The 44,612-nt window shown below is 71.6% G+C and carries 31 protein-coding genes (1 of these 31 only partly in view); 6 read left to right on the top strand and 25 right to left on the bottom strand.

The window, feature by feature from the left end:
• Positions 1 to 157: 157 nt before the first annotated feature.
• The 7 genes from ACZ4MF_RS32060 to ACZ4MF_RS32030 all read right to left on the bottom strand — a co-directional run bounded on the left by ACZ4MF_RS32060 (position 158) and on the right by ACZ4MF_RS32030 (position 12,019).
• Positions 158 to 1,018, bottom strand: coding sequence for a serine protease (locus ACZ4MF_RS32060; protein ID WP_467495657.1), 861 nt, complete (start codon positions 1,016 to 1,018; stop codon positions 158 to 160).
• Between the two features lie 123 nt (positions 1,019 to 1,141).
• Complete coding sequence (locus tag ACZ4MF_RS32055; RefSeq protein WP_467495655.1) at positions 1,142 to 2,683, bottom strand: RNA polymerase sigma factor; 1,542 nt, start codon at positions 2,681 to 2,683, stop codon at positions 1,142 to 1,144.
• 458 nt (positions 2,684 to 3,141) lie between these two features.
• On the bottom strand, positions 3,142 to 4,029 hold the full coding sequence (locus ACZ4MF_RS32050; protein WP_356021403.1) for a FadR/GntR family transcriptional regulator: 888 nt from the start codon (positions 4,027 to 4,029) through the stop codon (positions 3,142 to 3,144).
• A 162-nt stretch (positions 4,030 to 4,191) separates the two neighbouring features.
• Entirely contained in the window at positions 4,192 to 6,744 is a 2,553-nt protein-coding gene (locus tag ACZ4MF_RS32045; protein WP_467495652.1) for an ABC transporter ATP-binding protein, read from the bottom strand.
• Between the two features lie 158 nt (positions 6,745 to 6,902).
• Positions 6,903 to 7,661 (bottom strand): NUDIX hydrolase, encoded by a 759-nt coding sequence (locus ACZ4MF_RS32040; RefSeq protein ID WP_356021399.1) that lies wholly within the window; start codon positions 7,659 to 7,661, stop codon positions 6,903 to 6,905.
• A gap of 129 nt (positions 7,662 to 7,790) precedes the next feature.
• On the bottom strand, positions 7,791 to 9,740 hold the full coding sequence (locus tag ACZ4MF_RS32035; protein WP_467495720.1) for a glycogen debranching N-terminal domain-containing protein: 1,950 nt from the start codon (positions 9,738 to 9,740) through the stop codon (positions 7,791 to 7,793).
• Positions 9,741 to 10,465: 725 nt separating this feature from the next.
• On the bottom strand, positions 10,466 to 12,019 hold the full coding sequence (locus tag ACZ4MF_RS32030; protein ID WP_467495650.1) for a DUF4192 domain-containing protein: 1,554 nt from the start codon (positions 12,017 to 12,019) through the stop codon (positions 10,466 to 10,468).
• A gap of 143 nt (positions 12,020 to 12,162) precedes the next feature.
• On the opposite strand from ACZ4MF_RS32030, the gene ACZ4MF_RS32025 reads away from it, so the two are divergent.
• On the top strand, positions 12,163 to 14,328 hold the full coding sequence (locus ACZ4MF_RS32025; RefSeq protein WP_467495648.1) for a RecQ family ATP-dependent DNA helicase: 2,166 nt from the start codon (positions 12,163 to 12,165) through the stop codon (positions 14,326 to 14,328).
• A gap of 267 nt (positions 14,329 to 14,595) precedes the next feature.
• On the top strand, positions 14,596 to 15,219 hold the full coding sequence (locus ACZ4MF_RS32020) for a hypothetical protein (RefSeq protein WP_467495646.1): 624 nt from the start codon (positions 14,596 to 14,598) through the stop codon (positions 15,217 to 15,219).
• Between the two features lie 460 nt (positions 15,220 to 15,679).
• Here the strand turns inward: ACZ4MF_RS32020 and ACZ4MF_RS32015 are convergent, their stop codons facing one another.
• From ACZ4MF_RS32015 to ACZ4MF_RS32005, 3 genes are all read right to left on the bottom strand, one after another.
• Complete coding sequence (locus ACZ4MF_RS32015; RefSeq protein ID WP_467495644.1) at positions 15,680 to 16,312, bottom strand: hypothetical protein; 633 nt, start codon at positions 16,310 to 16,312, stop codon at positions 15,680 to 15,682.
• 68 nt (positions 16,313 to 16,380) lie between these two features.
• A complete protein-coding gene (locus ACZ4MF_RS32010; protein WP_467495642.1) occupies positions 16,381 to 17,082 on the bottom strand; it encodes a ribonuclease HII in 702 nt (233 codons plus the stop codon).
• A gap of 81 nt (positions 17,083 to 17,163) precedes the next feature.
• Positions 17,164 to 17,787 carry a TetR/AcrR family transcriptional regulator gene (locus tag ACZ4MF_RS32005; RefSeq protein ID WP_467495640.1) on the bottom strand — a complete coding sequence of 208 codons (624 nt, stop codon included), beginning with the start codon at positions 17,785 to 17,787 and terminating at the stop codon, positions 17,164 to 17,166.
• 185 nt (positions 17,788 to 17,972) lie between these two features.
• Here ACZ4MF_RS32005 and ACZ4MF_RS32000 point away from each other — a divergent pair, with 185 nt between their 5' ends.
• A complete protein-coding gene (locus tag ACZ4MF_RS32000; RefSeq protein ID WP_467495638.1) occupies positions 17,973 to 19,520 on the top strand; it encodes an MFS transporter in 1,548 nt (515 codons plus the stop codon).
• A gap of 409 nt (positions 19,521 to 19,929) precedes the next feature.
• Here the strand turns inward: ACZ4MF_RS32000 and ACZ4MF_RS31995 are convergent, their stop codons facing one another.
• The 3 genes from ACZ4MF_RS31995 to ACZ4MF_RS31985 all read right to left on the bottom strand — a co-directional run bounded on the left by ACZ4MF_RS31995 (position 19,930) and on the right by ACZ4MF_RS31985 (position 22,270).
• The gene (locus ACZ4MF_RS31995; RefSeq protein WP_467495636.1) at positions 19,930 to 20,835 is read right to left on the bottom strand and encodes an ADP-ribosylglycohydrolase family protein; all 906 of its coding nucleotides are present in this window, start codon (positions 20,833 to 20,835) and stop codon (positions 19,930 to 19,932) included.
• 12 nt (positions 20,836 to 20,847) lie between these two features.
• Complete coding sequence (locus ACZ4MF_RS31990) at positions 20,848 to 21,507, bottom strand: histidine phosphatase family protein (RefSeq protein WP_467495634.1); 660 nt, start codon at positions 21,505 to 21,507, stop codon at positions 20,848 to 20,850.
• 157 nt (positions 21,508 to 21,664) lie between these two features.
• The gene (locus ACZ4MF_RS31985; RefSeq protein WP_467495632.1) at positions 21,665 to 22,270 is read right to left on the bottom strand and encodes a YdbC family protein; all 606 of its coding nucleotides are present in this window, start codon (positions 22,268 to 22,270) and stop codon (positions 21,665 to 21,667) included.
• A gap of 113 nt (positions 22,271 to 22,383) precedes the next feature.
• On the opposite strand from ACZ4MF_RS31985, the gene ACZ4MF_RS31980 reads away from it, so the two are divergent.
• Positions 22,384 to 22,956: a TerD family protein gene (locus ACZ4MF_RS31980; protein ID WP_467495630.1), complete on the top strand. Its 573-nt coding sequence runs from the start codon at positions 22,384 to 22,386 to the stop codon at positions 22,954 to 22,956.
• A 65-nt stretch (positions 22,957 to 23,021) separates the two neighbouring features.
• Here ACZ4MF_RS31980 and ACZ4MF_RS31975 read toward each other — a convergent pair whose 3' ends face one another.
• Positions 23,022 to 25,934, bottom strand: a complete 2,913-nt coding sequence (locus ACZ4MF_RS31975; RefSeq protein ID WP_467495628.1) for a vitamin B12-dependent ribonucleotide reductase — start codon at positions 25,932 to 25,934, stop codon at positions 23,022 to 23,024.
• A gap of 165 nt (positions 25,935 to 26,099) precedes the next feature.
• Complete coding sequence (gene nrdR / locus ACZ4MF_RS31970) at positions 26,100 to 26,651, bottom strand: transcriptional regulator NrdR (RefSeq protein ID WP_467495627.1); 552 nt, start codon at positions 26,649 to 26,651, stop codon at positions 26,100 to 26,102.
• Positions 26,652 to 27,217: 566 nt separating this feature from the next.
• Between nrdR and lexA the strand changes: the two genes are divergently transcribed.
• Positions 27,218 to 27,994 carry a transcriptional repressor LexA gene (gene lexA, locus ACZ4MF_RS31965; RefSeq protein WP_356021373.1) on the top strand — a complete coding sequence of 259 codons (777 nt, stop codon included), beginning with the start codon at positions 27,218 to 27,220 and terminating at the stop codon, positions 27,992 to 27,994.
• A 203-nt stretch (positions 27,995 to 28,197) separates the two neighbouring features.
• Here lexA and ACZ4MF_RS31960 read toward each other — a convergent pair whose 3' ends face one another.
• The 4 genes from ACZ4MF_RS31960 to ACZ4MF_RS31945 all read right to left on the bottom strand — a co-directional run bounded on the left by ACZ4MF_RS31960 (position 28,198) and on the right by ACZ4MF_RS31945 (position 35,235).
• Positions 28,198 to 30,198 carry an ATP-dependent DNA helicase gene (locus ACZ4MF_RS31960; protein ID WP_467495625.1) on the bottom strand — a complete coding sequence of 667 codons (2,001 nt, stop codon included), beginning with the start codon at positions 30,196 to 30,198 and terminating at the stop codon, positions 28,198 to 28,200.
• A 351-nt stretch (positions 30,199 to 30,549) separates the two neighbouring features.
• Positions 30,550 to 31,338 (bottom strand): GNAT family N-acetyltransferase, encoded by a 789-nt coding sequence (locus tag ACZ4MF_RS31955; protein WP_467495623.1) that lies wholly within the window; start codon positions 31,336 to 31,338, stop codon positions 30,550 to 30,552.
• A gap of 92 nt (positions 31,339 to 31,430) precedes the next feature.
• The gene (locus ACZ4MF_RS31950) at positions 31,431 to 33,446 is read right to left on the bottom strand and encodes an IucA/IucC family protein (RefSeq protein WP_467495621.1); all 2,016 of its coding nucleotides are present in this window, start codon (positions 33,444 to 33,446) and stop codon (positions 31,431 to 31,433) included.
• Positions 33,447 to 33,603: 157 nt separating this feature from the next.
• A complete protein-coding gene (locus ACZ4MF_RS31945) occupies positions 33,604 to 35,235 on the bottom strand; it encodes a diaminobutyrate--2-oxoglutarate transaminase family protein (RefSeq protein WP_467495619.1) in 1,632 nt (543 codons plus the stop codon).
• A 402-nt stretch (positions 35,236 to 35,637) separates the two neighbouring features.
• Between ACZ4MF_RS31945 and ACZ4MF_RS31940 the strand changes: the two genes are divergently transcribed.
• The gene (locus tag ACZ4MF_RS31940) at positions 35,638 to 36,855 is read left to right on the top strand and encodes a trypsin-like serine peptidase (protein ID WP_467495617.1); all 1,218 of its coding nucleotides are present in this window, start codon (positions 35,638 to 35,640) and stop codon (positions 36,853 to 36,855) included.
• A gap of 95 nt (positions 36,856 to 36,950) precedes the next feature.
• Here the strand turns inward: ACZ4MF_RS31940 and hflX are convergent, their stop codons facing one another.
• The 6 genes from hflX to miaA form a co-directional block, all read right to left on the bottom strand.
• Positions 36,951 to 38,441, bottom strand: a complete 1,491-nt coding sequence (gene hflX / locus ACZ4MF_RS31935; protein WP_467495616.1) for a GTPase HflX — start codon at positions 38,439 to 38,441, stop codon at positions 36,951 to 36,953.
• 161 nt (positions 38,442 to 38,602) lie between these two features.
• On the bottom strand, positions 38,603 to 40,198 hold the full coding sequence (locus ACZ4MF_RS31930; protein ID WP_467495614.1) for a M1 family metallopeptidase: 1,596 nt from the start codon (positions 40,196 to 40,198) through the stop codon (positions 38,603 to 38,605).
• A gap of 140 nt (positions 40,199 to 40,338) precedes the next feature.
• On the bottom strand, positions 40,339 to 42,591 hold the full coding sequence (locus tag ACZ4MF_RS31925) for a RelA/SpoT family protein (protein ID WP_467495612.1): 2,253 nt from the start codon (positions 42,589 to 42,591) through the stop codon (positions 40,339 to 40,341).
• Positions 42,592 to 42,887: 296 nt separating this feature from the next.
• Positions 42,888 to 43,757: a diaminopimelate epimerase gene (dapF, locus tag ACZ4MF_RS31920; protein ID WP_467495611.1), complete on the bottom strand. Its 870-nt coding sequence runs from the start codon at positions 43,755 to 43,757 to the stop codon at positions 42,888 to 42,890.
• Positions 43,758 to 43,804: 47 nt separating this feature from the next.
• Positions 43,805 to 44,461: a hypothetical protein gene (locus ACZ4MF_RS31915; protein WP_467495718.1), complete on the bottom strand. Its 657-nt coding sequence runs from the start codon at positions 44,459 to 44,461 to the stop codon at positions 43,805 to 43,807.
• Between the two features lie 107 nt (positions 44,462 to 44,568).
• Positions 44,569 to 44,612, bottom strand: the final stretch of a protein-coding gene (miaA, locus tag ACZ4MF_RS31910) for a tRNA (adenosine(37)-N6)-dimethylallyltransferase MiaA (protein WP_467495609.1). 895 nt of this gene lie beyond the right edge of the window; 44 of the gene's 939 nt are visible here — the last part of the coding sequence; its start codon lies off the right edge, out of view — the gene reads right to left on this strand; its stop codon occupies positions 44,569 to 44,571.

Genomic DNA, 44,612 nt, shown 5'->3' with positions numbered 1-44,612 from the left:
ACTCGCCGCTCCGGCTGACCACCGCTCCCACCACCACTCCCGATCACGAGGGATTAATCCCCCCCCCCCCCCCCCCCCGCGCCGCCACACGCGGGTGTAACGGGGCGGGGGCCCCCGCCCGGGCCCCGCCGCCCGTACTCGTAGCCTGGTGCACCCCTCAAGAGGACTCGCCGGAACCCGCCCGGCCGCCCGAGGACACGTCCAGCGCTCGTGCGACCTCGGAGATGCGCGTGTAGACGCCGGGGCTGCCGGGTCTGCCGCAGCCGCTGCCCCAGGACACCAGCCCGATCAGCCGTCCCGAGGCCACCAGAGGGCCTCCGCTGTCGCCCTGGCAGGCGTCGGGGCCACCCTTGGTCTCTCCCGCGCAGAGCATGCTGCCCGCCCGGTAGGCGCCCTCCGGGCCGCCCGGATAGGCGCGGGAACAGGCGTCGTCGGGCAGCACGCGTACGCGTGCCGCATGGAGCCTGCGCGCGTAGGCGCCCCCGCCGCTCGTGTCGCCCCATCCGGAGACGAGGGCCTCGGTGCCCGGCGCGTAAGCCGTATCTCCCGCACCGGCCAGGGTGACGACCGCGCTGCGCGGCAGCGGCTTGGCGAGGGTGAGGACGGCGAAGTCGCCGGCATTGGTCGTGGCGTCGTACCCCGGGTTGACCCGGGCATCCCGTACCGCGATCTCCTCGCCCTTGTCCGACAGCAGATCCGTACGGCCCGCGATGACCCTGAGGTCGCGCACCGCGTCCGGCGGCCCCCCGAGCACGTCCTCGCCGAGGCAGTGGGCCGCCGTGAGCACGGTGGTCCGTGCGACTGCCACGCCGCCGCAGAACTGACCCGCTCGCGTACCTCCGAACCGGTCACGGCTGGACAGCGCGACCGTCCACGGGGCCTGTGCGACGTCGATCGGAAACCCCCCGACCACGACGCTGTCAGCGGCCACGGGGGCCGTGCCGACCAGGGGTATGGCGGCTGTGGCGGCCGCCAGGGCCAGCGACCGGACCAGGGCCCGGGCAACGGAAGGACGCATGAGGGAACCTCGCTCTCGGGTGATGTCGGAACACCCAGAGTGATCCACAGCTCCGTTGCGCGCAGCACGAAGACCCGGCTCCCGCAGTGGGGAACCGGGTCTTCGGTGTCGTACGGACGCGACCTAGTCGAGGTAGTCGCGCAGCACCTGGGAACGCGACGGGTGGCGCAGCTTCGACATGGTCTTGGACTCGATCTGGCGGATGCGTTCACGCGTCACGCCGTAGACCTTGCCGATCTCGTCGAGGGTCTTCGGCTGACCGTCGGTGAGACCGAACCGCATGGAGACGACACCGGCCTCGCGCTCGGACAGGGTGTCCAGCACCGAGTGCAGCTGCTCCTGGAGGAGCGTGAAGCTGACGGCATCGGCGGGGACGACGGCTTCGGAGTCCTCGATGAGGTCACCGAACTCACTGTCGCCGTCCTCGCCCAGCGGGGTGTGCAGCGAGATGGGCTCGCGGCCGTACTTCTGGACCTCGATGACCTTCTCCGGGGTCATGTCGAGCTCCTTGGCCAGCTCCTCCGGGGTGGGCTCACGGCCCAGGTCCTGGAGCATCTGGCGCTGCACGCGCGCGAGCTTGTTGATGACCTCGACCATGTGCACCGGGATACGGATGGTGCGGGCCTGGTCGGCCATGGCGCGGGTGATCGCCTGCCGGATCCACCAGGTGGCGTACGTGGAGAACTTGTAGCCCTTGGTGTAGTCGAACTTCTCGACCGCGCGAATCAGACCGAGGTTGCCCTCCTGGATGAGGTCCAGGAAGAGCATGCCGCGGCCGGTGTAGCGCTTGGCCAGGGAGACCACCAGACGGAGGTTGGCCTCCAGGAGGTGGTTCTTGGCGCGCCGGCCATCCTCGGCGATGATCTCCAGCTCGCGCTTGAGCTTCGGCGCCAGCTTGTCGGCGTTGGCCAGCTTGTCCTCGGCGAACAGGCCCGCCTCGATGCGCTTGGCCAGCTCGACCTCCTGCTCGGCGTTGAGCAGGGGGACCTTGCCGATCTGCTTCAGATAGTCCTTGACGGGGTCGGCGGTGGCGCCGGCCGCGGCGACCTGCTGCGCGGGCGCGTCGTCCTCGTCCTCGTCGGACAGGACGAAGCCGGCGCTCTCGGCACCCTCGGGCTCGTCGGCCACCTTGGTGTCCTCGAGAACCTCGTCCTCGAGAATCTCGGCGTCGTCCTTCTTGGCCGCGGTCTTCTTGGCGGCCGTCTTCTTCGCGACGGTCTTCTTGGCGACCACCTTCTTGGCGGTCGTCTTCTTGGCCGCGGCCTTCTTGGCGGGTGCGGCTTCCTCGGCGGAATCGGCTGCGACCGGAACGGCGGGCGCCACGGGGGCGGCCGTGGTGGCGGTGGCCTTCCTCGTCGTCACCGTCTTCGCCGCGACCGTCTTGGTGGCGGTGCGCTTGGCCGGACTCTTCGCTGCGACGCTCTTGCGGGTGCGCTTGGGCTCTGCGGCACTGACCATCAGCGTCACACCCTCTTCCTCAAGGATCTGGTTGAGGCTGCGCAGTACGTTCTTCCACTGAGTGGCCGGAATCTGGTCAGCTTCGAAGGCCCGACGCACATCGTCGCCGGCGATCTGCCCATCAGCCTTTCCCCGCTCAATGAGAGCCATGACAGAGACGGACTCGGCGATCTCCGGCGGGAGCGTACGGGATGTGCTGGCCGACACGAACAACCTCTCGGAACGTTGGAAAACGGCTTCCGGCACCGTCCACTGCGGACAGGAGCCGACCACCGGCCTGGGGATGGGCCGACGGCGCGGGCGGGGGCCGGGAAGATGCACAGCGCCTGTCATGGCGTCCGTATTCCCTCCGCGGCTGTCACCTCTTAGGTCATCGCGCTGTTTCCACGAGTGTTACGCCCAATCCGCGTGGCCCGAGTCACACCCCGTAAGCAAACAAAAACGGTCAGACACGGACAGAGGAGATCACTGCCGCCCTCGCGTCCGGTCACGCCCGCGACCACGGCCGCCCGTCGCACCGCCGGACCCCGCCGATCCGCACTGGATCCGGCGGGGTCCGGCAGCGGCCGGTACCCGAGCCCGGCATCGACACGAGACCCACGAGAAGCACGCTGACACGCACACCGGCGGGCGCATCGCCTTCATGGCACGGATCAGCGCTTGCGTCAGTGCTCGCGCGGGGCGGGCACCACGCGTTCGACCTCGGGGTGGACCGTGAGCAGTTGACGCATGGCCGTCTCCGCCGCCGCGCCGTCGCCGGTGCCGAGAGCGTCGACGATGCGCGCGTGCTGCGCGAGGGACGCCTCGTTCGGCCGGTCGCAGGCCGTCACCGGGCCGCCCGACACCTGGAGGGCGGCGGACACGATCCCGGACAGGTGCTCCAGCATGCGGTTGCCGGCGATCTGGATGAGCAGGCCGTGGAACTCGTTGTCGGCGCGCGAATAGGTCAGCGCGTCGCCCTGCGCCATGGCGTGACTCATGATCTCCACCATGTCGCACAGGCGCTGCTGCACCTCCTCCCGTCCGTGTCCGGCGGCGAGGCGGGCGGCGAGCGGCTCGATGGTCCAGCGCAGTTCGCTCAGCTCCCGGCGCTGGTCGTCGCGCTGCGGCCCGAAGGCCCGCCATTCGATGATGTCCGGATCGAGCAGGTTCCAGTCGCTGACGGGACGCACGCGCGTGCCGACGTTCGGGCGGGCGCTGACCAGGCCCTTGGCCTCGAGGACTCGGAGGGACTCGCGGACGACGGTACGGGACACCTCGAAGCGCTGGCCGATCTCCTCGGGCACCAGCGGACGGTCCGCGCCCAGGTCGCCCGAGACGATCATCTGTCCCAGTTGTTGGACGAGTTGGCCGTGCAGGCCGCGTCCGCGGCTGCCCGCGGCACGCCTGCCGACGCGGCCCAGCTCGGGTTCCGCACCCTCCCAGGAGGGTGTTCCCACGCGATCGGGCACGGCGGCCTCGGCGTAGGGGTAGCGGTCGAGTTCGCCCGGGCCGGCCAGACCGGAGTCGGTGGAGCGGGCGGCGGTCATCATGGTGTGCGCAAGGGTACTCACGGAACCTTTGTCGGCGCCGTTTCCAACTCCCTTGAGGTCTTTGGTGAAAAGCACACGAAAGGGTGATCGCTCACGCCATCGCAATTGACGCCTTATCGGAAAGAAATGGGCTTTCTGAGGGGAGTTGTGCACGCGGCGAGATCGAAAGTGGACGCTCATCCCTCACCGGAAACCGGTGCGCAGCGTCGTGAACAGGTACGCGCACAGGAGCGCCGCGAGCGACAACACCAGTGCGCCGCCCATGGGTTGAGCGAGCACGCGTGCCAGCCCGAGGGCATACCTCTCCCCTTCGAAGGGCCACGGGAGCAGGAACACCTCCCCCAACCGTCCGGGAAATCCGGCCGCCGTACGCAGGGCGGGTCCCTGCATCGCCTTGTGCAGGACGGGAACGACGAGGACAGGTACGGCGAGTACGACGGCGAGGCCTCCCGTGGTGGACCGGAAGACGCCGGCCGCGAGGACTCCTGCCCAGGCGCAGCCGATGAGGAGGCCGAACCAACTCACGCCCAGCGAAAGCCAGTCCGCGGGAACTCGCGCCAGCTCCCGTCCGTAGACGATGTAGAGCGCCTCGGCGTCGCAGCCCAGGGTGAGAAAGGCGAGCAGCGTCGCGGTGACTCCGGAGACGAGTAGTTTGGCGGCCAGCAGTCCCAGCCGACGGGGCACGGTGCCGCGGTCCGCCGCAAGGGCGGGGTGGCGGAACTCGTCCCCGAAGGCCAACGCACCGAGCAACCCCGCCGTGAGCGCCGCGGGCGGCAGCGGCAGCTCCTGCGGCCATGCGGCGAACAGCCGTGCCTGCGAGGTGTGGCCGAGCCGAGCCAGCAGTACGGCGGTGAGCACGGACACCGCCAGCACGGCAGCGCAGGCGAGGAAGCCGGCGCCGATTCCGATGGTGCGCCGGATCTCGTAGCGCAGAGGGCGGAGGGGACCAGGGGTGGAGCGGACGGAGATGGGGGGCGGGAGGGCGGAGGGGTTGTCGAGGGCGTGGACGCCGTCAGGACGGGCGGCGCGATCGGCCCAGATCTGACGGGTGCCCGGATTCCTGGCACCGGGAAGACGGGCGCGGAGTGCGGAGATGCCCGCCGCGGGGATGCTCGTTCCAGCGGCCTTCGCTTCCTGAGTCGCCGCGGCCCGGCCCTGCGCGGCGCGGGCGCCTCGCGCGGAGTGGGTGCCCTTCGCGTCGGCGCTCCGGCCGCCGTCGGCACCAGCGAGTACGTCTGCGGGGACCGCTCCTTCGGCCAAGCCGCGCATGTCCTCATCGCCGCACTCCACAGCTCCGTGCGCCGTCCCGCCGGCTTCCGGGAGGGCACCTCTTGGCGGCCCGCCCTCCGTCGCGGCGTCCCGCGCCGCCTCCGCACACTCAGCCCCCGGACGGAGGTCGGGCACGTTCCCGTAGGACGGTCGCTCACCGTCGGCCGTCTGCACCCGCTTTGCCGACGCGAGCGCGGACGCGGTCCGCCCCACCTCGCCCGAGGCGAGACCGGTCCCGCGCGGCTCCGGCGTCAGCGCATCCGCTTCCGCGCACTCCCGCCCCTCCGCCGAGAAGCCCGCCGGCACTGAGCCCCGTTCACTCGCCTGGGCCTCCGACGCCGTGGCCGGCGAGAAGCCGAACGCCATCGCGGCCCTGCCCGCCGCGGGCGAGCCGGGTGCCGGGGAGCCCGGCCCGGTCGGGGACGGGGCTGACGCCGAGGTGCCCGACTGCGCCGTCGGCAGCCCGGGCGCCGCGGCCTGCGCCTCCACCACCGAGGCGTCCGTCTCGTCGCGTTCGCAGCGTGCCCGTGGCCCGGTCGCCACGACCCCGCTCGCCTCCGCCGGCCCGGCGCCGGCCCCCGTACCGGCACCCGGGCCCATGTCGCCGACTTCGTCAGCGAGTTGGTGAACGAGAATGCCGTTGCGGAAGGCCGTCTCACCGATGTCGGCGGTCGTGGAGCCGTACACCGAGAGGCGGTTGCCGTCCTCCCGCACGACCTCCACGGACCGGCGCGCACCACGGGCCTCCTTGGCGAGCAGGGACGCGAGTCGTCCCGCCTGGGGGCTGCGGACGGCGACACGCGGGCGCAGTCGGGTGCGGGCGAAGTCCCCGGCGTCCTGGTCGGCCACGAGCCTGCCGCCGTCGAGGGTGACGACGCGGTCGGCCCTGCGTGCCGCCTCCTTGGCGTCGGCCGTGGTGAAGACCACGGTGCCGCCCTGCCGCGCGTGGGCGCGCAGCATGCCGTGCAACCACTGCGCCTCGTGGGCGGAGAGGCCGGCGGCGGGCTCGTCCAGGACGAGCGTGTGCGGGTCGGGCAGCAGCGCGCAGGCGAGGCCGAGCCGGCGGTCCATGCCGCGCGAGAGCCTGCCGAGGCACTCTTCGCGGAGGTTGACGAGGCCGACGACTTCGAGGACCTCGTCGGCGCGGCGCGCGGGGACGCCCGAGGCCGCGCAGAGCATCCGAAGATGGCCGCGGACGGAGCGGGCAGGGTGCCCCGGTACATCGCCGAGGAGCACGCCGACCTCCCGGGACGGGTGGGCGATCCGGTGCAGGGGCCGCCCTCTGAAGTAGGTGATGCCGCGCCCCTGTTGGAGTTCGAGCATCAGTCTGAGCGCCGTGGTCTTGCCCGCGCCGGCACATCCGAGGAGCGCGGTGACCTTTCCGGCACGCGCTTCGAAGGAGACGTCGTCGACGGCGGGCGGCTGCGCCTTGCGGGGATTACTGGTCAGTCCGAAGGCCTGGATCACCTGAAGCAAGATAGCTTGCGATGTCTGATTTTTCTGGTATCACCCGATCTGCTTCTAGACATGGCGCCGCCTGAATCGGCCGACGTCCGCCGTTCGCCGCAACCAGAGCCCGGTGTCGGCACCCGGCCTCTCCGCCGTCCGGCCGACCGCCGTACGCCTCAGATCTCGGGGCGCAGCATGGGCGGGTTGAGGAGAGTGGCCCCGCCGGCCCGGAAGAGCTGCGCCGGCCGGCCGCCCTGGCGCGTGGTCGTCCCTCCCGTGGGAACGAGGAATCCGGGCGTGCCGGTGACCTTTCGGTGGAAATTGCGGGGATCGAGCGCCACCGCCCACACCGCCTCGTACACCCGGCGCAGCTCACCCACAGTGAACTCCGGCGGGCAGAACGCGGTGGCCAGCGAGGAGTACTCGATCTTGGACCGGGCCCGCTCCACCCCGTCGGCGAGGATCTGGGCATGGTCGAAGGCGAGCGGCGCCACCGGCTCGCCGTCGCGTCCGTAGCCACCCCGCTGAAGCAGTTCCTCGACCGGTGCCCAGCGCGCGTTGCTGGCGTCGCCCCCCGCGCGCGGGGCCGGCAGGTCGGGCGCGAGCGCGAGGTGCGCGACGCTGACCACCCGCATGCGCGGGTCCCGCTTGGGGTCGCCGTAGGTGGCGAGCTGCTCGAGGTGAGCTCCGTTGTCCCGGGCCGGGACCGCGGGGTCGTGCGCCGTCAACCCGGTCTCCTCCTCGAGTTCGCGCGCCGCCGCCTGGGACAGGTCCTCGTCGGCCCGCACGAACCCGCCCGGCAGCGCCCAGCGCCCCTGGAAGGGGGGCTCGCCCCTGCGTACCGCCAGCGCGCACAGCGCATGACGGCGCACGGTCAGCACGACCAGGTCCACGGTGACGGCGAAGGGCGGAAAGGCTGACGGGTCGTAGGGCATGCGGCGATCATAGTCGTCTGCCTGACGATAAACACTCCCTTCGTCGGTCGCATCGGTGGTGGTTCCGCTTCGTTCCGTTATGGGGCGCAGGGCCGGCTCCCTTTCTTCGCTCGGTCTCGTCGTACGAGGTCACACTCCCAGTTGCAGGCCGTCCGCCGCCTCCTCGACCATGGCGAGGCCCAGCCGGCTGATGCGTACGGCGAAGGGCGCGCCGGCGAGGCGCAGCCCGGTGAGACCGAGTTCGCCGAGCGGCGCGCTGCGCACGGGGCTCAGGGTGACCGTACGGGCCGGGGCGTCGGGGCGGACACCCGCGAGAGCGGTGAGCACCATGATCGCGGAAGCCGCTGCGGTGGCCGCCGGCCGGCAGGCGGCGGGGTGCGGAAGGGGAGCACTCCCGGCGGCGCGCTGTTCGCCGCCGAACATCTCCGGCAGCCGGTGCCCGAAGTGTTCCGCCGCCTCCAGCAGGCCTCTCAGCAGACCGGCGGCTTCCCTCTCATAGCCGGCGGCAGCCAGTCCGGTGACGGCGACGGCGGTCTCGTGAACCCGGACGGCTCCACTCCGATGGCCGAACGGGTTGTGTCCAATCTCCTTGACGCCGAGACCGCGCAGCCCCCAGCCCGCATCCATGGCGGGCGTGCCGAGCAACCGGGCGAGCTGTTCGGTCTGCACCTGGTCGAGGAGGCCCGGGGCGAGCCGGCCGGAACCGAGCAGGCCGGTGTCGAGCAGGTGGGCGGCGGCCGAGCCCAGGTGCGGCACGGGACGGCCGTCCGGCGCCAGGGCCGCGGCCGGACGTCCGCCACCGTGGTCCTCGACCCAGAAGCCGGTCCGGAAGGCTGCCTGCAGAGCCTGCGCCCACTGGCGCAACTCGGTGGCGCCCGGCCGGTCGTAGGCGTCGAGGAGGTCGGCGCCCAGCAGGGCCGCACGGTGCGCGTGGGCCTGCGTTTCGCAGCGGACCGGACCCGTTGGCTGCGGATCGGGGAGGTAGGACTGGTCGCGGGTCGTGGTCCGCAGCCAGGTGAGGCAGCGTTCGGCGGCGGGCAGCAGTTCCCTGGTCTCTCTGTCGGGCAGTCCCCAGCGGCGGGCCTCGGCGAGCAGGACGGGGAAGAGCAGCGTGGCCTCCGTTCCCGTACAGCCCGGCGGGAGGAGAGGGCCGGCGTCGCGTCGCGGCCCGGGGATCATGCCGGCCCGTGCGTCGTCGCCCGGGAGTTGCGTGCGGGCCAGGGCACGCAGTGTTCCCGCGGCGAGCCGGGTGCCGAGAGGCAGGGCCATACGAGCGGCGGCGAGCGCCTCGGCGGGCGCCATCCCGCAGCGCCAGGGCGCGCCCGCCGCGAGATAGGTGTCGGAAGGGTGGACGGTGTCACGCACGAGAAGGGCCTGGAGGTCGGCGACGGCCGCGTCGAGCAGCGGGGCCACCCGGGGGTCGTCGCCGGTCGCCCGGGCGCAGGCGATCGGGCTGGTCGTGGTCTGTCCCGCGGCCCTCAAGGCGCCCGCGCCGTCGAGCCGTATCCGCAGTTCCACGGTCGCCGTCCCACCCGGTGGCAGTTGCAGTTCCCAGCGCAGCAGTCCGGCGGACGCCAGGACGTCGGAAGGGGGCGGGTCGGCGGTGACGCTGGCAGCGGCATCGGCCGTGGCCCACCGCAGACCCGAGTCGCGGACCGTGGCAGGGAGTTGGGGGCCCGTCCTGCCGGAGGCGATGGCACCGAGTTCGGCGAGATCCGTGCCGAGGGCGATCTCGACGGGGAGCCTCAGTGGTCGCATGCTGGCGTTGCGGACGGTGATCCGTTCTGTTCCCTCGGCGCGGCGTGTTCGTTCGACGACGACATCCGGATCGGGGCCCGCCGCCGGGGAAGCCCGGAGCGTCGCGACGAAGCGGGCACTGTCGGCCCCGGTCATCCTGGCCTGCACGGCGAGTGGTTCACGTCCGGCCACGCGGACCTGACACCGCGAGAGCAGCCGCCGCCCGCCTCGGTAGAACCCGTCCAGCCCCCGGCCCGTCAGCTGTCCCAGCTCACCCGAGATGGCGAGGCCGGGCAGGGCGACACAGATCAACGCGGCGTGGGTGGGCGGCAGTTCGGATATCGGGCGGCTGCTTGTCGCCGTGCGGGGCGACGGGAGCGCGGCAGGCCGACGGGCCGGGTGTGGAGCGCGGGAGGGTGCGCCTGCGTCAGCGGGAAGGGCCGGCCGGGAATCCAGGGACGGCGGTCGTACGCCAAGGGTCTCCACCGCTGTCATGACGGCGCTGCCCGGCCGGAACCGTGCGGGCCCGTCCCTCGCCGGTCGCTCGGCGGTGGCGAAGAACGGGGTCGGCTGCTGATGCATGGATTGGCTTCTTCTGCTCTCGGTGTGCCAGGGACGCGCTGGGCGGCCGGTGAGGCGCCCCGGGGGACATCGGTCGTGCGGCGGTGGAGTGCGTTCGGGCGTTCCGCCACTCAGGTGAACGGAGAGCGCCGCTCCCGGGTCACGGCCCGCCCCGGGGAGCCCGGCCGGATCGCGGTGCTGCACAACGGCGAAGGCGCCGCTCGACAGGGCCGTGATCCTGCGCCAGCATCGGGTGCGCGGTACGCCCGCCTGTGTCCCAGGAGCCCCCAGAGCTCCGGGTGAGGCCGGTGCACCAGGCCGGCCAGGCGGCACAGGAGGGATGCCGCGCCACGGCGGCATGCCGGAGACGCCGGGCGGGACACGGCCGGGCCCCGGTGCGGCAGGTTCACGCGCGGGTTCCGGGAGCGCACGCCCCCGTGTCGCCGTTGCCGCCGGTGCACCGCGAGGTTTCGCCGCGCAGGCCCGCGTGTCCGGCGCCGGGGCGTTCATCCGTCCCCCTCGGGCTCGCGGAGGTCGCCCACCGAGGAGGTGGCGCTGGTCGTGCTCTGGTCCGACGCACGCTTGCGCGCGCCGCCGGGACCGCGCGAGGCCGGCCGCAAGGGGTCGGCTGCCGACGGTCCGGAGCGCGAATCGGTCGGGCGCCGTCCTGCACCTGCCGCCCGGGCCGCCCGGCGGCTGTCGCCTCCGTCCAGGGACCGCACACGGCGCCTTCGGCGCGCGCCCGTTCCGGACGCCGGTCCCGCCACCTGTTCCTCCGTCTGCGCACATGCTCCGGACGTGCCGCCGTCGACGGCCGGGAGCCCGCCGGTGGCCGAATCCACTGCCTCATGCGGCTGCTGCGCGGCCTCGGCCGGCGCAGGCCCCGTGCGCTCCCTGCGCAGACAGCGGCGGATCGCCTCGGGGTCGAGCCCTTCGTTGCAGGCCTGGTGCAGCAGGCGGGCGAAGAGGTAGTCGGGATCCGCGCCCAGGGCCATGGCGAGGGCCTCGCGGGCCTCCAGTTCGTCCCCCGTCGACCAGGCGACCCAGCCGGCCAGGGTCAGCGGGGCCGCGGCGTGCTCACCGTAGGGGCCGACGCAGCGGCGAGCCAGGGCACGCCAGAGCCGGAGAGCAGGACCGGCCTCCGCACCCTCCATCCAGGCCGCGGCCCGGTCACGGGTCGTGCGGTCCTGGAGTCCGAGGATGACCGTCGCCGCCTCGTCATGTGCCAGCAGGCCGTCGTCGCGGACGTCCGCCGGATGCGTGCCCGACACGGGCGCCGCCGCGGCGAAGCGGCGCATGATGCGCTCGGCCAGGGCGAGGGTCTCCTCGGCCACCTCCGGACGGGACGTCTCGTCGAGGATGCGGGGCACCAGGATCATGCCCGCCGCGTCCAGCGCGGCCTCCTGCTCCAGGACCGCGGAGGTCTCCCAGGGCTGGAGCCTGACCCGCAACTCCCTGAGGGTGCCGCGCACTTGGATGCCGGCATAGGTGGCCGCCGCGGCCAGGACCGAGGTGCCGGGCAGGCCCATCGGCGAGCCGTCCTCGGGGCAGCAGCCCTCGACCGGGCAGCAGTACGACCAGTAACGGCCGTCCGCGATGCACAGTGCCTCGACGACCGGCACGTCCAGGTCGCCGCACTGGGTGCGCAGCAACTGGGCCAGCCGTTCGAGCCGGCGCCTGACGTCCCGCCCGGACTCGCCCGGCGCCGGCTCCTGGCAGACGTAGGCCACCATCTGCTCCGGGCGGGAGCCCCGCCGCTCGCTGCCCTTGACCAGGCCCTGGGCCAGCTGCCGGGCGGCCGCCTCCCAGTCCTCCTCGTTCGCGGGAATGCCGAGCCGGGCCCGGCCGCCGAACCGGCCGCCGCCTTCGCGGTCGTGGAGGGCGACCAGCACCATGCTGTCCTCCGGTCGGTATCCGAGCAGGTAGGGCAGGGCGTCGGCCAGCTCGGCCGGGGTGCGCAGAGTGACGTGGGTGTCGGGCGCGGACAGTCCGGAGAACGGATTATGTCCGGAGATGTCATTGTTTTCGAACGGTCCCGTGGTTTCGCCGTGATTCGTCATGCGGAGACGATCTCGCGGATCCCGAAATCCCGCTTGCGCCTGTGGATAAGTCGAATCAGGGACACGACAAGTCCATGGCGATTGCCCACAGGCCCCGACCCGGGCCCGCCCGATTGTCGGTCCCGTCCTGTTGTATGGAGCCCATGGAGCACACGAGCAACGCGGATCTCCGGGCAGAGGCGGACGCCGTCCTCGCCCGGCTCGTCGGGGATGCCACGGGCGGGGCCCGGCTGCGCGAGGATCAGTGGCGGGCGATCGAGGCGCTGGTCGCCGACCGGCGCCGGGCCCTGGTCGTGCAGCGCACGGGATGGGGCAAGTCCGCGGTGTATTTCGTGGCGACCTCGCTGCTGCGGGGCAGAGGCAGCGGGCCCACGGTGATCGTCTCGCCCCTGCTCGCGCTCATGCGCAATCAGGTGGAGGCCGCGGCCCGGGCCGGTATCCACGCCCGGACGATCAACTCCGCGAACACCGAGGAGTGGGACGCCGTGCAGGCCGAGATCGCGTCCGGTGAGGTCGATGTCCTGCTCGTCAGCCCGGAGCGGCTGAACAACCCGGACTTCCGTGACCAGGTCCTGCCCAAGCTGTCCGCGGCGACGGGCCTGCTGGTCGTGGACGAGGCCCACTGCATCTCCGACTGGGGTCACGACTTCCGTCCCGACTACCGCCGGCTGCGCACCATGCTGGGCGAGCTGCCGCCCGGCGTGCCCGTGCTGGCCACCACCGCCACGGCCAACGCGCGGGTGACCGCGGATGTCGCCGACCAGCTCGGCACGGGCGGCACGTCGGACGCCCTGGTGCTGCGTGGCCCGCTGGACCGGGAGAGCCTCAGCCTCGGAGTGCTGCGGCTGCCGGACGCCGCGCACCGGATGGCCTGGCTCGCCGACCATCTCGGCGACCTGCCGGGCTCCGGCATCATCTACACGCTCACGGTCGCAGCGGCGGAGGAGGTCACCGCCTTCCTGCGACAGCGCGGTCACACCGTCGCCTCGTACACGGGAAAGACGGAGAACGCCGAACGGCAGCAGGCGGAGGACGATCTGCTCGCCAACCGGGTCAAGGCGCTCGTCGCCACCTCCGCACTCGGCATGGGCTTCGACAAACCGGACCTCGGTTTCGTGGTTCACCTCGGCTCCCCCTCCTCCCCCATCGCCTACTACCAGCAGGTCGGCCGGGCCGGCCGTGGTGTCGAGCACGCCGAGGTGCTGCTGCTGCCGGGCAAGGAGGACGAAGCGATCTGGCAGTACTTCGCCTCGCTCGCCTTCCCTTCCGAGGAACTGGTCCGGCGCACCCTGGACGTCCTCGCCCGGGCCGACGGACCACTGTCCCTGCCCGCCCTGGAACCGCTGGTCGAGCTGCGCCGTTCCCGGCTGGAGACCATGCTGAAGGTCCTCGACGTGGACGGGGCGGTCCACCGCGTCAAGGGCGGCTGGGTCGCGACCGGGGAGCCCTGGTCGTACGACACCGAGCGGTACGACTGGGTGGCTCGGCAGCGCACGGCCGAGCAGCAGGCGATGCGGGCCTACGCGTCCACCGCCGCATGCCGGATGGAGTACTTGCAGCGCCAGCTGGACGACGAGGGCGCCAAACCCTGCGGCCGCTGCGACAACTGCGCGGGGCCGCGCTTCACCGCCGACACGTCCACCGCTGCGGTGGACGCCGCCCGGAGCGACCTCGGCCGTGCCGGGGTCGAGGTGGAGCCCCGTCGCATGTGGCCGACCGGCCTGCCGGCCATCGGCATCGCGCTCAAGGGGCGTATTCCGGCCGGTGAACAGGCCTCATCGGGTCGCGCGCTGGGCCGATTGTCGGACATCGGCTGGGGCAATCGGCTGCGGCCGCTCCTCGCCCCGCAAACGCCGGACGCCGCCGTGCCGGACGACGTGGCGCGGGCCGTGGTGGGCGTCCTGGCGGACTGGGCGAAGGGCCCCGGCGGCTGGGCCCCCGGGGCGGCCGACGCCCAGCCCAGGCCGGTGGGCGTCGTCACCGTGGCCTCGCGGACCCGGCCCCGGTTGGTCCACTCTCTGGGCGCCCGGATCGCCGAGATCGGCCGGCTGCCCCTGCTCGGCTCCGTGGCGTACGCCGAGGACGCGCCGCGGGTGCCGCGCAGCAACAGCGCGCAGCGGCTGAAGGCTCTCGACGGCTCGCTGACCGTGCCGCCCGCTCTCTCGTCGGCGCTCGCCGAGGCCGACGGGCCGGTTCTGCTGGTCGACGACTTCACCGAGACGGGCTGGACCCTGGCGGTCGCGGCGCGCCTGCTCAGACAGTCCGGTGCCCGAGGGGTATTGCCGCTGGTCCTGGCCGTCCAGGGCTGACCCCGTGTCCGACCGTGGCGGGCCGACCGGCACCCCGGTCGGACACCCCAGGCGTGCGCTGACGAACCTTTGGGTAAGGATATAAGCCACACACCCGTAGATAACCGTCGGTGGCCCCAATTGCTCGTTGCCGCATCCCAGTTCGACAGGAAGAATTGAGGTCCGCTCCCCGCACGGCTCGCCCGTGATCCGGTTGGGCTTTGCTGCGGTGCGCGCCCCCGAATCCGACCTCGCCCGCAGTATGGGCGCGTAGCCGAAGGGAAGAACGTGACCTTCGGATTCGCCTCGTCCTCGGCGGCCTCGTTGTCGACGTCCGCGTCCGCCGCTTCCGCCAGTCGCCTGCTCGAGCCGGCCGAATGGGCTTCCGCCGGAATCCCGCTGCTGCGCGACCCTCGCGAGGTCGTCAGCGGGCTGCACGCCCGCCACCGCCCCAAACCGTCCACGGCGATCGTGGCAGTGCTGGATCCCGAGGAACGGCTGTGCGCCAGCGCGTCGTTCACGCGCCATCCGACCGCGGCCGACGGCTGGATGTTCCGCAACGCACTGCTCGCCCAGTTGCGCCGGGTCATTCCCCACGACCTGAGACGCCGCACCCCTGTGCGCACGGCCGTACTGCTCTACTGCCGTGAGGGAGACGCGCGCTGGACGGAGGAGGACGGCGCCTGGATGTGGGGTCTGCGCGACGCCTGCACGCTGCACGGCCTGCGCTGCGGGGCGTACATCACGCTGACCCACGACGGCTGGCAGGTGCTCGGCGAGGGGCGCGGTGGTCGCCGCCCCAACGCCGACTCGGCGCCGGAGCCCTTCGGCGCCCTGTCGGAGGCCCCGCCGCTCGCGCCTCGCACCGGCGGACCGGTCTCCGAGGTCCTGCGCCGCGCGGCAGCCCGCTGACGGTTCGGGCGCCGGGCGACCGAGCCGTACACCCGGCCGGATGCCCCGCGCCCGCGCCGAACGCCTGGGCCAGGGGGCAGGCCGAGCCCGAGCCGCCCGTTCAACGGCTGGGCCGCACAGGCAGCGAGGGACGCGGAGGACAGGCCGGCCGCCGCTCACGCCGTGCCCGATGGCCCTATGACGTCCGGGATGCGCCGAGCGGCCGTACGGTATCCGGGGTGCGCCCTGGACACGGATGCTCCCCGGGCGCCGACGGCTCGGCGACCGTGCACCGCACCGCGGTGATGGACACGCCCCACCACCGCCCGGCGGTCACCGCTTCGCCGCCGAGGCCGGCCGGGAGGCCGCCCTCGCGAACGCGGTGGCCGCCCGGCGTCCGGGCATGCCAAAAGCGACTCCGTGCGATTTCCGCCGGAGCAGCTCCAGCGTGACTCCGGTACCCCGAGGCGCCGGGCGTGGCTCAGACGCCGGCGCCCAGCACCGCGTTGATCTGCTGCGGGTCGCCGCAGACGATCAGCAGGGCACCGGCCCGCGCGTGGGCCAGCGGAAGGACGGAGGAGGCGGAGGAGGCGGGACCTCCGTTGACGGCCACCACCACCACGGGGCGGGACGCGGCACGGGTGGCGCTGGTGACATCCGTGTAGAAGACGTCGTCACCGGCGTCGTGCTGCGCCCAGTAGGCGGCTTCGCCGAAGGACAGCTCGTGCTCCGCCCACGGGTGCTGGGCACCGGTGGTGATCACGAGCACGTCACCGGGGGCACGGCCCGAGTCCAGGAGCAGGTCCACCGCCTCGTCGGCGGCGTCGAGCGCGCCTTCGACCGAGGCCGGGATCAGCTGGATCTGCGGGGTGGTCGCCGAAGCGGCGGGAGCGGCCGGCCCGGACGGGCTCGGCTTGGCCGGAGCCACATCACGCGGCGTGCGCTGCACCGGCGGCGCGGGCCGCGGGGGGCCGGGACGACCGGGGCGGGACGGAGCCGCGGGACGGGGGCCGGGTACGGGGCGAGGGGTCGGCGCGGTACGGCCGCTGGCCGGAGTAGCGCGGGGACCCTGGGCACTCTCGTGAATCTGAGGCTCCTCGGGAATGAGAGGCATGAGCTGATATTTATCAAACGTTGGTGCGGTACGGGTGACCGGGTGGCACATCAGTGCGATCGGAACCGTCAGAAATCGAAGCCGAGCTGACCCTCGATTTCCGGAACGCTTCCGTCCGCCCAGCTGCGGGCCTTCTTGAGGTGCCGCCACTGAGGCAACGCATCAAGATACGCCCACGACAAGCGGTGGTGCGGGGTGGGCCCCCACTCCTCCAGTGCGGCCTTGTGCACGGGCGACGGATACCCGGCGTTGTCCGCAAATCCGAAGTCTGCATGGTCGAGACCCAGTTCGGCCATCATTTTGTCGCGCTGAACCTTGGCGATCACCGACGCCGCGGCGACGGCCACGCACGAGCGATCGCCCTTGATCACCGTACGCACCTGCCAGGGGGCGCCGAGGTAGTCGTGCTTCCCGTCGAGGATGACGGCGTCGGGGTGGACCGGCAGAGCGTCCAGGGCACGGACCGCGGCGAGCCGCAGCGCGGCCGTCATCCCCAGGCCGTCGATCTCCTCGCAGGAAGCATGCCCCAGGGCATAGGCGGCCACCCATGTCCGCAAGATCTCGGCCAATTCCGTACGACGCTTGACGCTCAGCAGCTTGGAGTCGGTCAGGCCCTCGGGCGGGCGACGCAGTCCGGTGACCGCCGCGCAGACGGTGACCGGTCCGGCCCAGGCTCCGCGCCCCACCTCGTCGACACCGGCGATGACCTTCGCTCCAGTCGTGGCGCGCAGGGAGCGCTCGACAGTGTGAGTGGGTGGTTCGTACGGCATGGCGCCCCTAGCCTACGCCGACGCGATCGCCGTGCGACACCCTGGTCGCCCGGGCACCACAGAGACCACCGGGGCGCGGGATCAAACCCCGTGCGGCCGCAGCAGCGGGAGCATCAACTGGTCGATCATCTCTTCGAGATCATGGTCGCTCCATTCGCTGGCGCACACCTTCGACCGGTACATCATCATGGCCGGGACGGCGTCGAAGACATAGCTGTTGGCCGCATCCGAGCGAACCTCTCCCCGCCCTATTCCACGGGTGATGACCTCACGGAGCAAGGTGACGGTCGGTTCGATGACCCCGCCGACGATCACGTCTTGAAAGCGCTCCGCCTGAACGTCGTCGCACTCGTGAATGACCGCGCGCAAGGCGACGCCAGGAGGCGAGTACATGATCTCCCGCACCTCCCGGCACAGACTGAGCAGATCCTCGCGCACGCTTCCGAGGTCCGGTGCGATCTCCACCCGAGGCAGTCCGGCCACCAGCGCATCCGCGACGAGGTCCTCCTTGGAGGTCCAGCGGCGGTACACGGCGGCCTTGCCGGTCTGAGCGCCGGCCGCGACGCCCTCCATGGTCAGGCCCTTCCAGCCGACCGCGCCGAGCTGTTCCAGAGCGGCATCCATGATCGCGCGCTCCAGGACCACGCCGCGCCGACGAGGGGAAGCCGCCCGGGCAGGATCGGCCGTCCAGCGCGAGGTATCCATCTGTGTCTCTCCAACGTGCAAGGGAAGCGGGGGTTCGGGGGAGGGGTGTGCCGCACCGCAGCAACAGGGGGACGCGGGGCGGCACGCCCGATTAAGTGAACGCTTGCGTTCACTCTTGGGGACTCACTACCGTGGAGGCGAAAGTGAACGCGAGCGTTCACTAATTCCTTCGTGGGGGACCCATAGTGACGACCTCTCAGCTGCTCCAGGATCCAAAACCGGGCGTGGCCCGCCGGGAGGGGCATCCCGGCATCGCGCTCGCCGTCATCGCGGCCTGCCAACTCATGGTGGTACTCGACGCGACGATTGTGAACATCGCGCTCCCGCACATTCAAGACGCGCTCAAATTCAGCACCACCGACCTGACTTGGGTGGTCAGCGCCTACACGCTCACGTTCGGCGGTCTGCTGCTGCTCGGTGCGCGGGCCGGTGACGTCCTCGGCCGCCGCCGGGTTTTCATGACCGGCATCCTGCTCTTCACCTTCGCCTCGCTGCTGGGCGGTCTCGCCCAGGAACCCTGGCAGCTGCTGGCCGCGCGGGCCCTTCAGGGCGTGGGCGGCGCGATAGCCTCGCCCACGTCGCTGGCGCTGATCACCACGACCTTCCCCGAAGGCCCGGAACGCAACCGGGCCTTCGGTGTGTTCGCCGCCGTCTCCGCCGGCGGCGGTGCCATCGGCCTGCTCGCGGGCGGCATGCTCACCGACTGGCTGGACTGGCGGTGGGTGCTGTTCGTCAACGTGCCGATCGGCGTGCTGATCGCGGCGCTCGCGCCGCTGTACATCAGCGAGTCGGCACGGCACCCAGGGCGCTTCGACATCACCGGCGCGCTGACCTCGACGGTGGGCATGGCCTCGTTGGTGTACGGCTTCATCCGTGCCGCGGAGAACGGCTGGCGCGACAAGCTCACCCTCGGCTCGTTCGCCGCGGCCGTGGTGCTGCTGCTCGCCTTCGTCCTCACCGAGACACGGGCGAAGGAGCCGATCACCCCGCTGCGGATGTTCGCGGACCGCAACCGCTGGGGCACGTACGCGATCATGCTCAGCCTGTCCGCGGCGATGTTCGGCATGTTCTTCTACATCGTGCTGTTCGTGCAGGACGTCCTCGGCTACAGCGCCATCAAGGCCGGTCTGGCCTTCCTGCCCGTGACCGTCGCGATCGCGATCAGCGCGGGCGCGTCGCAGGCCCTGCTGCCGAAGTTCGGCCCGAAGCCGTTCATGGCGGTCGGCTCGGCACTCGTGACGGTCGGACTGGTCTGGCAGACGTTCATCCGGCCGGACAGCTCGTACCTCGGCGGAGTGCTCGGACCGATGCTGGTGTTCGGCTTCGGCATGGGGCTGAACTTCGTGACGGCCACCGTGACGGCGGTGTCGGGCGTGGCCCAGCACGAGGCGGGTGCGGCATCCGGGCTGCTCAACGCGATGCAGCAGGTGGGTGGCTCGCTCGGGCTGTCCATCCTGACGACCGTCTTCGGCTCGGCAAGCAAGGACGAGGCGAAGAAGCAGCTGCCCACGTTCCTCGCCAACAGCTCGCCGGAGCAGAAGGCGCAGTTCGCCAAGACGCACCAACTGCCCGCGCCCTGGGGGCACGACGTGCTTGCCCATGGCATCTCCTTGGCCTTCGTACCGGCCGCCGCGATCGCCATGCTGGCGTTCCTCACCGCCTGGCTGGTGCTCAAGGTCCGCAAGAGCGATCTCGAGTCCCTCTCCGGCACGGCCGGCCCGGGGATGGGCTGACTCCCTCAGGGCCGCGCGGAGCCACGCCCGGCCGACCCGCCGTCCGTGGACTGACGGCACAGACGGCGGTCCGGCCGGCCGTGCGGCGGCGGCCGGCATCCGCACAAGGGCCAGGACGACGACCAGCACGAGCACCGGCCCCCACGACATGAACGCCATCTCACGCCCCTCCGTCCCGCACTCTCCGACTCCCCGCCGGACCGGCTCCCAAGGGCGCGGTGCACGGCGGATACGGGAAGAACGGGCAACCATCACGGAGAGTTCCCGACGGACACAGAGAGTTTTCGCCCTCGTCTCGCGTCGCTCAAGAGATCCACACTCGGGGGGGGTCGGCAGTCAGCAACCGTCCCTCGGCCGTGAGCATCCCGGCAACCGGCTCGCAGGGCCCGGGAAGCGGCCCTCGCGAGCGTCAGAGCCCCGTCGGCACCCAGTCCGGCAGCGCCTCGACCCGCTCCGCCCACGCGGCGGGCGGTGTCCCTGCCTTGCCGGAGGCGAGTACGCCTCCCACGATCGCGCAGGTCGTGTCCACGTCACCGCCCGCCTGGGCGGTCGTCCAGAACGCCGTCCCGTAGTCCCCGAGGCAGCGCGCTGCGGACCAGAGCGCGAAGGGGACGGTGTCGTGGGCCGTCGTACGGCGTCCGCAGCCCAGCACCGCCGCGACGGTGCCCGCGTCGGCATAGTCGAGCATGTCCCGGGCGCGTCGCAATCCCTGGCCGACCGCGCTCTTCGGCACCAGGGCGACGACGCCGTCGAGCAGCGCCTCGGGGCTCGGGGGCCCGTCCGGCGAGCCGGCCAGCGCGGCCGCGGCTGCCACGGCCATGGCGCCGACCACGGCCTCGCGGTGCTGGTGGGTGGGGTAGGCCGAGATCTCCGCCTGGTGGGTCGCCTGCTCCGGGTCGTCCGCGTACCAGGCGCCGAGCGGGGCGATCCGCATTGCCGCGCCGTTGCCCCAGGACCCCCGTCCGTCGAAGAGCCCGGCCGCCAGTTCACGCCAGTCCCCGCCCTCCCGCACGAGGCGCAGCAGGCGGTTGACCGCGGGGCCGTAGCCCCGGTCGACGTCGTGGTGCTCGGCGAAGGAGCGGGCCAGCGCGTCCTGGTCGATGCGCCGATGGGCGCCGAGGACGGCGACCACGGAACAGGCCATCTCGGTGTCGTCGGTCCATCGCCAGGGCCCCGGCGGCAGCTCGCGCCGCTTCAGCAGCGGATAGCGCGCGGGGACGAAGAACTGGGAGCCCAGGGCGTCTCCCACGGCCAGTCCGCGCAGGCTCGCCAGGGCGCGCTCCAGTCGCCCGGCAGAAGAGGAGTCAGCGGTCATCGCTCTGCCACTCTATCCGTTCACCCAGTACGGCAGCGGCTTGCGCCAGCGCTCGAAGGGCCGGTCGAGCGCGTACTTGCCGTCGTTCCCCAGAACGAGCATCCGCATCTCCGCGTTCCCGGGGTTCGACAGCGACTCGAATTCCGCGACGGTCCAGTGGAACCAGCGCATGCAGAACAGCCGCATCGCGAGCCCGTGCGTCACGAGGAGCACGTTCGGGGGATGGTCGGGGTCCTCGAAGCTGCGGTACAGACTCTCCAGGAAGCCACCGACCCGGTCGTACACATCGGCGCCGGACTCCCCCTGCGGGAAGCGGAAGAAGAAGTGGCCGTAGGCGTCCCGGTAGGCCTTCTGGAGGCGTACGTCGTCGCGGTCCTGCCAGTTGCCCCAGTCCTGTTCGCGCAGGCGTGGCTCCTCCCGGACGCGTATGAGGTCAGGGTCGAGGTGGAAGGCGCGGAGCGTCTCGTGCGTGCGGCGGTACGGGGAGACGTACACGCTCACGCGTTCCCTGCCGAAGAGCTCCCGCAGTTCCTTTCCGGTCGCCTCGGCCTGCCGCTGGCCGCGCTCGGTGAGGGCGAGCGCGTGGTCGGGCTCACGCTCGTACACGGAGTCGTCGACGTTGCCCGTTGACTCGCCGTGCCGGACAAGGACGATGCGCCGTGGTCGTACCATGCCGAAACCCTAGATCGAGTGAGGGTGAGTCGAGGACTCGTACGGGCTCCATACGGCGAAGGTCACACGATATCGGCGTCCGGGACCCCTCAAGGGGTGAGTTTGCTATTCAAACCGAACCCGACCGATCTCTGCGGTGAAGCCGGCGCCGCGGCGCTCAGACCGTCCAGGACGGTTCCAGCTCCACGATGTCGCCGGAGAGCGCCGCGATGTCCGCCTCGGTCTGGGCGCGCAGGGCGAGGCGCTCGACGCGCTCGGTGCGGTACTTGCCGTGCTCGGCCGCGGACCGCCACATCGACAGGACCAGGAACTCCTGCTCGGGCGCCTCGCCGAACATGCCGCGGATCATGCCGGGTGAACCGGCCATGGCGGGGTTCCAGACCTTCTCCTGCATGAGCGTGAAGTGCTCCACCCGCTCCTCGTGGACCTGGCACAGGGCCACCCGGATCAGATCGGTGTCGGTGAACCGCGGCTCGAAGCCCGTCTTCACGTCGAAGCGGTACTCGAAGAGCTTGACCTGGGCGTCCTTGAACGTGCCGGCCTGGGCGGAGGCCAGGCGGTCGTGCGAGCGGGCCATGAAGGAGTCGTAGAAGGCGCGGCTCTCCCAGAAGGCGAAGATGTGCGCGACACCCGGCCGGTGCCGGCTCCAGCCGCCGCCCTGTCCCCGAAATCCCGGCTCCCCCGGAAGCCCCGCCCATTTCCGCTGCCCCCGCTCGAAACCGCGGCGGTCCACCACGGTGCAGCGAATCCACTTGACCAGCACCGCGCCATCGTAAGGCCAGCGGACGTGGCGCCGGTCACGCTCCGGCGCAGATCGCTCGCGCATATGCTCCGCGCGCGTGGCACGATGGGCAAAGAGCCCTGGCTCCTGGTGAGTTGGGGACCGGAGCAGTCACAGGGGGAAGGGGAAGCCAGTTGTCCGGCTTCAGCAAGGGAATCAGCAAGGTCGAGGTCGCGCTCCAGTGGGACCCGAGCCCGGCGGGTCTGCCGCCCACCGATCTCGACATCATCGCCGCGACGTTCACCGTGGACGACCCGCACGGAGAACCGGCCTATCTGGTGCACTTCGACAGCCGGTCACCCGACGGCACGATCTTCCTCAACCGGGACAGCCTCGACGGCAAGGGCTTCGGCTGGGACGAGGTCATGACGCTCGAACTGGACCGGCTGGCCGACCGGTACGCGCGCGTGGTGGTCGGCGTGGTCATCCAACAGCAGCCCGGACACAGGGCGTTCGCCGATGTGCTCAATCCGGCCATGCGCGTCCGGGAGGGCTACACCGTGCTCGCCCAGGACGACTTCGGCGCGGTTCCCGGGGCCACGGCGGCCACGATCGCGGAGTTCGTACGGGACGGCTCCGGACACTGGACCTTCCGCCCCGGCGTGCACGGCTTCCAGGAGGACCCTGCGACGTTCACCCACGTCATGGGCAGGGCGCACCAGCCCTGACGCACGGTGATGAGTAAGGGGCGCCGGCAATGGCCGGCGCCCCTTACTTCACCTACCGCATGTCATCAGCTGCAGCCGCTGGTCGAGCCGCAGCCCTCGCAGATGTAGCAGGAGCCGGCCCGCTGCATCTTCGTGCCGCAGGAGAAGCAGAGCGGGGCGTCGGCCTGGATGCCCAGCTGCATCTCCACCAGCTCGGCGCTGGTGTGCGCCTGCTTCGGGGCGGGCTTGGCCGCCTCGACCTCGGCACGCGGCGCGGCCACGGCCTTCAGCTCCTGGGCGCGCGGCGCCGACTGGGCCAGGCCCTCGACGTCGACCTCGTCGTCTTCGATGGACTGCTCGTAGGAACCGGTCTCCAGGTGCCGCTGGCGCTCCTCGGCGGAGTGGATGCCGAGCGCGGAGCGGGTCTCGAAGGGCAGGAAGTCCAGCGCCAGGCGGCGGAAGATGTAGTCGACGATCGACTGCGCCATCCGCACGTCGGGGTCGTCGGTCATGCCGGCCGGCTCGAAGCGCATGTTGGTGAACTTCGAGACGTACGTCTCCAGCGGCACGCCGTACTGGAGGCCGACGGAAACCGCGATGGAGAACGCGTCCATCATGCCCGCGAGGGTCGAGCCCTGCTTCGACATCTTCAGGAAGACCTCGCCGAGACCGTCGTCCGGGTAGGAGTTGGCGGTCATGTAGCCCTCGGCGCCGCCGACGGTGAAGGACGTGGTGATGCCGGGACGGCCCTTCGGGAGGCGCTTGCGGACCGGGCGGTACTCGACCACCTTCTCGACCGCGGTACGGATCGTGTCCTCGGTCTTCTCGGCGATCTCCGCCTTCTCGGCGTCCTTGTCGTCCTTCTTCTTGGCGGAGAGCGGCTGGCCGACCTTGCAGTTGTCGCGGTAGATCGCGAGCGCCTTGACGCCCAGCTTCCAGGCCTCGTAGTAGATCTCCTCGACCTCCTCGACGGTCGCCGTCTCCGGCATGTTCACCGTCTTGGAGATGGCGCCGGAGATCCACGGCTGGATCGCGGCCATCATGCGGACGTGGCCCATCGGGGAGATGGCGCGCTCGCCCATGGCGCAGTCGAAGACCTCGTAGTGCGTCTGCTTCAGACCGGGGGCGTCGATCACGTTGCCGTTCTCGGCGATGTGGGCGACGATCGCCTCGATCTGCTCCTCCTGGTAGCCCAGGCGGCGCAGGGCCTGCGGGACAGTGCCGTTGACGATCTGCATCGAGCCGCCGCCGACGAGCTTCTTGAACTTGACCAGGGCGAGGTCGGGCTCGACGCCGGTGGTGTCGCAGGACATCGCGAGACCGATGGTGCCGGTCGGGGCGAGCACGGACGCCTGGGAGTTGCGGAAACCGTTCTTCTCGCCAAGACGCACCACGTCCTGCCACGCCTCCGTGGCCGCGGCCCACACCGGGGTGTCCAGGTCGTCCATGCGGACGGCCTTGGTGTTGGCGTCGGCGTGCTGCGCCATGACGCGCTTGTGGGCGTCGGCGTTGCGGGCGTAGCCGTCGTACGCGCCGACGACCGCGGCCAGTTCGGCGGAGCGGCGGTAGGCCGTACCCGTCATCAGCGAGGTGATCGCGCCGGCCAGGGCGCGGCCGCCGTCGGAGTCGTAGGCGTGGCCGGTGGCCATCAGCAGGGCGCCGAGGTTGGCGTAGCCGATGCCCAGCTGGCGGAACGCGCGGGTGTTCTCGCCGATCTTCTGGGTCGGGAAGTCCGCGAAGCAGATCGAGATGTCCATCGCGGTGATGACCAGCTCGACGACCTTGGCGAAGCGCTCGACGTCGAAGGACTGCTCGCCCTTGCCGTCGTCCTTCAGGAACTTCATCAGGTTCAGCGAGGCGAGGTTGCAGGACGTGTTGTCCAGGTGCATGTACTCGCTGCACGGGTTCGACGCGGTGATCCGGCCGGACTCGGGGCAGGTGTGCCAGGTGTTGATGGTGTCGTCGTACTGGATGCCGGGGTCGGCGCAGGCCCAGGCAGCCTCGGCGATCTTGCGGAAGAGCGCCTTGGCGTCGACCTCCTCGATGACCTCGCCGGTCATGCGGGCGCGCAGGCCGAAGTTCCCGCCGTCCTCGACCGCCTTCATGAACTCGTCGTTCACACGGACCGAGTTGTTGGCGTTCTGGTACTGGACGGAGGCGATGTCGTCGCCACCCAGGTCCATGTCGAAGCCCGCGTCGCGCAGGACGCGGATCTTCTCCTCTTCCTTGACCTTGGTCTCGATGAAGTCCTCGATGTCGGGGTGGTCGACGTCGAGCACGACCATCTTCGCGGCGCGGCGGGTGGCGCCACCGGACTTGATGGTGCCGGCGGAGGCGTCGGCGCCGCGCATGAAGGAGACCGGGCCGGAGGCGTTGCCGCCGGAGGAGAGCAGCTCCTTGGAGGAGCGGATACGGGAGAGGTTCAGGCCGGCGCCGGAGCCGCCCTTGAAGATCATGCCCTCTTCCTTGTACCAGTCGAGGATCGACTCCATGGAGTCGTCGACGGACAGGATGAAGCAGGCGGAGACCTGCTGGGGCTGCGGGGTGCCCACGTTGAACCAGACGGGGCTGTTGAAGCTGAAGATCTGGTGCAGGAGGGCGTACGCCAGCTCGTGCTCGAAGATCTCGGCGTCGGCGGGCGAGGCGAAGTACTTGTGGTCCTCGCCGGCCTTCCGGTACGTCTTCACGATGCGGTCGATCAGCTGCTTCAGGCTGACCTCGCGCTGCGGGGTGCCCACGGCACCGCGGAAGTACTTGCTGGTGACGATGTTGACCGCGTTCACCGACCAGAAGTCGGGGAACTCGACGCCACGCTGCTCGAAGTTGACCGAGCCGTCGCGCCAGTTGGTCATGACGACGTCACGGCTCACCCACTCGACCTCGTCGTACGGGTGTACTCCGGGGGTGCTGTGGATGCGCTCGATGTGCAGTCCCTTGGTTCCCGCCTTGCCGCCCTTGGCTCGGGAACCTCGCGCCGGACCGCTCGCCGTCTCTGTCATGCCGCCTCCCTGTACGGGCAAAAACGCCCTGAAGTGCCCCGTTTGTTCCCGTGGCACGGTGTTCTGTCTTGTGTTGCGGGCACCCTCAGCTGCCACCCGCAACAGGTCTTGGATCGCCGCCTCCCGGCCGGAATCCGGGTCTCCTCCCGGTTCCCGGCCCGCCGGTCAGTCGGCGGCGCGGGCGGGCTCGGGGACCTGAGTGGTCCCGCCGGGCCCGCGATCGTCCTCCTGGCTCCCCGCTCCCGCGTCGCCGTCGCCCGCGGCGGGGCCTCGCGTCGCCTCCCTCAGCTCCGCGATGGCGGCCTCGAAGTCCTCGAGCGAGTCGAACGCCCGGTAGACGGAGGCGAATCGCAGATAGGCGACGAGGTCGAGCTCCTGCAACGGGCCGAGTATGGCCAGCCCCACGTCGTGGGTGGTCAGCTCGGCGCTTCCGGTGGCCCGCACCGCTTCCTCGACCCGTTGGCCGAGCTGGGCGAGCGCGTCCTCGGTGACAGGCCGTCCCTGGCATGCCTTGCGCACACCGTTGATGACCTTGGTACGACTGAAAGGCTCGGTGACTCCGGATCGCTTGACCACCATGAGCGAGCACGTCTCCACGGTCGTGAAACGACGGGAGCAGTCGGGGCACTGGCGGCGCCTGCGGATCGACGTGCCGTCGTCGGTCGTACGACTGTCGACCACACGGCTGTCGGGGTGCCTGCAGAAGGGGCAGTGCATGATCTCCAACCCTCCTCACAGCAGACTCAACAACCTCGCCGAACCCCATGGGCCCCGCGAAGCAGCCCTAAGCATAGGCGATCGCAGAGCCGTCTCGGTCCCGGGGGACCACAACTTGTGGGCTGCTGTAGCCATCCAACCACTAGATGTGGGGATCAGCCCATTCATCGAGGCAGAGACGCGTGTCGCGACGGAACGGCCGGTCACACCGGCATCGGCGGCACGCCCGGGGACACGCGCACGCGCAACCGCACCCGTCGCGGCACTTACGGAGATACCGTGGGCGCCGCACGGAGGACGCGTGGGACTCCGGAGCAGAAGGAGCCCGGAACCCGGGCGGCCGGGTTCCGGATGGCAGACTGAGGACACGATCCACGAGGTCGGCGACCCCGGCGGTGAAGAGTACAACAATGGGCGCTTTTGCCCGACAGGTAGCGCGTCAGCGATACACCCAGACACATGATCACGTCACGCGAATCGCACTTTTTCACTCGAACGTGTGTTTGGCGCAACCTTTCGAAAGCAACTACCGTTGTCCAGCAGGGAGACCATCGAGAGGGGCCGCCGTGACCACCACCGCAGACAGCGCCATCATCACCGCCCAGGACCGCTCCCAGGGCCGAGTCGAGCCAGTACACGCCATGAACGAAGCCACGAATCCCGAGCACAAGCGCTCCTTGCCTGGCCGACCTCCAGGAATCCGGGCGGACAGTTCCGGGCTCACGGATCGGCAACGCCGCGTGATCGAAGTCATCCGGGATTCCGTGCAGCGCCGCGGCTATCCGCCGTCGATGCGCGAGATCGGTCAGGCCGTCGGTCTCTCCAGCACCTCGTCCGTCGCACATCAGCTGATGGCGCTCGAGCGCAAGGGCTTCCTGCGCCGCGACCCCCACCGCCCCCGCGCGTACGAGGTCCGCGGCTCCGACCAGGCCATGACGGTGCAGCCCACGGACACCGCCGGCAAGCCCGCCGCGTCGTACGTCCCGCTGGTCGGCCGTATCGCCGCCGGTGGGCCCATCCTCGCGGAGGAGTCCGTCGAGGACGTCTTCCCGCTCCCCCGCCAGCTCGTCGGTGACGGTGAGCTGTTCGTTCTCAAGGTCGTCGGCGACTCCATGATCGAGGCCGCGATCTGTGACGGCGACTGGGTCACGGTGCGCCGTCAGCCCGTCGCCGAGAACGGCGACATCGTGGCGGCCATGCTTGAGGGCGAGGCCACCGTCAAGCGCTTCAAGCGCGAGGACGGCCACGTCTGGCTCCTCCCGCACAACGCGGCCTACGAGCCGATCCCCGGCGACGACGCGACCATCCTGGGCAAGGTCGTCGCGGTGCTGCGACGCGTGTGACGTCTGCGGCGGACAGGCCTCTCGGCCGGTTCGCTCCCTGACCGGGCCCCGGAACCCCTGCGCCGGTTCCGGGGCCCTGCTGTGTCCGCGCGCTCCGGGGTGGCTCCGGCGCCTCGGGATCGCGGGGGTAGCCAGACCGGCGCCGGTCTGGCTACCCCCGCGATCCACTCCCGCCTCTTACGGCTCCTACGACGTTCCGGCTCTTACGACGCCTCGGCCGACTCCATCTGCGCCGCCTCGGTCCGGTTCGCCACCGCGTCGATCGCCGCGAGGGACTTGCGCACCTGGTTCCGGTCCGTGGTGTACCAGAAGTCCGGCAGTGACGCCTTGAGATAGCCGCCGTAGCGCGCGGTGGCCAATCGCTGGTCGAGTACGGCGACCACGCCGCGGTCTCCCGACGCGCGGACGAGCCGGCCCGCTCCCTGGGCCATGAGCAGGGCCGCATGGGTGGCGGCCACCGCCATGAAGCCGTTGCCGCCCGCGTCCTCGACCGCCTTCTGCCGGGCGCTCATCAGCGGGTCGTCAGGGCGCGGGAACGGGATCTTGTCCATGACGACCAGCTGACAACTGGGGCCCGGGACATCGACGCCCTGCCAGAGCGACAGCGTGCCGAACAGGCATGTCTTCGGGTCGGCCGCGAAGTTCTTGATCAGCTCGCCGAGGGTCTCCTCGCCCTGGAGCAGAATCGGGAACTCCGGAATCCGCGAGCGCAGCTCCTCGGCGGCGAGCTGGGCGGCCCGCATGGACGAGAACAGACCCAAGGTGCGGCCACCGGCCGCCTGGATGAGTTCCGTCAGCTCGTCGAGCATGTCGGAGCGCTCGCCGTCGCGCGCCGGGCGCGACAGATGTTTGGCGACGTAGAGGATGCCCTGCTTGGGGTAGTCGAAGGGGGAGCCGACGTCGACGCCCTTCCACTTCGGCAGGTCCTCGCCCTGCGTGCCCTCGGGGCCGAGGCCCAGGGAGGCGCCGACCCCGTTGAAGTCCCCGCCCAGCTTGAGGGTCGCGGAGGTGAGGACGACGGAGCGGTCCGTGAAGAGCTTCTCCCGGAGCAGGCCCGAGACGGACATGGGGGCGATCCGCAGCGATGCCCCGAAGCGGTCGTGCCGCTCGTACCAGACGACGTCCCACTCCGAGCCGTTCAGCACGCGCTCCGCCACGTCGTGCACCGTCTCCACCGAGGCCAGCGCCTGCTTGCGGACCGCGTCCTCGTCCTGGACCGACTTGTCGCGCGTCGCGCCGATCGCGGAGATGACCGTGCGGGCGGCGTCCCGCAGCGCCATCAGGGCGTAGCCGAGGTCCTCCGGGATCTCCTCCAGACGGCCCGGCAGGGCCAGCTCCATCAGCCGCTCGAAACCCTCCGCGGCGGTCTGGAGCTGGTCGGCGGCCTTCTCGTTGACGAGCTTGGCGGCGCGGCGCACCGCGCGGTTGACCTGGCCGGCGGTGAGCTCGCCCGTTGCGACGCCGGTGACGCGGGAGACGAGCTCATGGGCCTCGTCCACGATCAACACCTCGTGCTGGGGCAGCACCGGGGCGCCCTCGATGGCGTCGATGGCGAGCAGGGCGTGGTTCGTGACCACGACCTCGGCGAGCTTGGCGCGCTCACGGGCCATCTCCGCGAAGCACTCGGCGCCGTAGGCGCACTTCGTCGCACCCAGGCACTCCCGGGACGACACCGACACCTGCGCCCAGGCGCGGTCCGAGACACCCGGGGTGAGATCGTCCCGGTCGCCGCTCTCGGTCTCGTCCGCCCAGTCGCGCAGCCGCAGCAGGTCCTGGCCCAGCTTGCTCGTGGGCGCGGCGGCCTCGAACTGGTCGAAGAGACCCTCCTCCTCGTCCTGCGGCATGCCCTCGCGCAGCCGGTGCAGGCACAGGTAGTTCGACCGGCCCTTCAGCATCGCGAACTCCGGGCGGCGGCGCAGCAGCGGGTGCAGGGCGTCGACCGTGCGCGGCAGGTCGCGCTCCACGAGCTGCCGCTGAAGCGCGAGCGTGGCCGTCGCGACGACAACCCGATCCCCGTGCGCGAGCGCGGGCACGAGATAGCCCAGCGACTTTCCGGTGCCAGTGCCGGCCTGGACCAGCAAGTGGGATCCGTCGTCGATCGCCTCGGCGACCGATTCGGCCATGGTCACCTGGCCGGGGCGCTCCGTGCCGCCGACGGCGGTGACAGCGGCATGCAGGAGTTCGGGGAGGGAGGGCTTCGTCATAGCCCGACCACCCTACGGCCCGGCACTGACAAACGGGCGATCACAGCGGGATCGGGGGACGGGGGCACGGCGGGGCTCCTGGGTGCGGTAGGGCAGCGATCAGACACGGATTGCGGGAAGCCTCGACCTGACGGGGCGCCTCGGCCCGACGGGGTTCCTCGGCCTGGCGGGACGCCTCGGCCTGACGAGGTTCCTCGCTCCACCGAGGCTCCTCGGTTCTGCGAGGCTCCTCGGCGCCTCGTGTTCCTCGGCCTTCCCGGGCTTCACGGCTATCTCGAAAATTCTCCGGTCGAGCGGGAACCCCGTCGGCCCGAACAGACGTTCCATCTGTGACCGCGCAATCACTCAGCGCTACAGAACATCACGCAGGACCCGGTCCCGGATCATGAGGGCGGCCCGCTTGCCGGGCAGGTCGACCTCGGCCGCGAACCGGAAGCCCGCGCTCAGGAACGCTGCGACGGAGGGGGCGTTATGAAGATCGGGTTCCGCTACGACGCGGGCGCACGCCGGGCGCCGGTCGAGGACGAGGTCCGCCACGGCCCGCAGCAGCGTGGAGCCCAACCCCCTCCCCCGATCCGCGGCCCCACCCACGAGGAGATGGATCCCGGTGTCGTGCGGACGGGCCGGGTAGTGGCGGGCCAGTGGATCCAGGTCCGCCCGATAGATCTCCCAGTAGCTCATCGCCGTGCCGTCCAGCAGACCGAGACAGGGCACGCTCCGTCCGTCGCCGTCGAGCTGGGCCCGCAGGTGCTCCTCGGTCCGGCTCCGGGGCCCGGCCAGCTCCCAGAACCGGGCGATGTCGGGGTCGTTCATCCAGCGGTGCACGAGCGGCAGGTCGTCCTCGACACGGACGGGCACGAGACGGAAGGAGCCGACGGGGGTGACGACCGGCCCCCACGTGGGGAGTTGGTCGAGGAGATAGGCCGCCCCTCCGACGAAGCGGGCGAGGAAGTCGGCGGGCAGATGGAGGTCCAGCGTGTCCTCGCCGTCCTCGTCGTCGGCCTGGATGGTGAACCCGGCGAACGGTGCGTCCCGGCTGCCCGCGCCGTTCGCTCGGGGGCCGTCGGGGCCCCGATGGACGGAGGCTCCCCGATGGACCGGGCCGGGGCTGCTGCCGGCGTTCGCGTCGGTGGGAGGCACGGTGCGCTCCTCTCAGGAGACGAGGTGGGTCATGTTCCTCGGAAGTGCGGTCGGGCGGTGCGGCGTGCTCGGGTTCGGCGGGTCGGGTCGGCTCAGGAATGAAGGGGGTTGGTGAGGGTGACGTAGACGGACTGGGTGTCGACCGGGCCGACGAGTTCGTCCAGGCCGTGCAGCCGGGTCAGCAGGTTGGCCTTGCAGCGCAGGACGGATGAGTCGAGCAAGCGGCGGGGCAGGGAGGTACGCAGGGCGGCGGGCCCCGAGGCGAGGTCGGTGAGGAAACGGCGGAAGGCCGCGAGGAGCAGGCGCTCGTCGGCGAGGCGCTGGGAGCCGAACGCCCCGATCAGACCCAGCACGTTGTTGACGGCGAGGTAATAGACGAAGCGTTCGTCGATGACCTCGTCGGAGACGAAGGTGTCGCTGCGCCTGCCGATACCGGGCATCCGGGCTTCCAGTTCGGCCCGCCGGGACTCGCGGAAGTAGTAGCCCTGGTTGTCGCGGTAGCGGCCGCCGGCCGGCCAGCCGTCGCCGTCGAGCAGGAGCACGGTGTTCTGCTGGTGGGCCTCAAGGGCGATGCCGGCCTCGCCGTCCAGCCAGAGCACGGGCCGCACGACCTGCTCCAGGTACCGGAGGAACCACTCCGTGGCGACGGCTCCGGCAGGGCGGCCGGTGCGCGCGGCGAGCCATGCCACGAGCCGGGCCAGCCGGGACCGCATCGGTCTGGCGGTGCCCGGCGCCGGGTCGGTGGCGCCGGGCTCGGTGACGGGGCGGGGCGAGACGAGTCCGGCGACGCAGCCGACGTCGTCGGCCGGGGCGAACGGGTTGTGCCGGATCATCACGTCGAGTCCGGGCACGGGACGTCCGTCCGGATCGTCAATGCCCAGCCAGGCCGGGTCTCGGACGATGTCGAAGCGGGGGTGGACCGCCTGCCACTGCCGGGCCAGGCCGGTGCGCAGCAGCCGGTGCACCTCGACTCCGCGGTGGAGTTCCTTGCGCAGGTTCTCGCGGCGGGAGTTGGTGATGCGCAGGCCCAGCGACAGCTTGAGCATCGCGGGGGCGCCGGTTCGATGGACGGTACGCACGGAGGAGGTGGGGTGCCAGGAAGCGCCGAAGGGGCCGAGGTCGCGCAGGAGTCCGGAGTCCAGCAGGGCGGCGACGGGCGCGCGGTGGCGCACCTCGCGAGCCTGCCACGGGTGCATCGGCAGGGCGATGTACCCGTCGGGCAGGGGGAGTTCGGGTCCGGCGAGACGGCGGGTGAGGCGGCCGGCGGAGACGGGGCGGCCGCGCTCGGTCCAGGCCGAGTCTGCTGCGAGGAGAGAGGGGGCGACGGCCATCCAGTGCAGCGGGAAGGAGCCGTGCAACTCCGGTGAGTACAGCCGGACTTCGGCCTCTGTCAGGCCTTCGCGGCTCTTGGGGGTCGGGTGCAGGGGATGGCCGAGGAGAAGGGCCTGCTCGGCGTCGAGGAAGCGGTCGGGGACCTCGGCGGGGTGCTCCCGCCGGTCTCGGATGAAGGTCGCGGTGCGGCGCAGGGAGTCCGCGACTCTGGCCACGAGGTCGCTGTCGTCGCCCCGGCGGTCCGCGGAAGCGGGGGCGCCGGGCGCCGAGCCCGGGGCGGCGGACCCCGAGGCCGATCCACCCGTCCTGGTGGGCGGGTCGCCGGGTGTCGCGAACGGGGTGGTGGGTGTCTCCCGGGTGAGCAGCGCGGCCAGGGTGACGGCGTCGACGGGAGGGGCGGACTCGGGTGCGTGGAGGAATCGGGGCGGGCCGAAACGGTGCCAGCCCGTCGGGGACCAGTAGCGGACCGGTACGAGAAGGGAGGCGCCGCTGGCGGGGAGTGGAAGGCGAAGGGTGCCGCCGGTGGGCGCCGCGAGGTCGGTCTCGCGTACCCAGCAGCGCAGGAGGTTCTCCGTGGCGGCGCACTGGGCCGCGGTGCGCGGGTCGGGATCCTCCAGCAGGTCGGCGCCGGGTTCTGTCACGCGGGTGAGATCCGCGATGCGCCGCTTCTGCTGCGGGACCGACTCGGCGAGCGGGACGGGCGAGGGCGTGGCGCCGGAGTCGCCCTGGTCGTCGGGAGAGCCGGAGCTGCCGTCGGGAGTGGGGGTGGCGTTCATGACGGCTCCTCGGGGCCGGCTGGAGGGGTGCGGGGCTCGTGTGCGCGCTCGGTCGCCGTTCTCCGGTGGCCCGCGGCCGCCTCGGAGGCGCGTGGTCTCGTGACGCCGTGAACTCGCGGCGCTGGGAGGGGAGCGGCCGGGCGGTGCGGGTGCGGGGTCAGCCGACGCGCCGGGCGGGGCCTGGGGGCCGGCCGTGCCGGGAGGGTCTGCGGGGGCCGTACTCCTCGTGTCGGCGGGCCACCGCGGCGACGGCGTCGGCCAGGCGGTCCAGTACGGCCACCGCCTGCTCGTCACTGATCGTCAGCGGAGGCAGCAGCCGGACCACCGCCGAGTGCCGGCCGCCGAGTTCGACGATCAGTCCGCGCTGGAGGCACTCGCGTTGCACGGCCGCGGCGAGTGCGGGAGCCGCGGGATACGGGGTGCGGGCCGGTCCCGGGCCGACGGGCTCCGGACCTCCGGGCACGGGGGCTGGGTCGCCGGGGGCGGATCCGTGGCGTTCCTGCGCGGGACCGCAGCCGCCGGGCCCGGGAACGGGGCCGCCCGGCGGGGGAACGGGGCCCGGCGGCGCGGGAACGTGACCGCCCGGTGTGGGGGCGTCGGCGCCGGACACCCGGGCATCGCCGCTCGGCGTGAGGGCATGGCCGGTGTGCGCGGGGGCGGTGCCGTCCGGGTGGACCAGCTCGACCCCGATCATCAGTCCGCGTCCGCGCACCTCGCCGACGCAGGCGAACTGGCCGCGGAGTTCGGCGAGTTGGCTCAGCATGCGGGAGCCGAGGTCGGCGGCCCGCGCGGCGAGGCCGTTCTCGCGGACGTGGGCGAGGGTGGCGGTACCCGCGGCCATGGCGAGCTGGTTGCCGCGGAAGGTGCCCGCGTGGGCGCCGGGTTCCCAGACGTCGAGGTCGTCGCGGTAGACGATCACGGCCAGCGGGAGGCTGCCGCCGATGGCCTTGGACAGGACCATGACGTCGGGGGTGATGCCGCTGTGGCCGACGGCCCAGAAGGCGCCCGTGCGGCCGACGCCGGTCTGGATCTCGTCCACGATCAGCGGGACGGAGCGGTCCGCCGTGATCTGCCGCATGCGGCGCAGCCAGGCGTCCGGCGCGGGGATCACCCCGCCCTCGCCCTGGACGGGTTCGAGGATCATGCCGGCGGGCAGCGGTACGCCGGACTTGGGGTCGTCGAGGAGGGACTCGGTCCAGCGGGCGGCGAGTTCGGCGCCGGACGGGCCGCCGACGCCGAAGGGGCAGCGGTAGTCCTGCGGGTAGGGCAGGCGGGCGACCTGGACGTCGCGGGCGCCGCCGGAGGCGGCCAGGGCGCCGGCGGTCATGCCGTGATAGGCGCCGGCGAAGGCGAGGATGCCGGTACGGCCGGTGGCGGCCCGGACCAGTTTCAGCGCGGCCTCGACGGCGTCGGTGCCGGCCGGTCCGCAGAACTGCACGCGGGCCCGGTCGGCGAGGCCGGGCGGGAGGGTCCGGAACAGCTCGGTGATGAAGGCGTCCTTGACGGGGGTCGCCAGGTCGAGGACGGACAGGGGGGCACCGGAGTCGAGGACCTTGCGGATGGCCTCCAGCACGACCGGGTGGTTGTGGCCGAGGGCGAGGGTACCGGCGCCGGAGAGGCAGTCCAGGTAGCGGCGGCCGTCGGCGCCCTCGATGGTGAGCCCGCGCGCCCGGACGGGCACGATGGGCAGGGCCCGGGCATAGGTGCGCGCCGAGGACTCGCGTGCCGACTGGCGTTTGAGGATGCCCTCGTGCACACCACGCGCTTCCTCGTGCGCACCTGAAGCCATCGACTCCGTAACGGCCACGACTGGCTGTCCTCCCCGCTGTTCAGAGGCGAGTTGATCCGCGGGGACCGCACACGGGCAGCAGGCCCCCCACCGCTACAACCCCGGACCGGTCGGCGGGTTACGGGTTACGGGAAGAACATTGCCAAGTGAGCGGGGAACGAAGGGCGGTGCGGGAGGCGCGCGGGGTGAGCGGACGTCACATCGGTGCGCCCCTGTCGGACCAGCCAGGTCAGACGGCTGTGGCCGAACCGTTGCCGTTCCGTCGGAACTCCCCCACAGCGACCGCATAGTGTGGGTCGCCGTTCCAAGAACGTCGTGAGACCGGCATGAACTCCTCATGAGTTCGACGTCGGCGGCACGGCGACAGCGCCGAGTTCCTTCACCACACGGGGAGTCAAGAGCATGCGATCCATACGGCCGTCGTTCACCGTTCGGCAGGGAAGGGGTACCCGCCGTACCTCCACCTCGCTCGCGGCGGTCGCCCTCGTCTCGGCGCTGGCGATGACCGCCACCGCCTGCAACGGCGACGACAACGCCGACAGCAAGCCGAGCGCCTCCGCGGCCGCGGCCGGCGACGGCGCGATCAAGATCCCGGACGACCTGAAGCAGAAGCTCAAGGAGCACGGGATCGACATCGACAAGTGGAAGAACGGCGCCTGGAAGAACTGGGACAAGAAGGAGTGGCTGCGCGAGGCCAACGACTTCGTCAACCCGATCATCAAGGGCCTGTGGGACCCGAACCGGATGCGGCACGCCAACGACCCCAACAAGGGCGTGAACGACAACGACATCTCCGGTGACCAGGGCGTGACGGACCCGACCCCGCAGCCGGTGAAGGCACAGGCGGTGGCGACGCCGTACCACGTCAACGCGGCCACCTCGGGCAAGGTGTTCTTCGACTCCCCCGAGGGCCACATGGTGTGCTCGGGCACGGTCGTGGAGGACCCGGCGCACCCGGGCAAGTCCAACCTGGTCTGGACGGCGGGCCACTGTGTGCACGCCGGCAAGAACGGCGGCTGGTACCGCAACATGGCGTTCGTGCCGTCGTACAACAACTCCGGCAAGTCGGTCGACCAGCTGCAGAACGCCAGCCGGTCCGAGATCGCGCCGTACGGCGTCTGGTGGGCCGACGCGGCGCAGACCTCGCAGCAGTGGATCGACGGGGGCGGCGAGACCGGTGGCACCGGTGCCTCGTACGACTACGCGGTGATCCACGTGACGCCGGAGCAGGGCAGCGGCGCCAAGTCGCTGGAGGAGACGGTCGGCGGCGCCCTGCCGGTGAACTTCAACGCCCCGGCGGTGCCGAAGGTCAGCAGCATCACCGCGACGGGTTACCCGGAGGCGGCGCCGTTCGACGGTCAGCTGATGTACCAGTGCAAGGACAAGCCGGGCCGGCTGTCCATCAGCAAGCCGGACCCGACGATGTACCGGATCGGCTGCACGATGACCGCGGGCTCCTCCGGTGGTGGCTGGGTGGAGACCGGCACCGACGGCAAGCCGGCACTCGTGTCCAACACGTCGATCGGCCCGGTGACGTCGGGGTGGCTGGCCGGGCCGCGCTTCGGTCCGGTGGCCAAGGGCGTGTACGAGTCCGTCAGCAAGAAGTTCGCCGGGCAGTAGGCGACAGACCGTAGGGGAGGCAGTCCCCAGCGCCCCTGCAGGGGCGGAAAGGCCCGCCCCCTGAAGAGGGAGCGGGCCTTTCGCACAGCCGTCGGTCAGGCCGTCGGCACCGGTGCGTACGGCGCCAGGTCCGCAGCCAGTTCCTCGTGGACCCGGACCTTGATCAGGGTGCCCTCCGCGGTGTGTTCCTCGGAGATCACCTCGCCCTCGGTGTGGGCGCGGGCGACGAGCTTGCCGTGGGTGTACGGCACGAGCGCCTCGACCTCGACCGAGGGGCGGGGCAGCTCTTCGTCGATCAGGGCGAGCAGCTGCTCGATGCCCTGGCCGGTGCGGGCCGAGACGGCGATCGAGTGCTTCTCGGTGCGCAGCAGCCGCTGGAGGACCAGCGGGTCGGCCGCGTCCGCCTTGTTGATCACGACGATCTCGGGCACGTCGGTGGCGCCGACGTCCCGGATGACCTCGCGCACGGCGGCGAGCTGCTCCTCCGGTACCGGATGCGAGCCGTCCACCACGTGCAGGATCAGGTCGGAGTCGCCGACCTCCTCCATGGTGGAGCGGAACGCCTCGACCAGGTGGTGCGGCAGGTGGCGCACGAAACCGACCGTGTCCGCCAGGGTGTACAGGCGGCCGCTCGGGGTCTCCGCACGCCGGACGGTCGGGTCCAGGGTCGCGAACAGGGCGTTCTCGACCAGGACACCGGCGCCCGTGAGGCGGTTGAGCAGGGAGGACTTGCCGGCGTTGGTGTAGCCCGCGATGGCGACGGACGGCACCTTGTTGCGCCGGCGCTCCTGGCGCTTGATCTCGCGGCCGGTCTTCATCTCCGCGATCTCCCGGCGCATCTTCGCCATCTTCTCGCGGATCCGCCGCCGGTCCGTCTCGATCTTGGTCTCACCGGGACCACGCGTGGCGAGGCCGCCGCGACCGCCACCCATCTGCCGGGACAGCGACTGACCCCAGCCGCGCAGCCTCGGCAGCATGTACTGCATCTGTGCGAGCGCGACCTGCGCCTTGCCCTCCCGGGACTTGGCGTGCTGGGCGAAGATGTCCAGGATCAGGGCCGTACGGTCGATGACCTTGACCTTGACGACGTCCTCCAGCTGGATCAGCTGGCCGGGGCTCAGCTCACCGTCGCAGATGACCGTGTCCGCGCCCGTTTCGAGGACGATGTCGCGCAGCTCCAGGGCCTTGCCGGAGCCGATGTAGGTGGCCGCGTCGGGCTTGTCGCGGCGCTGGATGACGCCGTCGAGCACGAGCGCGCCCGCGGTCTCGGCGAGGGCCGCCAGCTCCGCGAGGGAGTTGTCGGCGTCCTGGGCGGTGCCGGTGGTCCACACCCCGACGAGCACGACCCGCTCCAGGCGGAGCTGGCGGTACTCGACCTCGGTGACGTCCTCCAGCTCGGTGGAGAGGCCGGCGACGCGCCGCAGGGCCGCGCGCTCGGAGCGGTCGAACTGGTCACCGTCCCGCTCGCCGTCGATCTCGTGGCTCCAGGCGACGTCCTCTTCCATCAGGGCATCGGCCCGAAGGCCCTCGGGGTAGTCGTGCGCGAGGCGCTTGGTGTCCTGGGAAGGGGAAGAAGAGGAGGTCATTGGATCCTTACGTCGATGGGGTTGGCCGGTGCGGCGTCGGTGCGGCGGCCGGACCTGCGGGGCCTCTCGTCGTGACAACGTACGAGCGCCCCGGGAGATTCCCGTCCCGCCTCGCGCCGACCCGAAGATGGTCGCACGAGGCGACACGTCTCGTCACCGTGTTATCGCGCGCTTCGCGATCCCCCGGCCCCGGCGGTCCTGGCCGGAGCCGACGGTTTCCCGGACTGAGCCGAGGGCTTCCCGGCGGCAGCCGAGGGCTTCTTGGCCGGTGCCTGCTGGTCCTTGGCGGGAGCCTGCTGCTTCCAGTCCGGATGGCCGGGCATCGGCGGGGTCTTCTTGCCGTACAGCCAGGCCTGGAAGAAGCCGCTCAGGTCACGGCCCGAGATCGTCGAGGCCAGCCGGACGAAGTCGGCGGTGGTGGCGCTGGAGTCCCGGTGCGTGCGCACCCAGACCCGCTCCAGCCGTTCGAAGGCGGGGCGGCCGATCTCCTGGCGCAGGGCGTAGAGCACGAGCGCGGCGCCGTCGTAGATGTTGGGCCGGAAGATGCTGATCTTCTGGCCGGGCGCGGGGGCCTTGGGGCGGGCGGGCGGGCCGCCGGACTCGCGCCAGCGGTCGGAGGCGCTGTACGCGGCCTTCATCCGCTTCTCCATCGGCTTGTGCGCGGTCTCGTCGGCGTAGAGCGCCTCGTACCAGGTGGCGTGTCCCTCGTTCAGCCACACGTCGGACCAGGTGCGCGGGCTGACGCTGTCGCCGAACCACTGGTGGGACAGCTCGTGCACCATGATCGACTCGATGTACCACTTGGGGTAGGCGGGGTCCGTGAACAGGTTCTTCTCGAAGAGCGAGAGGGTCTGTGTCTCCAGCTCGAACCCGGTGGAGGCCTGCGCCATCAGCACGCCGTAGGTCTCGAACGGGAACCGGCCGACCTTGCTCTCCATCCAGGCGATCTGGTCGGGTGTCTTCGCGAGCCAGGGTTCGAGGGCCTTGCGGTCGGCGGCGGGCACGACGTCGCGCATCGGCAGCCCGTCTGGTCCCTCGCGGCGGACGACGGCGGAGCGGCCGATGGACACCTGGGCGAGCTCGGTGGCCATGGGGTGCCGGGTGCGGTAGGTCCAGGTGGTCGTCTTTCCCGCCTTCTCGGCGCCCTCGGGCAGACCGTTGGCGACGACGGCATAGCCGTTCGGGGCGGTCACGTGGAAGGTGAACATCGCCTTGTCCGACGGGTGATCGTTGCACGGGAAGACCAGGTGGGCGGCGTCGGCCTGGTTCGCCATGGCGAGGCCGTCGACGGTGCGCACCCAGCCGCCGTCCTGGTCCTTGGCCGCCACGGGGTCGCTGGTGTGCCGCACCGTGATCCGGGTCCATCTGCCCCGGGGCAGAGGATGGTCCGGGGTGACGACCAGGTCCTCGCCCGCCTTGGCGAAGTCCGCGCGGTGCCCGTCGACCTCCACGGAGCGGACGGTGCCGTGAGCGAAGTCGAGGTTGAGGCGCTCCAGGTCGGCGGTGGTCCGGGCGTCGATGGTGGTGACGGCTTCGAGCGGCTTGTCGTTTCTGCCGGAGTAGGTGAAGGAGAGGTCGTACGACGTCACGTCGTAGCCCGGGTTGCCCAGGTACGGGAAGAGCCGGTCGCCGATGCCCAGCGGCTCGGGCGGGGCCGCGGCAGCCAGGAGGCAGACGGAGACGGCGGACGCGAGCAGGGCCGCCGTGCGGTGCCGGGAGCTCGGGGGCGTATGCCGGGAGCGGGGGGTGAGCAGCATGCACCACCGCTACCAGTGCGCCGCCGCCCCGCGACGACGACGCGCGCCCGGCCCACCCGAACGGGTTCCGCCCAGGTCGCTCTGACAGGTCCTTCCGACCGGGATCCGACGGCCTCGTGAGCGAGTGCGCCCGGTGCCGATCAGGTGGCCGGGCCCGGGTGTTGGGCGCGGGCCACGTCGTACACCCCCGGTACGTCCCGCATGGCGCGCATCAGGGCCGGGAGGCGGGCGGCGTCGGGGAGTTGGAGCGTGTAGGTGTGCCGGACCCGCTGCTGGGTGGGCGGTTCGACGGTCGCCGAGACGATGTCGGCGCCGGTCGAGGAGATCGCCTCGGTGAGGTCGGCCAGCAGATGCGGGCGGCCGAACGATTCAGCGACCAGCGTGACCCGGATCTCGGTCGTGTCGCCCCAGCGCACACCGATCTCCGTGCGCCCCCGGCTCTTCATCTGCGCCACCGTGGCGCATTCCAGACGGTGGACGGTCACCGCTCCCCCGCGTACGGCGAAGCCGGTGATCTCGTCGGGCGGTACGGGCGTGCAGCAGCCGGCGAGCCGTACGGTGGCTCCGGGCCGGTCGGAGAGGACGTCCGCGCTCCGGGGACGGGCAGCGCTCTCCCGGACCGCGCCCTCCGGCGTCGCGCTCTCGGCGATGGCCGTGCCGTCGGCCGGATCGGGGCGCGGTGCGGTCGCCTCGTCGGTTCCGGACCCGGTGCCGCCGTCGGGGTGCGCCGCGAGCCAGCGCTGGATGGCGATGCGGGCGGCCGGGGTGTGGGCGTGCTCCAGCCATTCGCGAGAGGGCTCGGAGGCCGGGTCCTGGCCCATGAGGAGCTGGACGGTGTCGCCGTCCTTCAGGACCGTACTGAGCGTGGCCAGGCGGCCGTTGACGCGGGCGCCGATGCAGGCGTGGGCGTCCTCGCCGTACTGCGCGTAGGCCGCGTCGACGCACGAGGCGCCCTCGGGCAGGCCGAGGGTGCCGCCGTCGGGGCGGAAGACGGTGATCTCGCGGTCCTGGGCGAGGTCTTCGCGCAGGGTGGACCAGAAGGTGTCGGGGTCGGGGGCGGCCCGCTGCCAGTCGAGGAGCCGGGAGAGCCAGCCGGGGCGGGTGGGGTCGGCGCGCTCGCCGTCGGCGGGCGCGTCGGAGGCCGCACTGTCGGAGATGGGGCTGTCGGAGGTGGGGGCGTCGGAGGTGGGGGCGTCGGCGGCCGGGGCGTAGGGATTGCCGAGCGCGACGACGCCGGCCTCGGCGACCTTGTGCATCTGGTGGGTGCGGATGAGGACTTCGACGACCTGGCCGTCGGGCCGGGCGACGGCGGTGTGCAGCGACTGGTACAGGTTGAACTTCGGTACGGCGATGAAGTCCTTGAACTCCGAGACGACAGGCGTCATACAGGTGTGCAGTTCGCCGAGGACGCCGTAACAGTCCGCGTCCTCGTGGACGAGCACGAGCAGCCGGCCGAAGTCGGCGCCGCGCAGCCGGCCGCGTTTGCGGGCCACGCGGTGGACGGAGACGAAGTGCCGGGGGCGGATGAGGACTTCGGCCTGGATGTCGGCCTCGCGCAGCACACCGCGGACCTCGTCGGCGACCTCGGCGAGCGGGTCGCCCCGGCGGGCGGCGTTCTCGGCGATGAGCTCGCGGGTGTGCTCGTACTCGTCGGGGTGGAGGATGGCGAAGACCAGGTCCTCCAGCTCGGTCTTCAGGGCCTGCACGCCGAGGCGTTCGGCGAGCGGGATGAGGACGTCGCGGGTGACCTTGGCGATCCGCGCCTGCTTCTCGGGGCGCATCACGCCGAGCGTGCGCATGTTGTGCAGCCGGTCGGCGAGTTTGATCGACATCACGCGCACGTCGCTGCCGGTGGCGACGAGCATCTTGCGGAAGGTCTCCGGCTCGGCGGCGGCTCCGTAGTCGACCTTCTCCAGTTTCGTGACGCCGTCGACCAGATAACGAACCTCCTCACCGAACTGTTCCCGCACCTGATCGAGGGTCACATCGGTGTCCTCGACGGTGTCGTGGAGCAGCGAGGCGGTCAACGTCGTGGTCTCGGCGCCGAGTTCGGCGAGGATCAGGGTCACGGCGAGGGGATGCGTGATGTACGGCTCGCCGCTCTTGCGCATCTGGCCGCGGTGCGAGGACTCCGCGAGGACGTAGGCGCGGCGCAGCGGGTCGAGGTCCGCGTCGGGGTGGTGGGCGCGGTACGCCTCCACGACATGGCTGATGGCGTCGGGCAGTTTGCCGCGGACGGCCGGGCCGAGCAGCGCGGCCCGGCCGAGCCTGCGCAGGTCGATCCGGGGCCGGGACTTCCTGCGGTCCGCCCGGGGCACCGCGGGGGTGGTGGCCGCCGCCGCTGTGGGCGCTACCGGGCCAGGGGTCGCAGGGTTCGTGGCCTCCGCACTCATGGGCACCTCCGGCTCGTGGACCGGCGGACGGGGCTCCAGGGCGCACGCGGCTCAGGGATGGCGACGTTCTCCCCCGTCCGTGCCGGTGCTTGATGCTACCGAGCCCACCACGTGCTCCTGACCGCCTCTCGCCGAGCGTGAAACGGATCACCCATTCGAGCGACGAGAAGGAGGTTTAGATTTTGCGCCACGCGCTCATGGCGCGCCCGCGGTTCACCCGAGGTCGCGCGCCTCTCCGGGCCCCGGAAACCGCTGTTCCCGGCGCCCGGAGCGGCTGCCGTCGTGGTGACGCCTGGTCAGCCGAGGGCGTTTTCCAGCCATTCGCCGTCGATCTCGCCCTCGGCGACGATCACGGCCGGTCCGGTCATCTCGATCTCGCCGTCGGGCCGCTCGGTGATGACCAGGCGCCCGCCGAGCACGTCCACCGTGTACGTCACCGGGGTGCCGGTGACGGCCGGGTCGACGCCGTCGCGCCGCGCGGTGGCCACGGCGACGGCACACGTGCCCGTGCCGCACGAGCGGGTCTCGCCGGAGCCGCGCTCGTGGACGCGCATGGCGACGTGGCGGGGGCCGCGGTCGACCACGAACTCGACGTTCACCCCGTCCGGGTAGGCCTGCGCCGGGCTGACCGGGGGCGCGTCGAGCAGCCGGCCCGCGTGCGTGAGGTCGTCGACGAAGGCGACCGCGTGCGGGTTGCCCATGTTTACGTTGCGCGCGGGCCAGCTGCGCTCGCCGACGGTCACGGTGACCTCGCCCTCGGGGAGGCGGGCCCGGCCCATACCCACGGTGACGTCCCCGTCCTTCGCCAGGTGGACGGAGCGCACGCCCGCGCGCGTGGCGATCGTGAAGTCGCCTTCGGCCACATGTCCGGCGTGCTGGAGATAGCGGGCGAACACACGGACGCCGTTGCCGCACATCTCGGCGACCGAGCCGTCGGCGTTGCGGTAGTCCATGAACCACTCGGCCTCGTCCGCCATCGCCTTCGCCTCCGGGTGCGCGGCGGACCGCACGACATGCAGCACCCCGTCGCCGCCGAGGCCCGCCCGGCGGTCGCACAGGGCGGCGACGGCGGCCGGGGGCAGGTCGAGGGCGTTCCCGGGGTCCGGGACGATCACGAAGTCGTTCTCGGTGCCGTGCCCCTTGAGGAAGGGGATGCGCGTGCTCATGCCTCGATCGTACGGGGTGGGTACGACATACCGCCCCGGAGCAGGGGCTAGCCGCGCAGGCGGGCGACGCGCCACACCGCGAGGACGGCCACCACGGCGACCAGCAGCATGTACGCGATGACGACCCGCCAGTCGACCCGGCGGCCGGAGCCGCGCGGGGGCAGGCCGGGCCAGGTGTAGCCCACGCGGCGGGCCGCCGTCGTGCCCCAGCCCGCGGCGCAGGAGCAGATCAGCAGGCCGAGCATCGCGATGACGGCGCCGCTGTCGCCGAAGTCGAAGGCGAGCGGGAAGGCGAACATCAGGGAGCCGACGGCGGACAGTCCCACGATGGGCGCGAGCTGCCAGATGCGCAGCCGGCGCTGCGGGCGCAGCTCGACCTCGACCTCGGGCCCGCTCGCGTACATCTCCTCGGGCGCCGGCCCGTCGGCGGTCACGCCGTCCGGGGACTCGTCGGGGCCGTCGTCGGACAGCGAGTCCCCGAGGAGGCGGTCCCCCACGGGCCGGTGATCGTCCGGCCGGTCGCCGGGCAGGTCACGGGTGAGGTGCTCGTCGGTCGGGCGGTCGCCGGCCGGCGGGTCGCCGGCCGGGTGATGCCCGGTCGGTCCGCACTCCGCGGCACGGGCCGCTCCGGCCGGGTCCGGTTCGTCACCGGCTGTGGTGACGTGCTCGGCACCTGGTGCGGTGTCGCGAGGGCCGGCCTCCATCGCCACGCGCCCTCCCAACTAGGCTCCACTTGGTCGATCGAAGCTCGATGATGGCACGGCGCCGAAGGCCTCGATGACCGGCGGCGCATCCCGATGCCATCACGTGATCAGGCTGTAACCGGTCGTTCGACCAACGCCAGGGCCTGGTGCG

Source organism: Streptomyces sp. NPDC025793, from assembly GCF_055558375.1.
Note: the sequence above shows the minus strand (reverse complement) of the source record. Positions and strands in the feature narration are given on the sequence as shown.

Coding starts and splice junctions, on each gene's coding strand:
- ACZ4MF_RS31945 (WP_467495619.1), bottom strand. CDS start 35,235: ATGGCTTCAGGTGCGCACGAGGAAGCGCGTGGTGTGCACGAGGGCATC.
- ACZ4MF_RS31995 (WP_467495636.1), bottom strand. CDS start 20,835: ATGACCGCTGACTCCTCTTCTGCCGGGCGACTGGAGCGCGCCCTGGCG.
- ACZ4MF_RS31990 (WP_467495634.1), bottom strand. CDS start 21,507: ATGGTACGACCACGGCGCATCGTCCTTGTCCGGCACGGCGAGTCAACG.
- ACZ4MF_RS32010 (WP_467495642.1), bottom strand. CDS start 17,082: ATGCCGTACGAACCACCCACTCACACTGTCGAGCGCTCCCTGCGCGCC.
- ACZ4MF_RS31930 (WP_467495614.1), bottom strand. CDS start 40,198: ATGCTGCTCACCCCCCGCTCCCGGCATACGCCCCCGAGCTCCCGGCAC.
- ACZ4MF_RS32040 (WP_356021399.1), bottom strand. CDS start 7,661: ATGCCCTACGACCCGTCAGCCTTTCCGCCCTTCGCCGTCACCGTGGAC.
- dapF (WP_467495611.1), bottom strand. CDS start 43,757: ATGAGCACGCGCATCCCCTTCCTCAAGGGGCACGGCACCGAGAACGAC.
- ACZ4MF_RS31960 (WP_467495625.1), bottom strand. CDS start 30,198: ATGACGAAGCCCTCCCTCCCCGAACTCCTGCATGCCGCTGTCACCGCC.
- hflX (WP_467495616.1), bottom strand. CDS start 38,441: ATGACCTCCTCTTCTTCCCCTTCCCAGGACACCAAGCGCCTCGCGCAC.
- ACZ4MF_RS32030 (WP_467495650.1), bottom strand. CDS start 12,019: ATGACGAATCACGGCGAAACCACGGGACCGTTCGAAAACAATGACATC.
- ACZ4MF_RS32015 (WP_467495644.1), bottom strand. CDS start 16,312: ATGCCTCTCATTCCCGAGGAGCCTCAGATTCACGAGAGTGCCCAGGGT.
- ACZ4MF_RS31950 (WP_467495621.1), bottom strand. CDS start 33,446: ATGAACGCCACCCCCACTCCCGACGGCAGCTCCGGCTCTCCCGACGAC.
- ACZ4MF_RS31915 (WP_467495718.1), bottom strand. CDS start 44,461: ATGGAGGCCGGCCCTCGCGACACCGCACCAGGTGCCGAGCACGTCACC.
- ACZ4MF_RS31940 (WP_467495617.1), top strand. CDS start 35,638: ATGCGATCCATACGGCCGTCGTTCACCGTTCGGCAGGGAAGGGGTACC.
- ACZ4MF_RS31925 (WP_467495612.1), bottom strand. CDS start 42,591: ATGAGTGCGGAGGCCACGAACCCTGCGACCCCTGGCCCGGTAGCGCCC.
- ACZ4MF_RS32060 (WP_467495657.1), bottom strand. CDS start 1,018: ATGCGTCCTTCCGTTGCCCGGGCCCTGGTCCGGTCGCTGGCCCTGGCG.
- ACZ4MF_RS32025 (WP_467495648.1), top strand. CDS start 12,163: ATGGAGCACACGAGCAACGCGGATCTCCGGGCAGAGGCGGACGCCGTC.
- nrdR (WP_467495627.1), bottom strand. CDS start 26,651: ATGCACTGCCCCTTCTGCAGGCACCCCGACAGCCGTGTGGTCGACAGT.
- ACZ4MF_RS32005 (WP_467495640.1), bottom strand. CDS start 17,787: ATGGATACCTCGCGCTGGACGGCCGATCCTGCCCGGGCGGCTTCCCCT.
- ACZ4MF_RS31975 (WP_467495628.1), bottom strand. CDS start 25,934: ATGACAGAGACGGCGAGCGGTCCGGCGCGAGGTTCCCGAGCCAAGGGC.